We start from the raw sequence: 57,671 nt of genomic DNA, 5'->3' as shown, positions 1-57,671 counted from the left end.
ATCGCAGAAAAAGGAACCTACCAAGATTGCACAGCTTGGTAGGTTCCTTTTTCGTTAATCGTGTTGGCGTGAGTCGTGGTGCCAGAGCAGAAGCGTGGCCAGGTATCCAGCTTGGGATGGCAAGTCCTTGAGTTCATTCTCGGAGACACCCAAGTTATTCAAGGCCCGCCGCACGACTAGGTCTGTATCAAGGAATATCTCGGGAGCTCTTAGTCCTCGTAACGCCATGTAGTCTCTGGTCCACGGACCTACTCCTCGCAATGCGAGTAGCTGCGTGAGGAACTGCTCGTGGTCATGGATGAGGTGCTGGCCAAAGTCTTGATACCAGTGGGCAACCGTATGCAATGTTGTTGCCCGCGCCAAGGGACAACGAATAATGGACTGGATTTGCGCGGGCTCCAGTGAAGCAGTGGCTTGCGCGGTGGGGAATGCGCGTAGTCCCGACTGGTGTAATTCACCTAAATTTTCTACGTATCGTCCCGCAAGAGTTCGTGCGGCGGCTAAAGAAACTTGTTGACCAATGACGGTGGTAGCCAGGGCCTCAAAAATGGTCGGATAGCTAATCAACCTCAGGTGGTCAGATTCTTGTGCCAGGCGCGCAAAGCTGGGCAAGGTCTGCAAGGATGCGTAGGCCGACGAGGTATCTTGCGTGAGTCCGAACCAATGGTCAATTGTTGACCGCAGTTTGGGGAGCAGCTTAGCCGGCGCATCGTGTTGAACTATGACAGCGTCGGGATTTAACGCCACGTGTACTTCTACTAGATGGTCGTCGAATCGCAAGATTCGGTGAACCTGCGCTGCCGCTTCATCTATTTCTTCTTGGCCCGGAAGTGAATGAAGTCTTAGTACCGCCAGGGTATGGGTAACGTCCAGCATTCCTGAAACGGTAAGACGAAGTGTCATGGTTACGCGGTCCAGATGCCTGAACTGTTGCGGCGGTGCGAGCCGATGAGGTGGGTGTCGACCATTCCGATCGCCTCCATGAGAGCGAACATGGTTGTCGGCCCCACAAATTTGAAGCCACGCTTTTTCAGCGATTTAGCCAGCTCTTTGGACTCGGGACTCTGTGTTGGGATCTCATCAAAAGAACGTGGCGCGGGTGTCTGTTCGGGCTTGAAGGACCAGACGAAGTTTGCCAAGCCGCCTTCTTCGCGCATCATCAGCGTTGCCTCAGCATTGGCGATCGTTGCCCGGATTTTGAGTTTGTTGCGGACGATTCCAGCGTTATCCATCAGGCTGTTGAAGTCATTCTCCGTAAACAAAGCGACTTTTTCAGGATCAAAGTTCGCGAAGGCTTCACGGAAAGCTTCACGCTTGGAGAGAATGATGGCCCACGAAAGTCCGGACTGGAAACATTCCAGGCTTAGGCGTTCGAAGACCCCGGCTTCGGTGTCTACGGGCATGCCCCACTCGGAGTCGTAGTAATCACGGAGCATGTCGTTGGACGCTGCCCATTGTGGGCGGGCGAGGCCATCTTCGCCGATAACAAGGTCTTCGGTCATGAATCCATCTTCGCATTGCGTGAGGTCAAGAGGATGTACTGAAGAAATGCTTCAGAATTTAGATACTCTTGGGACCTGATGAAGTCTACGCGAGCCGCGCTGAGCGCAGCGGTTTTTCTTCCGCATGTTCAGCGATTTTTGAGCTTGTTACATTTTGCGGTGACCTATCCATGAATCTGATGCAGTCTTTTCTGGGCGCTCCGTCCCGGCTAGCTGCAATGTGGTGCTGGGCAGAATTGAGCAGCGTTGTTTCTTTGAGTAGTGCTGTGAAGCTCTTTGCGGAGGGTTCAGTTTTTGGCTCATAACAAGTATCATCGCTATATGGCGATTATAGAGTCTCAAGGCGATGTATTAGTGAGGCGTGATGAAAAGACGGCAGAAGCTGCCCTCTTCCACGCGCTGGCTGATCCTACGCGTTTGTTGATTCTGGAACACCTTAAAACAGGTGAACACAAGGTCCGAGAATTAACCGATCACCTCGGGCTCGCTCAAAGTACCGTGAGTGCACACCTGGCCTGTCTGCGCGATACGGATCTAGTGAAGGTCAGAAGCCAGGGCAGGGCGAGCATCTACTCATTGGGACAACCCGGCTCTCTGGATCAGCTGCTGCTGATAGCACGCCAACTCATCCCACTGAGGACCCAGCATCATTGGCACGAAGCGCACACCAGCGACGAGACTCAGGGGGAGTAATGGGCCACGATCATTCACACGGTCACTCCCATGACCACTCTGACGCAAATCGAACTCGTCTAGCCTGGGCCTTTGGTATCACTGCGACTATCTTGCTAGCTGAGATCGTCGGCGCCATTGTCACTAGTTCGCTCGCATTGTTGGTTGATGCGGCGCATATGCTCACCGATACATTGGGACTGCTGCTAGCTCTGACCGCTGCGAACCTCATCGCCCGAAAGCCCACCACTAAGCGAACGTGGGGCTTTAGGCGTGCGGAGGTTCTCTCTGCAACGGTGCAGTCGGCATTGCTTTTGGCTGTAGGTATTTACGCTGCCATTGATGCGGTACGCCGACTGTTTACGCCAGAAGAGATTCACCCGACAGGTTTGTTGATCTTTGGTGTGATTGGTTTGCTTGGAAATGTCCTATCCATGTGGATCATCTCCTCCGGCCGCAACAACAACTTGAATATGCGGGCGGCATTCTTAGAAGTGGTCAATGACGCGCTCGGCTCCGTTGCGGTGATCGTCGCAGCGATAGTCATCGCCAGCACTGGATGGATGCAAGCTGACTCGGTTGCCGCGTTGGTTATCAGCGCACTGATTGTTCCTCGGGCGTTGAAGCTCCTGAGCGAAACTACGCATATTCTGCTGGAATCAACCCCGCGCGGACTTGACCTCATTGCAGTGCGAGAGCACTTGGAACGCCAGCCCGGAGTTATTGCCGTCCATGATCTGCATGCAAGTCAGATTGCATCAAATCTGCCGGTGCTCACCGCCCACGTGGTCGTCGAAGAATCTACCTTCTCGACGGGAATGGCCGGAGAGCTACTCAAAGATTTGCAAAAATGCGTAGCGGATCACTTCACCGTCAGCATCGAACATTCGACCTTCCAAATCGAACCTCCAACGCATCAGAGCACCGAGCACCAGCATGGGTGCGAGGATCAAGGGCATTAAAAGCGCGATTCAGAATACTGTGGATTAGTTTTGTCTAGGCTGGATCATACCTGAGTATGACGAGAGTGCTGATCAAGACAATCCTGTTGGTGGATGCCGTTCTGGCTAGGGACTTTATATTCTTTTAGTATGACTTCTGAAACCCTGCCAAAAATTGATTATGCGGTCGCCACACGTGGTCTGACAAAGACCTACGGACATGACTCCACCCGAGTTGAGGCGCTTCGCAGCGTCGATGTCGCTTTTGCGCGGTCCAAATTCACTGCCATCATGGGCCCTTCCGGTTCAGGCAAGTCCACCTTGATGCACTGCCTAGCAGGTCTGGACTCAGCAGACGGTGGAGAAATTATCATCGGCGGCAAGAACCTGCTGTCGCTGAACGATGATCAGCTGACCGAGATGCGTCGTGAACAAATTGGATTCGTCTTCCAGTCCTTTAACCTCGTCCCAACAATCAACGCACAAGAGAACATCTTGCTTCCGTTGTCTTTGGCCGGAAAGAAGCACGACGAGGCATGGTTTGATACGGTCATCAAAGCTTTGGGCCTGCGCGATCGCCTAAACCACAAGCCGCACGAGCTTTCCGGCGGTCAGCAGCAACGTGTTGCCGTGGCTCGCGCATTGCTTACCCGCCCGGAGGTTGTCTTTGGTGACGAACCCACCGGCAACTTGGACTCTCGCACCGGTGCAGAAGTCTTGTCGCTGATGCGCTCTTCGACTCGAGAGATGGGTCAGACCATCATCATGGTGACCCACGATCCAGTGGCTGCGTCCTATGCCGACACCGTGCTGCTCATGAAGGACGGCAGCATCGTGGGAACCATCGAGGAGCCAACCGTGGCTACCGTGTCCGAGGCACTTGCCTCATTGGCGGAGTAAATAATGCTGCATGTAGCACTTTCTAATATCAAGACCTACGCCCGGCGCTATATTGCCGTCGTGCTGGCAGTGGCCATTGGTACTGCTTTCCTTGCAGCAACCCTGGCTGTAAATTCATCAACCCAGGCGACCTTGAAAAACTCCTTGGGGGAGTCGTACAAAAATGCCGACTTGGTGGCCTACTCAGATCCGAACCTTGACCCCGAAACAACCGAACAAACCAGCTTCACCCTCAAAGAAACCGACGATATCCGGAAGCTCTCCGGAGTCACTGAAGCCTACGGTCTGGGCTATGCCTACGGTCAAATGCACACCTCGGACAACGGCTACAACGTCCAGGTTCAGCCGGTAGATCCAAAACAGGGTCTAGGCGGAATGGAACTTGTTGAAGGTCGTGCGCCGTTATCCAACAACGAGATGATCATCGATCAATCCCACGCCGAAGACATGGGTATCTCCGTAGGTGACGTTGTTGCGTTAGACGATGAACAAGGCAAAGCCCAAAACATAAAAATTGTTGGTCTTCAGCGTTCCTCAACCAACCCACAGACCTCGGCCTATGCCTTGGCTGGCATGAGCGAAAAAGCCTGGAGCAATTTCGCGGGAGAGCAGGCAAATTTCAATGACATCGTCATCAAGGGCGATGGTGCGCTGAACGCAGTCACCCAAGAGGTCCAGGATTACTTCGCGGATAAGAAGATGAAAGACATCGCGGTCGTCACCGCGGATCAAAAGGTCATTGACGACGTTGCGCAGATGACCGGTGGTACCGATCAGCTAACCGTCGTCCTGCTCATCTTCGCTTTGATTGCATTGGTCGTCACCGGCTTAGTCGTGGTCAATACCTTCTCCGTAGTCATCGCCCAGCGCACCCGTGAACTGGCACTGCTACGAATTCTCGGTGCCAAGCGCAAACAAATCCGAAGCTCGGTGCTACTTGAAGCGTTGGTCATCGGTGTCGTCGCTTCCGTCATTGGTGTTTTGCTTGCGGTCGCCTTGCTTGCCGGCTTGATCGCACTGCTTCATGCGCTGGTACCAAGCATGTCCTACGCTGCGATGGCAGTGACTCCGGTGGGACTGATTGTGCCTATCATCGTGGGTATTCTCATGACAGTGATCGCAGCCAGCCTGCCTGCGCGACGAGCCATGAAGTTGGCCCCGCTCGCAGCCCTTCGTCCATTTGATTCGGCAAGCGTCAAGAATCGTGCAGGAATCGTGCGAATTATCTTTGGTGCCATTCTTGCCGCGCTCGGCGTCGCCCTACTGATCTTTGGTGCGGTCAAGGGAGACTTGATTGTTGCCTTCCTTGGCGGGCTACTTTCATTCCCCGGAATTCTGATGCTCGCTTCGCTATTTGTTCCAAGTAGCGTTGCCGGGATTGGTAAGGCGTTTGCGGGCAAGTCGACTTCACGTCGTCTGGCAGCCCTAAACGCGGTACGTAATCCAGGTCGAACCACTGCCACCGCAACCGCACTGCTCATTGGTGTGACGCTGGTGTCCATGATCATGGTTGGTGGACAGACGGCCAAAGCTAGCCTGAACAACTCAGTTGCGGCCGAGTACCCAATGGACATGGCTGTTTCGTTCTTCGACGGCACCGCTGATGAAGCTAAGGCCAAGGAACTGGCTGAAAAGATCAATGACGTCGACGGGGTCAGCGCAACAACCACCTTCGCCAGCACCACCGCTGAACTGGACGCAGACACTGGCGCGGACATGGGGTTGGACGGACCGGTGCAGCTTCAATTGCTCTCGGTGAATCCAGAAGAATTCTCCAAAACAGTCCTAGACCAGCAGATTGTTCCAAAACCAGGAGAGATAGTGCTCACCGGCTGGGACTTCGGGAAGCCAACCATCAAGATTGGCGACAAGACCCTCAAGGTCAGGGAAACTAGCGCTTTGCTTTCGGGTAGCCCCATCGCGGAAGAGACCTTGAAGACTTTAGGCCTCAAGAACGCGCAGACTTACCCGGGAATTATCGTCAAGGTGGATGAGGACGTCGCTGGTTCAAAGATCAATGAACTGGTCACCGAGATTTCAGACATCACCGGAGTAGATTCTTCGATGATTGACGGCGGCGTCGTCATGAAATCGATGTTCTCGCAGATCATTGACGTGCTGTTGACGATTGTGTCGGCACTCTTGGCGGTAGCAGTATTGATTGCACTGATCGGTGTAGCTAATACGCTCAGCCTTTCGGTCCTTGAACGTACCCGCGAGAACTCGTTGCTTCGTGCCTTGGGGCTAAAGAAGAAGCAGCTACAAAGCATGCTGGCTACAGAGGCCGTGCTCATCGGTGGTGTTGCCGCATTGCTCGGCATGATCCTAGGTGTCGCCTACGGTTTGTTGGGCGCACAGTCGGCGCTGTCCGAAATGGGCAAGATGACCTACTCCATCCCTTGGCTGCAGCTCATTGCGGTCCTCGCGATCAGCATCATCGCTGCGTTACTAGCATCGATCATGCCTGGCCGACGGGCAGCGAAGTTGTCGCCGGTTGAAGGCCTGGCCACCGAGTAACAACAGAGCAATAAAGTGCGGGACCAACAGCAGTTCACAAGAGCTGGCGTTGGTCCCGTTTCCTCGTTATGGCATCGGAACAGATAGAAATAGAGTGTTTCCCATGAACATAGAACTCACTCGGTTCAGGGTCCTACCGGGAAAATCCGCAGCTGTTGATGAATGGATGGACCTTCTAAACGATAATTTGCCCGCTGTGCTCAAGACTTTGGACGACGAAAAGATGTACGTCGAAACCATTTTTAGCGAGACCTTGGACGGCATCGATTATCTGTACTGGTACAGCATTCAAGGCGAAGGTGGAACAGAGGTTCAGGACTCAAATCATGAGATCGACAAAGCGCATTTGAAGTTCTGGAAAGAATGCATCGACCCAGATTTTCCACCGCAGGATCTTCAAACCCGGGTGAGCATGATTCCAGATCGGATACGTTCGAGCATGAAGTGAAAACTTCTAGCTGAATGTTGAATGGCCGGTTCCATATTTGGAACAGGCCATTCAAGTCTCTAGCAAAAGCTAGTTACGCAGAGTGATCGTCGTGGCCATTGCTGGGGAACGACCAGTAGTCACGAAGCCCGAGATATTAGATCCTGGGTGCTTGATGATGTCGGTAATGGAACCCAAATGCCGACTCAAATCGATCTTGTCCTCAGGGGCAGCAAGTACCAAATGGAAGCCGAACTCTTGAAGAGCACGTATGCCTGCAGCGGCATATTCGGAGTTGGCCTGAATAAAGGCCTCATCGATCATGACCGTGCCGTAGGATGTGAATCCTGCCGACGCAAAGCCGAGCTGGTAAGCCAGTGCGGCACCCATGATGAAGGAAGTAAAGCGCTGACCTTCACCACCAGAAAGAGTTCCCGGCTCCAAACCAGTTTCAATTTCACCATTGGACTTGTGCTCGTTGCAGCTAATCATGACATGCTGACGGACATCAAGAACCGTTGAACGCCAAGCATTCATCGCCGGGTCGCTCAACGCGGAAACCAACGCTTCCAATGCTTGGTAAGAGGTAGCCAAAGACGATTCATCCTTAGTTGTGTAGGCCTCCTGCAACGCATCCTTCAACTCTTTACGGAAGTTTCCGGCCTCCACCGGAACGGCATTCTCAACTTCCAAACGCAAAATCGATCCATGCTCAAAAGTTACCTCCGCAAGAATCTGATTCAGCGGCTTAATACGCTCAGAGATCATCCGACGTTCTTCATCAAGCAACTGCAAAAGATCACTGAACCGCTCGTATGAACGGTTGGCAAAGTATTCGCGGAACTGAGCCTCATGGTGAGGCAGACCGTCCGCCACAATCTGCTCATGCAACTGTGTGTAGTGTTCGGCGGCCTCGGCCGACGTTCCGTGAGTCTGTGCGTGGGAGGTACCAAATTCACGGGCAAAACGACGGAACGTTTCGCTCAACGCGCTACCAATTTCTTGGCGCTGACTACTCAACGAGTTAACCTGGCTACCCAGCTGGAGCTTGACCTCAGCGAAAGCTTCACTGATCTGTTCGCTCGGTGGGCAGCTACCAGAGATGACCTGTTCTAGAACAGGACCGAGCAACTGGTGCTGACGAAGCGACAGTGGAATCTCTTGCTCCCAGTTTGTCGCTGGTTCCTGCGCGGTAGAAAGCACCTGCTCCGCACGCTGGACCTGCAACTGCAAATCTTGGATGTGTGAACGAACCAAAGCCAGATCACCCACCAGCTTTTCTGCCTCAGCCTTGGCAGTCTCAAGCTGTTGGCGGACCCGAGACGAATCACCAGACAAGGACAGCGCATCGCCTAGCTTTTGCTCACCGCGACGTAATGCTTCAAGTGCAGCAGAAGAATCAAGCTGGCTGAAACTACGTTCATCAGCGATGATCGCCTTGAGCAGCTGCGACTTGGTAACAACTTGATTCTTCGCATAGCTACGCTGATCCGCGGCTGCTTGAGCTTTGACGATTTCCTGTTCTTGACGGGCAGCCTTGGCCTGCAGTTCAGAAATCTTGGACTCGTTGGTGAAGCCCAAAAGGTACTCGGAGGCAGGCAACCCTCGGGTATCACGCTCAAAGGTTCCGGCACCGGTCTTTATGGTTCCTGCCGGCGTGATGGCCTTGGGATGCACATGCATTGCTGCGTCGTTATCAACACAGGCCAAAGGATAGTCAGCGGTGATCTTGGCTTTCAACCAGCTGCCTGCGTCACCTGGAGCGAAGTCCAACTTGGTGACCAGATCTGCAGGTCCAGCCTCAGCAGGCTTAGGCTGTTGCGAAATATCGGTCCAGCGCACACGACCCAGCCCATCAAGCTGGTCGATAGCATGGGTGACCTGCGCAAGTAGTTCACCAGGTACTAAAAGGGTACGGGCCAATGAATGCAAAGCCTTTTCAGCGGCCAGTCGCCAGTTTGCAGAGTCGGCAGAAACATCCATGAGCTCACCGGCGAAAGGCAATTGATCTTCGCGTAGTGAACAGGCTGACGTGATGGCTCGACGGGCGGCAATTGAACGCTCATCGATATTGCTGGCACGACGCTGGTACGAACGAATTTGCTCATCCAGCGACTCGGCCCGCTTACGAAGATTGACCAAGGTAGCCATGGCTTCATATTCGACGGTTTGGGCGTCGTGAGTAATCGAGGTCAACTGCTGAAGCGTGCGAGCAGCGTTGGCGCGTAGCTCATCAAGTCCGGTGGCGGAGAACTCGAAGCTCAGGCCAGCATCCGTTGCCTGCTGCTGCAGAGCCCGGACAATGTTCTCTTTTTCACTCAGTGCTTTGCGAGCCACATCCGCTTCACGCTCAAGTAGCATCAGCGATGCCGAACCGGCCGAATCGTGGGCCGCTTCTAGAGACTGCAATTGATCATCAAGCTGCTCTTTGCGCTGGCGCAGTTCTTGCTCTTTGGCCTGCAACGTGGCCAATTCACTTTGATGAGAGGCCAAATCATTGCGCAGCACCAGCTGACGCACTTGAGATTCAAGAGCCTGCACGTCAGTATCTAGAAGCTGACGAGTCTCGGTGATCTGCTGCGCTAATGAACGGTAGGCCTGATCCTGGGCAGGGACTTCGGCCAGAGCATCACGTTGTGCCCGAGCAGTATCCAACTGACGGTAAATGCCACGCAGGTGGGCGAAGTCCTCCACCGCGGCTGCAGCGGCTTTCAGCGTTGCTGGTTCTTCAAGCACTTCATGGCGGAAGAACTGGTTCACACCTTTGGCTAGTCCCTTACCGTTTTGCAAGGTGCGCAGCAGGGCAAACGCCTTATCGCTTTCCACACCTAGTCGACGGCGTAACCGCTCGATAAACGCCTTATGCGTGTCAAAAGCCTCGGTAGGAGCCAAGGCTTTGGACAGCGAAGAGACCGTGAAACGGCGTGGGCCGTGATTCTCCAGCTCTGCGATATCCACTTTGCCTTCACACAAGAGATAGTGCTTAGAAACCTGGCCTTCCAGACCAGCGTCGGGCAAATCAAAGACGGCGCCGGCGGTGAGCGTATTGCCCATGCCGTCGTCGTAGCTGAGGATGATTGCGCTCCAGGTCGCCCCCGGACGCTGATAAACGGTGCCTTCGCTGGTCTTAAACTGCCGGCCACGCATATAGGAGAACGTGGTGCGACGGTCCTCCCTAGTTGCTGCATCATTGGCTGATTCGTTAAGTCGAGGGGTAGCGAAGAAGACGTGGCCCATGGCGTCAAAAAGGGTCGATTTACCCACACCTGGGTGACCGGTCACCAGTGTGCCGGCGCGGTCCACCAGCAAATCATGAAGTCCGTGGAAGGTACCCCAATTAACAATCTGCACCCGGCTCAGTCGATGCTGGCCTGGATTGATCGCGCCGCCTAACGGAAGAGTCATTGCAATGCTCATCGGTTACTCCTGCACCAACTCGGGGGTCTGTTCAACAAGGTCATCGTTCTCATCAGCCAAAAGGTTAAACGCCGGTTCATTGGCATCGATAGCTGCGATATAACGAGGGATGTCTTGGATATTGTTCAATGGCAGAGCCATCGCCAGCGCAGGGGAGATACGGAATTCGTTCTCCAATTCGGTGCTGGTCAATAGTCGCAAGGACTGCAGACGGGCAATGGCTGCATCACATGATTCAGCAAAACGCTTGTCATCGCGGTCAGTTGACTGACGGTGCTCAGCGAGGATTTCGTGCATCGTGGACCGGGACGCGACTGCGTCGTTTCCACTTCCGGCCTGCTGTTCCAACATCAGTCTCAGACGCAAAGCCAGGAGCGTTTCATCGCGCTTGAGCGGGCGGCGAGGTGCAATTGGAGCGGTGTGCACCTGCTCAATCTGTGCTGGGGCCAGCATGGCGATCTTGCGATCCATGTCCAAAGTCAGTGTCAAGAAAATTTCCGAAAAGTAATCGGTGACTGTTTGCTGCTGATCAAGGAGCAATTGCCAAGCTGCCGCATCAACCGATCCATCAAGGTAAGGACCACGCAGTAGGCGGACCAACAGCTGGCGCAGCGGAAGAGAGAAATTTCCGGTATCACCGTCGAACAGCGGTTCGGCGATCGGTGCGGCGTAGGCATCGTTCGTGGTCATAGCGGCTCCTTCGTGAAGCGTAGGGCAGGCAGGATTGCGGTTCTCATCGAGCCATCAAGTTGTTGGAATTCAATGTTGATCAATTCGCTCTCGTTGAGCGACTCACCATTGGTGCGTCCGATTTCGACCAATGCACGGATGGAATTCAAATGACGGTGTTCATCATCTAGAGTGTCAAAGACGGCATCTAGGCTCACTGCCTTGTCAGTTGATGCTTCCAGCTGGGAAGTAATGGAGGCGCGTAGCAACCCCATATTTGCTTGCGGAGTGCTCGGGTTGCGAACGATATCGGATTCGCTGTACGCAGGTGCTTGAGCCAACGGGGGAGGCGCCACATGCTCGGAAGGGTCATAGATCCCGAGACCAGAAAGTGTCATGAGCTGCGGAGTGTAAAGATCCATAGGCGTCAGCCCACTACGTGGTTTCAGCGCAGTGGACTTGCTGATGGCAAGTTCCGCTTCACGCACTGCTTGACGCAGAAGTTCAGCCTGCTTGTAATCTTCGGACTGCACAAAGGCGTGCAGAGACTCGGAAAGTTTGCCGTAGGAAGTATGAACTTCGGCGGCCTGTCGCCGTAGCTCACGCAACAGATTGGTCAGAATCTGACGTTCTGTGGAATCAAGATCATCGACGAAATCGCGTTCAAGCACTTCGGCAAGAGCAGCGCGGAAACGTTGCTGCGCGTCAGGTGAATTGAGGAATTCGGTGAATCCACTAAAGGTTTCGCCCTCCGCGGTGGAGCGCAACTGTCGGTCGGCTTCAAGTACCTGACCGACGGCCACGCCCTTTGCTGTCGAAGCATCAAGAATGCCCTCACGCAGGGAATGCAACATATCCTGGACACCGTCGCGCATGCGGCGGAAGTCTGCGGGCAAGCTTGAGGCGAGGTCCAAGAGCGAACGTGTTGCCGACAACGCCGTGGTACGCGAAAGAACCGCTGGTTCATCACCGGTGCGCAATTGCTCAATTTGTGCTTGGCGTATCGCTATCTGCGATTCAAGAGCACGAATACGCGCTTCAGGGTCCGGGTCGGTTTCATGGACCAAGGACTCCAGCGAGGACAGCAAGGTGTTCAGCCGCGACGAGTTTAGATGCGAGTCGTCGGTGGAAAAATCTGCCAGGAAACGCAGTGAGCGTAAGGTTTGGGCGCTGGGTTCATAAACGAAGCGTCCGTCAATGAGCGGGCGGGCCAAGATCCCTTGCTTGACCCAGCTTTCAGCAAAATCTTGGGCAGAGTAAGACTGCGGGATCTGCTCGTCACTTTTGCGTGCTTGCTTCAGGAAAGAATCCAGCGAAGCGTGAAAAAGCTCCAGTGCAATACGGGATCGATCTGCGGTGAACTCGGCTCTGATAAACGCAACTGCCCATGGTTGGGCCGTCAAAAGACGATATGCTGCCGAACCTTTGAACTGCTGAGCCTGAAGCCACAAACTATTCGCGCGGTGCGAGGGCTGCATGTACTTCCTTGATCTTTAGGACGCCTAACTAATCAATTCTAAATCATTGGCCTCAACAGAAAATGTGAATCCATCCCACCGAGGCGTCAATTCGTAACAGATTAGGAAGAATCGCCGGTGAAGGGCTGTTGTCGCATACCCAATCTGTGTAGGGTCGCATTAACTAGATGACAACCGGTTTTCTGCAAGTCTTTGAGGCTGAGCGGAGTGCGCGGAGGTGGCGTTCACTGAAGTTCTTGCGAGTAGCAATATCCATCAGCTTGGTCATGGCTCTGGCCGCGTGCAGTGACCAAAGCGACCCACAATCAGCCTCACAAGATGCGGCCGCCAGTGGACAAGTGCAGTCAGAAGATCAACGCGTTAATAGCGTCAAAGCGGAGATCAATAGGCTTGCCGACGGCTACGACTATGACGCGGCGATAAAACTCGCCAAGGATTCTGACAGCGATGAGCTCAAATCAATGGCCCGGGGACTAGAAGAAGAAAAAGCTCAAACCACCGCGTGGGAACATCCGGATCAAATCCCACACCTTTTCTTCCACTCACTAATAGTTGATACCGACCGTGCCTTTGACAAGGAAAGCAGCTCGGCCGGGTACGAAGACTATATGGTGACCCAGAAAGAGTTCGCACAGATCCTCAACGAGGTCTACAAGAATGACTTTGTCCTAGTTAATCCGCAGGACTTCGCGTCGCTTAATGACCAGAAGAAGATGGAATATCGACAGATCATGCTGCCCAAGGGCAAAAAGCCTCTGGTGCTATCGGTCGATGATCTCAGCTACTACGAATACATGGAAGGCGATGGATTCGCCAGCAAGCTCATCATTGATGATCAGGGCAAGGTCCGCAACGAATATGTTGACGCGGCAGGAAAGAAGCACACCGGCGCCTATGACGTCACCACCATGGTTGACGACTTCATTCAAGAACATCCGGATTTCACCTACCGCGGCGCCCGCGGGATCGTGGCAATGACGGGCTACAACGGTGAGTTTGGCTACCGCACCTCTGCAAGCCAATATCCGAAGAACAAGAATCTGGCACAGGACCAGAAAGATGCAACGACCATTGCTATGGCGATGAAAAACACCGGGTGGGTTTTTGCTTCACATTCGTGGGGCCATATCCAGACCGGTTCGGTGAGCATGGGACGCTTGCAGCGCGACACCAAGCTCTGGAAAGAAGAAGTTGAACCAATCGTCGGCCACACAGACCAGTTCATCTACCCCTACGGAGCCGATCTTGCGCACACCAACATCTATTCAGGGGCACGGTACGAGTACCTGAAGGACCAAGGATTTAACTACTTCTACGGTGTAGACGGGACCACTGAATCTTGGATGCAACAAGTCGGGGGATACCAGCGACAGATGCGTATCAACGTTGACGGTCTTCAATTTGCGAAGGAAAAAGCCGGAGACCGGCCGGTGCTCTCCTCCTTCTTTGACGTAGACAAGGTGATCGATCCAGCGAGAAAAGCGCTGGACCGACCAACATCGTCTACAAAGCCATAAAGGCTCCCAACTGCGATAAAGCAGCAGGGGACGAGGGCAGATAATCGGTGAGGCGCTCGCTACGCACGATGACCGCTTTCCACTGGCCTCGCGAAATCGCCACATTGATCCTGTTGCGGTTGAGCAAGAAATCGATGCCACGGGACGCATCATCGGCACTGGAACAAGCCATGGTCATCAAAACCACCGGAGCCTCTTGCCCCTGGAACTTATCCACCGTGCCAACTTTGACTGCTTCGAAGCCCTGGGCTGCTAATTCTTCACGGACTAGATTCACCTGAGCGTTGTATGCAGCAACCACAAGAATGTCGGCGGGTTCCAAAGCGCGAGCAGGCTTACCCGGTCCCGGGGTCCACGACAGCCCAAGATGTTCTCGAACCAATTGGATGACCGCTTCGGCTTCTTGCCCCGAACTGACAGTATTGCCTCGGTGTTCCACCAAACGGGTGCTGACCCCGGCCGGTGTACCGTCCAATACTCGTAGTCCAGCAGCATCAGCGGAGAACAGCTGGTTGTCGTAGCTCAAGGCTGAGACCTTGGCACACAAAGCTGGGTGCATTCGCCACGAGGCGGCAAGGAAATACCCTAGCTCCGTAGGCAACACGGGCGCGCCTGCCGAGAGCCAACCTAATGCTGACTCATCTACCGGCTGCGGATGCGAGCCCTGCGTAACCTGCGGCAGCTGCTGCGGGTCACCGAGCAACAACAAGTTACGGGCAGCCCGGGAAACCGCCAAGGTATTGGCCAGCGAGAACTGTCCGGCCTCATCAATGACCAATAGGTCCAAAGATCCCGCGGGCACCTTGGCACCGGTTAATGTCCAAGCAGTTCCGCCGATTAGCGCACCGTCGGCAGAGCTCAACGCTTCCGCGACAGAATCCTTAGAAGTTCCTGCCCAAGGTACCGGGTCCTTGTGTTTGACCTCCTTGGCCACCACCTGCGGATCAACGCCGGCTTCAACAGCCTTACGAAGCACATTTTCTACTACGGCGTGGGACTGAGCGACAACGCCGATTTTCCACCCATCATCGATCAGTTCACGGATCACATGGGAGGCGACGAAAGTTTTGCCGGTTCCTGGAGGACCCTGAACGGCAAGATAAGAATTATCAAGATCTTTGATCGTTTCAACCACAGCCGAGTAAATCTGGGGATGGCCATCCACTAAAACAGGTTGCGCCGGCGCATCCAGAGTCTTTAGCCGCGGTGCAATGCGACGCAAAATATCGATGCCCGGTTGCTCCGGAAGTGTAGGGACGGTGGCCCCGACCTTTTGCGCAATTTCATTCAGCGCATCATCGATGCTCTTGGTCATCAATGGCTTGTCCGGCGTGAGTGCTACCGGGAAAGAACCATAGGGCGCAATCTTTGCCGTGCATTTTTCCGAGACAATAATCCAGCCTTCGCCCACCTGAACCACGGAGGTATTAAAAGCGCCGCCACGCAACGATTCATCAACTTCCATACCTTCAGGAAGCGGAGCTGCAAACATCGCAAAAACCGAGGATCCGGGGGAGAACAACGATCCTTCGGCGAGGGTGCCGGTAAGTTTCGTGATGCGGGTCAGCGTGCGGGCCCGTTCGGTGGCCTTATGCCAGTCCTCAATGACCTGCGCAGAATCAACAGAAAAGACCCCTCGAACATCGCTCCATTCATCAAGTGGCGCGGAGAGCCTATCGAAGTGCTCCCACCAGTACTGCTTTTTCTCCCGGCGGTTGTAACCGGTAGCTGCGGCAACCATGGCAATGGCACGGTCATCTTCACTCAGCGGCTGCCCTTGGGGTAGGGCTGCGAGGTAATCCTGTAGTCGTAGCTCTTCGGCAGTCGGTTCGTAGGCGTTGTCGGATTCATCTGGCAACGGCATCTGCCCAAGTGACTGCGGGTGGTGTTCTTCTAGGGTGAGCAACCAGTCGCGTAGTCGCAACGTTGATAGGCAGTCATACTCGTTGTAATCAGCGATGGAATCCAGCACAGAGTTGGCGGTAGCCGTGTCGTTGGCGGTTCGCGCCTGCATGTACTGCGCGTAAGCGACCACCGAGGCGCCGGCGTCGGTGACATCGCCACCACGAAGATGCGTACCCATATATAAGGGTTCAAGCTTCTTGATGGAGTACGAGCGTGTGGAAACCACCAGCGAGTTGCGCACGGTTTCATAGAGGTCCACGAGCAAGTTTTCGCGCAACCACGTATCAACTTCTTCTTCACCAGCGATGTGCACCTGCGACAGTTTGCGAAGGGCACTCTTTTCGTAGGCCGCATAATGGTAGATCTTCATTTGCGGGAAGCGTTGGCGACGTTCTTGAACGTAGCTGATGAAGTCTAGGAACGCTTGCCGCTCCTCTGCCCGGCTATGCGCCCAAAATGGTCTAAATACCGGTTCGCCACTGTCATGTTCAACAACGCCGAACAGGTATTCCAAGCCCCACGAACCATCGCTGGGTTCCTGATATAGCGGGTCTCCCTCAAAATCAAAGAAGATATCGCCTGGATTAGGCGCCGGCAACTCAGAGATTGTTTGGGTGGACTTAACCCGGAAGCTGACACCCTGCACTTGACCATCAATTCGGCCAAGTCCCAGTTGCATCTGTGCTTGGTCAACGATTCGGGCCAGCGAAGTTCCTGGCTGGGTCTCAACGGCAGCCAATTCTTCGATGGTGAAAATCTTGCGCTGACGAAGCTTTTCGCGTTGCACCATGGACATGCCAGCAACCAACAATACGTCGCGCGTTGCCTGTATCTGCTCAGCGCAGTAGTCGCACCGGCCACAGATACGAATTTCGTCAGAGTTCCAAGACACCGGTTCGGTCGCCAAAAGATGCTCGTTGATCATCGTTAGGAAGCGTGCGCGTTGCGCCCGGAAGACCGGGAGCACTTCATCCACGCGATGCACCGAGTGTGTGCCGTCTCCGAGAACTAGGGTGGTTTTAGTTGATACGGAAATGCCCTCGGCGATCATTTGATCTGCGTAGGAGGCCACCTGTAGCAGTGCGCTAACGCGAGCATGGCGAGCGAGCTTGGTGTCCCATACGGCCCATGAGCCATCGGCTTGGCGGACCAAGAAGTCGGCAAATCCGATGAAGGAACCATCAAAGAAGGTGGCCTGGAAGATGACATCGGCGCCGCTGCGAAGCACCGCCAAGGTTTGTGCATGAGCTTGGCGCAACCCTGCGGGGCTCATCTGCGGACGGTCGTTGAACTGCTTAACGCCGGTGCCTTTAACAGGGTCGTACTCTCCGTAGGTATCGATCAGTTCTGCGAGGACGTTGTGTTCGTGCACGTCTCCAAGAATCGCGGTGCGTTCTAGCATTTCGTCGCGGACTTCTTCCGCGGCTGGCCGGCGGCCGAGCTTAACGTCGAGCTTAAAGAGTGACTGAAAATTGCAGTCAACAGAAACTGCAAGGTCGCTGGCGGAGAAGATGAATTGATCTTCTAAAAAGAACACGGGGCCGGCGCCTTTCGCTGACTGATACCTACCTAGTCAACGTAGCACCGGACCCCGACAGAATCGATGTTCTGTAACGCCGCCTAAGCCGATGATTTCATCAGCCTTGTGAGCCAGATTAGTCCTCGGACTTTTTGGCTCCGCCGATCAGCAACGAGAGCAGCGCAACCCCTGCTGTGACGCTGTTTACTGCTGGCCATGCGCCGATCTTCTTAGCTAGCGGGTGGGATGCACCAAAGCCACCGACGTAGGCACTGATCAATGCCACGGCTTTGGCGGTTCCTGCATCCTTTTTCCAGATCATAAATGAGCCGACGCCAGCAGCGCCGAGTACAACCGCTGCCAGTGGGCGCTTCTTGGTCGCACGACCTGTGGCGTATCCACCAGCTAAACCGGTGATGGCCAGGGCAGTTGAAGCTAAGCGAGACATGAATTTCCTCCAGATATTTTGCACAAGATCTCGCTATGCAGATTATGCCTAACACCTGTGATGTTTCCTAGAACGCGAGCTGTTGCTGGGTCGAAGAGGTCAAGAGCTATGCGGGCTTGTAAGAATGGATGGGATTGTGTGGCAACTGAGGAGATTGAATGAACGTGGACATTGCTGATGCTTGGCATCGTTTGGTGCAGCCAGTAGAAGTTGAGCTAAACCTGTGGCAATGGCTATTGGTCCTCGCACTGGTATTGGTCGCGGTGATTCCTAAACCGGTATGGCGAGTTACCGGTTTGTATTCAACGCTTGTGCACGAACTTGGCCATATTGTCTCCGCGTTATTCACCGGAAGATATGTCACCGGGTTGCGTCTGGGGTGGGACCACTCCGGTGAAGTGGTCAGCCGCGGGCGTGGCAAACTATCGGTGATCATCTCAGGAGTATTTGGATACCCCGCACCACTGTGGGTTTCGGCCATCATGTTCTGGGCAATTTCCAGCGGGTATGCAGGTCGGGGCCTGGGGATTTACGCACTGTTTTTTCTTCTGGCACTTATTTTTGTGCGCAACTGGCCCGCCTTTGTGGTGTGTGCCGTCAGTGCGCTGGTGGCCCTGGGCGTAGTGTTTTTCGCGCCGGCAGAGACCTATATTTATCTGTCGCTTTTGATCGCAGGTTTTTTGCTGATCGCCGGACTGCGCGACTTCGTCAAGCTGCTCTCTGTCCACACCGTTAGGCGCCACGACATTGCGCAGTCCGACGCTTACCTCATTGCTCGGTCAACCCGCACTTTTGCAGGCCTTTGGCTCCTGATCATTATGATCTTAGGGGCCGGCGCCTTGTTGTGGTCTGCGCACAGCCTCTTAACGCTGTTCTAAATCCTTGCGCGCTTGCTTCTGACGCAAGACCTTTGTTGTGCGTGCGCGCGAAGCCACCCAGGCTGCTACCGCAACCGCGCCCATTGGCAACAACTTCGTCTTTCGCTTGGCAGCACGTTGTGGGTCAACCTCCATATCTAGAAGCGGGTCACCGCCGTGCTTGATGCGAATTTCTTGCGCTTGAACGAGATCTTTGTAGTTGGCCAGTTCTTGCTTTGCGACCAGGGCGTCATCGCGTAATGGCAGTAATACTTCCTCGGCCGCAGGCAAACCAGTACGTAGCTGACGCAGGCGCATAAATTCGATGTCCACCAGTGCGCCCAAGAGCAAAGCGATATTGCTGATCCAGCAGGCGAGGACCAAAATGATCACACCACCAATGGCGCCGTAGGTGGCGGAGTAGCTTGCAAACTGCGACAGGTAGATGCCGAAGCCAACAAGTGATAATCCAAGAATGACCAATGCCGTCAAGGTGCCGGCCGAGAACCAACGGAATTTTGGTCGCTTCACGTTGGGTGTGAAGTAATACAGCAAGGCCAACACCAGTAGAACCATCACCAGCATGACCGGTGGTTTGGCGATGTTCAGCATCAGTACAAAGCCGTCGCCTAGGCCAAAGACGTTTCCGATACCTCGTGCGACGCTACCGGAGGTAACAAGCAGCACCAGCGTGACTACTGCGACCAGCATGATCAGTACGGTGATGAGGAACATCTGTGGGCGACGTTTCCACTGTGGGCGTCCTTCTGGGACTCCGTAAAGCCGGTTTAGGCTACGCCCGAAAGCAGTTACGTAGCCTGAGGTACTCCATAGGGCACCGAGAGAACCAGCAAGAATGACCCAAAACGTCCCGCTAGCTTGAGAAGCGAGGCCGTTGAGCAGCTGCTCTGCGGTGTCCAATAGCTGCTGGGAATCACCGCTGGCCTTGTGTCCGTTGGGTGCCAGGCCTTGTTCCAAGATCTCCATGATCCATTTGGTTCCGCTTTCGCTGGCGCCAGCAAGGGAAAGCAAAGAAACCAACGCCAGCAGGCCTGGGAACATCGCCAAGACCATAAAGTACGAAAGGGACGCGGCAACGTCTAGGCCGTCGCTTCGGAAAAATTCGCGCAATGCGCGCGGGAAGCAGGAGAAAGACTCTTTCATGCGCTCTTTGGTGAATTTACCCTGGCTTGGCATTGGGTCCCCTGTCCGACAAACGAATTAGATGCTGTGATGATCTGGTTTCGCACATCACACTACCTAAGTGCTACCCCGGCGACTAGGAGATTTGTTTCCGCGCCGTGTCCTTTTGGCACTCTCCGGGTGTTGCCGGGGGCGTTGTTGGAGCGAATCTGGCTAATCTTGGCACCCGCGACATGCCCTGTGGAAAGCGTGATTCTGGGCTGCAACATTTGGTAGTCCGTGCACGCGAAAGTAGCGACTTCAATCGTGTGGTTTGGTAGCGAAACACCCTCAAAAAGCAAGTGAAATCCATATCACACAAACTTGTTTGAAATCTACTTCGTCTTTGTAACAATCTTGTACGCTCACAAGGACTTTAAGGCTTAAATTTTGGTCAAAATTTATTTTTTGGGGAAGATCGTGACCTGTGATTTCGCGGAATCTGAGCGTTTCCTGAGTTGCGCAGGGGGTGGGGGTCCGGGTTAGGGTCTTTATAACGTTTCGATAACACTCGCTGTGTTATGGGGAAACAGGTACTGCCGGGACTTCCAGATCGCTCACCAGGGCAGTATTTCATACAACGTCGAAATGCGACGCTGAGCGATGCACGAAGATGGTCTTGGAAGACCTGAGCGCGGGAAGAGCACTGGAGAATCATGATCCAGCAGAAGACTAAGAAATTGATCCGTCGCGGTGGAGCCTCGTTGGCAGCTGTCGCAGTAGCCGGTGGCGCTATCGTAGCCACCACCGCACCAGCTAACGCTGCTGGCGCAGGTACCTGGGACAAGCTCGCACAGTGCGAGTCCGGCGGAAACTGGTCCATCAACACCGGCAACGGCTACTACGGAGGACTGCAGTTCACTTTGCAGACCTGGAAGGCATTCGGCGGTTCGGGCATGCCTAACAACGCTTCGAAGGCTGAGCAGATCCGCGTTGCTACCAAGGTACAGGCAGCACAGGGCTGGGGCGCATGGCCAGCATGTACCGCAAAGCTGGGCATCAGCGGTTCGGCACCGAGTGCACCAAGCACCTCGACCGAGACCAAGTCGACCACCTCGACTGAGACCAAGAAGTCGTACGCGGCTCCTAAGAAGTCGACCACCTCGACCGAGACCAAGAAGTCGACCGCGACTCCTAAGAAGACCTACGTAGCTCCTAAGAAGTCGACCGCGACTCCTGAGAAGACCTACGTGGCTCCAAAGGTTGCAGAGACCAAGCAGGCTTCTCCAAGCACCTCGGGCAAGCACGCTGCTCCAGTTGCCAAGGCTCCTACCTTCAACATCGACGTCACCGACTCGGGTAAGAACTACACCGTCAAGTCCGGCGACACCCTGAGCAAGATTGCTAACCAGCTCGGCGTTTCCGACTGGCGCGGTCTGTTCGTTCTGAACGACGATCAGCTCACCGACCCTAACGTAATCGTGGTTGGTCAGACTCTGAACGTTCCAGCGAACTAATTTTTCGCTAGACCACTAGTTAGGCCCACGACGTGTCAATTGACATGTCGTGGGCCTTTCTTGCGTTAACGCTGACGTTAGTTGGTAGGCAACAGTGCGCGGTACTCTGAGCCCATGCCGTTTACAGCAGCAACCGGGGATTGGTCTCTGAAGATTCTGAGCAGTGGTTTTGAACAATCTCAAATGCTCACTGTCTCAGAGCCAGCGCACATCACCGGGCCGCTCTCATGGTGGCACGGCCCGCTAGACGTCGAACGCCTCGCCCTAGGTTCTGTTTCACTGTTTGTTAATGCAATCAATGCCATGGACGCTCAGCTACTAGGTGGCGCCTACGGACGGGCTGAAATTCTGGCGAGCCAAGTTGCTGCGGCTTTTGGTTCTATGGCACACCTACGTATTGCTGGCGAGAAGACTCAGGGATTTGCGCAGCACTCAGGGTTCTATCGATGCGCAGATGGCTGGATTAGAACTCATGCAAATTATCCGCACCATGAACAACGCCTGCTACGAGCAGTAGGGGCAGGGGCAGATACAACGCTTCAAGCGGCGTTGATCCACCACACCGCATTCCAAGCGCAAGAACTCATCGTTGGTTCCGGCGGAGTAGCTGCAAAGGTACAGACTAGAAAGCAATGGCTTGAATCTGTCTCCGGCAAGGCAGCTCAAGAAGGACACTGGGCCCAATTCACCCACCATCAAGGCACGGGGCAACAAAGCTGGACACCGGATCCTCAGGGCAATGGCCCCTTGTCGGGTCTACGCGTACTGGACCTTACTCGCGTAATCGCCGGTCCCACCGCAACTCGCACTCTGGCCGCTTTTGGCGCGCAGGTGCTTCGAATAGACGGCCCATTGCTTCCAGAACTGAGCGCGCAACACATCGATACCGGGTTTGGTAAGCGCAACACCGTACTAGACATATCTTCCTCGGCGGGTAAAGCGCGGATGAATCAGTTGCTTGAGCAGGCAGACGTATTGATTTGCGGATATCGTTCAGGGTCGTTGAGTCGGCTGGGCTTCGGAACTGAAGCTTTGCAACTGAAATACCCCAACCTGATTATCGCTGAATTGAATGCATGGGGTCACGACGGTCCGTGGATGGGCCGTCGCGGGTTCGACAGCATCGTGCAAGCCGCCTGCGGCATTGCTGATATCTATCAGAGTGAAGATGGGAGCCCTGGAGCGTTGCCGGTTCAGGCTTTGGATCACGCCACCGGCTATGGTCTGGCCGCAGCGATGGTCAGCCTGGTTCAGGCCCGGGCTCAAACGCGAAGGGTGGGAAGCGTTCGATTCTCCCTGGCGCGAACCGCAGAAGCGCTCTGTGCCTTCGGCCCGCCGCTTGATTCCGTCCAGGAAGTGGATCCGCCGTTGCTTGGTCGCAGGCCCAGCGCGTATGGAATTCTGGACTACGCGCTGACACCGTTCACAGTAAACAGTGAGCCATTAGACTTCCGGGCTGCTCCGCCGGCCTATGGCCAGGATCAGCCCATTTGGCTCTAGCGGCTTAGGGTTGAGCTGGCGAATTGACCAGCGGTATCTCTGAAAGCTTGCGACAACGTCAAGAATCGGTCCCTGCTGGCAAGGCCAGGCCACTGGGCCGGCAACATGTAAGCGGGGAGCCCTGGATCTAGGTAGGGCAGTTTGCGCCATGCATCCACCATCACTACGTAACCGCGGTAGGCAGTAGCGGGGTCTTGCGCCTTCGGGTCAAGATCAGTAGTGCTGTCCAAGAAGTCTTCATGCAATGAGCCCAGACGCGCTAAATCCCACCATTGCTGCGCTGAATGATGTGCGCTGATGGGGAAGTGGGGCTGGCTGGTAGTAAATAGCGTTGCTTGTTGGCGGGCATCGAGTGCAATGAGCACAGCGGTGACTTCTTCGCGCAAATACTCGGGGAATATCCATAGGCCCGCCGATACAAGACCGCCACCGAGCTGTTGGAAATGCTTGCGAATCTGATGACGCAAAGAACGCATGGTCTCAGGCAGTGAATAGGAGACCAGGCACCATTGATCGGTTTCTGACATTTGACGAGGAGTGAATATCCTCCGAATGCCGCGTTCAAACATTGCCTGGGCTGAGTCCGGGACGCGGAGCATCGAAGCTGCGGAGCTTTCCAGTACCTGCTTATCGATCAGGCGGGAGATGGCTGTCTGAGCCGACGGCGCGGAAATGCCAGCGGCAAGGGCTAGCTCCAGCAGCACATTTCGCGAAACGAGATCTGAGTTCTCTCGGAGGTACAACCCAGTAATGGTGCGAACGATAGATGTTGCGCTGCCGGAGCGAGCCTCGAAGTCATCAAGACTGAATGCTGTCAGTGCCGAGTTAGTTGCCAATTTCTGTACGCACCGCAAACAGTTCAGGGAAGAATGTCAGATCCAACGCGCGCTTGAGGAAATCGACACCAGAGGAACCACCGGTTCCGCGCTTGAAGCCGATGGTTCGTTGAACTACGCGTAGGTGACGGTAGCGCCATGCTTGGAAGTTATCTTCAACGTCTACGAGATCTTCACAAGCCTGGTAGAGGCTCCATGGGGTTTCTTCGGATTCATAGATTAGCTTGAACACCGGGATGAGGGCTTCTTGGTAAGTCCACGGCTTGGTGAAGTCACGCGAAAGAATTTCTTCGGGGATGTTGTAGCCACGGCGAGCCAACGCAGCAAGGAATACGTCGTAGAGTCCTGGCTCTTGGAGCAACGTGGAGAGAAGTTCATGTGCCTTAGGATCTGACTCGTGTACTTTGAGCATGCCTTCATGCTTGTTACCAAGAATGAATTCCACTGCCCGGTATTGGAAGGACTGGAAGCCCGATGAGGAGCCGAGGAATCCGCGGAACTGTGCGTATTCGCGCGGCGTCAATGTGGCAAGTACTGACCACTGTTCAGTCAGGGTTTTTTGGATGTGCTTGACGCGAGCTAGGCACTTCAATGCCTTGCCGATGTCGTCCTGACCTAGCAATCGGCGAGCTTCAACAAGCTCGTGCAGCATGAGCTTAAGCCACAGTTCGCTGGTCTGGTGCTGAATGATGAACAGCATCTCGTCGTGGTGCTCCGGGACGCTCACGGGCTGTTGTGCCGAGAGTACTTGCTCCAAGTTTAGGTAGCTGCCGTAAGACATGGTGTTCTTGAAGTCGGTGCGTACACCTTCTTCAATGTCGCGCTGGTTCTCAGTCTGTGGCTTATCGCTACTCATGCACTCATCTTATCAATATTTTTACGAGCGTCACAAGAATGAAAATGTGCCATTTGTGGGTCATTGAAGATTTTGGAACCGAGGGAATAGCGGGCCGAGGTTTCTTGTTGAAGCATGCATACGCATATAAATTTGAAAGGTAGAACTCATGAGCAAATCAGTTGTAGTGATCAGTGGCGGCCTAGGCTCTCCTTCAAGCTCCTCACTATTAGGACGCCAGATTGGTGACAGCATCGTTGTGAAACTAGCGGCAGCTGGCATCCAAGTAGATCTAAACAATATTGAGTTGCGCGAGCATGCTGGCGACATCACCAACAACATGCTCACCGGCTTCGCAGCACCTCAACTGCAACGCGTCATTGACGCGGTAGTCAACGCCGATGTCCTGGTGGCGGTCACTCCGGTATTTACGGCATCCATTTCGGGACTGTTTAAGTCCTTCCTGGACATTCTTGATCCCAAGGCGCTCAACGGAAAGACCGTAGTGCTTGCGGCCACCGCCGGAACCCAGCGTCATCAGCTGGCCATCGATTACGCAATGCGCCCTATCTTTGCCTACCTGCGAACCAACATCATGCCGACCACAGTCTTCGCCGCTTCTGAAGATTTTGGTGGTCAAGGAATCGCAGGAACGCTGACTGAACGCGCTCGCCGAGTGGCCCAAGAGGTCCTGATATCACTGAGCCTCGCTGATGGTGAGCTCAAGGCAGATCAAGATTTGGGCGATACTAGATCAATCGCACCCTCAGTCAGTGAATTTGCGGACCCCAACGATGATATGACCTCGCTGCCATTTGAAACGCTGCTGGCAAATGTGCGAGCAACTGGCAGATAGCAAAAGACGAAATGTTAGTACGATGTGCCATGCGCCCAGAAGCTCGGTACGATCAAGAAATGTGAGCCACCTCATCGAGGTAGAAATAGGCGGCTCACCTTGATTGGAACTGACGTGAAAGGTGTAGCCGCAGATGCTATCCGAGGAAACAATCACGGCCATCGCCGATGAGCTGGTTCAGGCCGGTCGCACGCGCACGCCTGTAGCCCGTTTAACCGCACGCTACCCGGAGATGACCGTGGAAGATTCGTACCGCGTGCAGAACCTGTGGCGCCAACGCAGCGAAGCCGCCGGTCGGACCTTAGTCGGGCGCAAAATCGGCCTGACTTCACGCGCCATGCAAATGGCCACCGGGATCACCGAGCCAGACTACGGAATCATCTTCGACGACATGGTTCATGATTCCGGCGCAGTCTTCAACTTCTCCGACTTCACCGGTGCCCGCGTTGAAATGGAGCTTGCCTTTAAGCTCAAGAAAGATATCGAAGGTCCACGGGCCAATATCTTCGATGTACTGAACGCCACTGAATACGTCATCCCAGCGCTTGAAATCCTTGACGCCCGCGTAGAGATGGAAGGGCGCACCATCGTCGACACCATCAGCGATAACGCCGCGATGGGTGCGATGGTCATCGGAGGCAACCCGGTCAAGCCAGATGCGATAGATCTGCGCTGGGTTTCGGGCATCCTGTTCAAAAACCAGACCGTGGAAGAGACCGGCGTCGCCGCAGGCGTGCTCAACCACCCAGCTGCTGGCGTGTACTGGCTGGCCAACAAGATTGCTTCCCACGGCGATAAGCTCAAAGCCGGTGAACTAATTCTTGCCGGTTCCTTCACCAGGCCCATGTGGGTCGAGGCGAACGACACCGTATTTGCAGATTATGGACCGCTAGGAACTGTGACATGCCATTTTCAGTAGAACCAGATCCGTCGCTCAAAGATGCGCTTAGGGATGCAGACCATAGCCTGGCCGGCATTTGGGTTTGCTCCGCTTCGCCACTGATTGCCGAAATCTGTGCCGGTGCCGGATTCGACTGGCTCTTCATTGACGGTGAACATTCACCGAATGACCTACAAAGCATTTTGGCTCAGCTCCAAGCGGTACGCAGCTATCCGGTGGTCCCAGTAGTTCGTCCCGCGGTCAATGACCCTGTAGTCATCAAACAATTCTTGGATCTTGGAGTGCAGTCACTGATCATCCCGATGGTCAATGACGCGCAGCAAGCTGCCGCAGCGGTAGCGGCCTGCCAGTATCCGCCCAAGGGTGTACGCGGAGTTGGCTCAGCGCTGGCGCGCTCGGCACGCTGGAACAGGATCCCCGACTACCTGACTCGCGCTGATGACACGATCACGATCATGGTGCAGATCGAAGCCGAACAAGCTGTGGCCAACGTGGAAGAAATTCTGGCGACCGACGGCGTAGACGGCATCTTTATTGGCCCGTCTGACCTGGCCGCATCGATGGGCGTCATCGGGCAGCAGAACCACCCAGAGGTGGTGGATGCAGTGATCAAGTCCATCAACGCAGCCAAAGCGGCCGGCAAATATGCCGGCGTTAATGCCTTTGACCAGAAAACCGCGCGGACCTACATGGAAGCAGGCGCAGACTTTGTCGGTGTTGGCGCTGACGTAGCTTTGCTCGCCCGTGCCACCGAAGCACTGGCGGCAAGTTTCAGCAACGACACAAAAGCAGCGGCACCAAAGAGTTATTAGTAACGCGGTTGTTGGCAAGCGCTCAGGGGCAGGATGCGCGTCGATCTGCGTGAGGCGAGCCTATTGGTGGCAACATTGAGAATGATGAGCCGCGAAAAGAAACCCATGAAGGCAGTGATGTTGCGTCTGCGCAACGGCTGGCCAATGCCCCTTGCGTTGCAGGGCGTTTTTGAGATCCTGCAGTCCGTTGTATTTTGCATAGCCCTGATCATGTTGCCACTGATCGCCGTGTACTTCAGCGGCGGCTTCTTGGAAGACTCCTTTAACGTCATTTTGCAGTTTGCTGGATTCATCTGGCTGATGATCCACGGTGTGCCAATTGAAGTTTTGAACCTAGGCACAGGCGAGGATCCTAGCTCCGTTTCCGGATGGCTGACGCTGATTCCTTTGGGCCTGTCGTTACTTCCCTTTGCCTTCTGCCTGCGCGCAGGTCGACGCATCGCGCGTGCTTCCTACACCGATCAGCTCTGGCAAGGGCTGCTCGGAGCATTTGCCGCTTATGGCGCCATCGGCGCGGTGGTGGGACTGCTCGTTAATAACAGTTACGCGCGGGTGAATCTCTTTGCCGCTATTTTCATCCCGCTGATCATTGCGACCCTGGGGTTGATTATCGGAGCGCGCCGCGAGGCCGGTTCGTGGGCTCGACTATTTGGCGTGGACATTGCCGCCTATATTCAGCGTCTGTCTCCGCACCGCCGCTGGGCTGGTTCCTATGTATGGCATGTTGTTGTGGCCGGGTTCCTTGGCTACGTAGCGGCCGTGGGGATTAGCGGGTTGCTGCTGACTATCAACATGGGTCTGCACTGGACCGAAGTTGCCAACGTGTATCAGGAATTGCGTCCAGGGCCCATCGGCTCGGCAGCTTTGACCTTGGTGCAATTGGCGTTGATTCCTAATGCGTCATTCTGGGTCCTATCGTGGGTCAGCGGTGGCGGATTCACCCTGGGCTCCGGAAGCACATTATCCAGCTTGGAAACCACGGTGGGGCCGCTGCCATCGATCCCTATGCTGGCATCTATCCCATCGGGTGACGCCTCGAACCATTGGCTGTTCATGCTGATTCCGGTTGCTGCAGGTATTCTTGCTGGCTGGTATTTCTTGCGTGGGGGAGAGAACCACTTAGAAGATTGGTTCGCCCGTCGCATCCCGTTCAACATGCTCGCACTGGGCGCTTCCACGGCTTGCTTGTCGGTCTTTACCGGAGTGGTTGCCGGTGTGCTGAGCCTGTTCGGTTCATGGCTGGCATCCGGTTCCTTGGCCATCGGACGCCTGACAGATCTCGGCCCGAATCCGTGGTTGACTGCTGGCGCTTTGGCCTTGCAGATCGGCATCGGTACGGCGATCGGGTATCTCATTGCCCCACTGTTTGAAACCGACCCGGTACTAGAGGGTTAAAGCTAGATACACCAAAGGCTGACGGAAAATTTCCGTCAGCCTTTTGTGTACCCAGATGCAGAACCATCCGCTGTCGCTGTATCAGTAGAAGCGAACAACATCCACATTGCTGAACTGCGCACTACCGCCTGTTGCGTAGAGCGAAAGATCAATACTCTCTGGGGAAGGGAAAATCAGATCCGTGATCGTCACTGACCCACCTTGAGCAAAGATCTCCACCGAGCAATGATCAACAAAGATCGTCAATTCGTAGGATCCGTTCAGCGGAAGAATAGGTGCCTTATCCAGCGAAGCGAAGGACTCGTGGAAATCGCTTTCGCCTGAGTTGCGGCGATCTACAAAGAGCGCAGATTGCTCAACGTTCACACCGATGCGCGTCCCTTCAGCCTGTCCACCGCGAACAACTAAACCGACCTCATTGGCAGTTCCCGGTGTCACCGAGAGCTCAATACGCTGCACCGCACCGCCGGCCTGGTCTAGTACTCGAACCTCGTCATCCAGCTGTACCGAATCGAGGCCGAAGTTTTGAGTTGAGCCCAGTTCGTTTTTCGGATCAAAGGCTGGCTTCTGCACCAAACGCGGTGCACCATCGATGGTTTGTAGTGTTACTTCTCGGGCCAACGACATGGGGCTGCGCCATGGTGAGGTAGGAATCTGATTCGCGTACTCCCAGTTGTTCATCCAAGAGATCATCAGACGACGCCCATCAGGAACGTCCCCGAAGGACACAGCTGCATAGTAGTCGCGGCCCCAGTCCAACCATTGATAGTCGTTCAAACGCTCGTTGTCGGAGCGTCCTTCGGTCACGGTGGACTCGGAGGTGAAGGTTGTGCCATCAAACTGCCCGACAAAGTACTGCCCTGCCGAACCATTGTTGGGGCCGCCAGGGTTCAAGTTAACAACCAGAACCCACTTGGATCCGTTGGCTCCGCCGTCTACCGGTAGTTCAAACAGATCCGGGCATTCCCAGACTCCGCTAGTCGCGTTGGCAGGGCCGAAGGTGCTCAAGTATTGCCAGTCCAAGAGGTTTTCGGACTTATACAGAACTACTTGGTGATCCTGTGCTTCAACGGTGACCATAACCCAGTAGCTGGTCTCCGCTGAGCTGTAGCGGAAGACCTTAGGATCACGGAATTCGGGGGAGTTGCGATCAATCACCGGATTCCCGGAGTGCTTGCTCCAGCTATAACCGCCGTCAAGGCTATAAGCGACGGACTGTGCTTGGATGCCGTGACGAGCGTTGCCTGGCTTGTAAGCGCTGGTGTAAAAAGCGATCAGTGGAGCGCTCTCGGACGTACCAAAACCGCTGGTGTTCTCTTTATCAAAGACAATGCTGCCGGAGAAGATATCTTCATTTTCATCACAGGCGATGGCTACCGGATGGCGTGTCCAGGAGAGCAGATCTGGTGAGGTGGCATGTCCCCAGGACATATTTCCCCAGACGTTTCCGAAAGGGTTGTTCTGGTAGTACAGGTGGTAGAGACCATCGTGGTAAATCAGCCCATTGGGATCATTGACCCAGGTATCTTGCGCTGAGAAGTGTAGCGACGGGCGGTACTTTTCGGCCGTTGAGGCGGTCGAAGCAGTCATGGGAAACAAGCTCAATTCTGTGCTGGTTTGATTAGTTCTAGAGCAAGGGCCGGACGGAAATTTTCAGGTTCCGTCCGGCCCTAGCTTGTGCGTGGTGAATTAGGAGTTGGACTTGTAACGGTCCAGCGCGGTTTGGTAGACCTCTACCATGCGATCAACGCCAACACTCTGAAGCTGTGCGACGTACTCGTCCCACTCGTCTTCGATGCCACCGGTGACAATCCACTTGGCGACCTTCTGCTCAACCAATGAAGCAGCATCGGTTTCAACGGTGCTGATTTCCTGCAGCTCATCGTTGGACAGTGGGACCGCAGGGTAACCCTCGTTGCCAGCGAATGGCTTGTAGAACTCGTTAACAACCTTCTGACGTTCGGCAGCGCGTGGCTCCGGAGCGACAACAGTCTTGAAGTTCTCGGCGGTGTTAGCCTTTGGACCGCTTGGTGCGACCTTCTGGCGGCGTTCGCCTTCGCTTTCGCCTTCCTTGACTGGAATCTGGGTGAGCAGACCAGTCTTTTCATCCTTCTTCAACGTCTCGCCGATTGGTCCCCAGTTAGCCTGAGCGGATTCAACCGGATCGTAAAGGTGGTCGGCCCAACGAATGGTAGCTGCTGGGTACTTGTTGACGTTGGTGATGGCGAAGGCGCCACGGGCGATTTCCTGGTTGTTGGACTGGCTGGCGATACGCTGGCCGTCAACACCTTCCAGAACTGGAACAATTGCGTAGTCCTTGGCACGGTCAGCGCCAACCATTTCTGGGGTCTCCCACCAAACGAACGAGCCGAGGTTTTCCTTGGCAGCCTTACCCTTGGCTAGGTAAGCCTTGTCGTCCTGCGAGAACGACTCTGGGTCGATCAGGCCTTCCTTGTACCAGGTGTGTAGGGTCTGGATGGCCTTCTTATAACCCTCTTGGGTAGGGGTGTAGATGACCTTTCCGTCCTGAACAATGCGGTGATCTGCATTGTCTGGGATGCCGCCGAGGGCAGCAATCAGGTCAACGATATCGGCACACCACGAGCCTGGCATGAAGCTCAGTGGAATGGTCTTGCCGGTGCCCGAAGCATCCTTTTCCTTGAAAGCCTTGAGCGCATCGTGGAATTCATCCACGGTCTTAGGCATTGGGATATCCAGCTTTTTTAGCCATGCGGTGTTGACGATCAGCTGGTTAGGGAACTGAACCAAGCCGAGCTCTTCAATGGAAGGCAGTGAGTAGATGTGACCATCTGAGGAAGTGATCGCGGCCTTGATATCAGGACGCTCGTTGAGCAGCTTGGAAAGATTTGGTGCGTTCTTTTCGACCAGACCTTCAAGCGGGATCAGGGTGCCGCTGGTTGCGTAAGTCGCAATTTCAGAGTCGGTCAGTCCCGAGTTGAAGAATGCATCTGGCAGATCGCCACCAGCAAGAATCAGGTTCTTCTTTTCCTGGAATACGGTCTCTGGAAGGTTTTCCCAGTTGATGTGAACGTTAGTGTCCTTTTCCCAGTTCTTCACCACGGTCATGGTGTTGAAGTCAGGGGCCAGCGCGGTCTTGGAACCGGAGAAGGTCAAGTCCAGCTTCTTATCAACGATCGGCAGGCCGGTGTCGTGGAAGCCGAATTCCGCTGAGGAATCCTCGATTTCAGGTGCATCGGAGCTTCCTGAGCCGCAAGCGGTGAACATCAATGTTCCGGCTAGCGCTGCAGCAAGAGCTGCATGTCGGCGATTAAGTGCCATGGTGGTTCCTATTCGGGGTGGGGTGCAGGACTAAGCAGTGGAACTTAGCCCTGCGATTGAGAGGTGAAGAGTGTGATTACTTAACTGCGCCGATCATCATGCCCTTGGTGAAGTGCTTTTGCATGAACGGCAAGGCGATCATCAGCGGCAGGCTGGAGACGACGATCATCGCGTACTTGGTCAGTTCGGCTATTCGCTGGGCCGCGGCGTAGGAGGCAATATCTCCGCCGGTGGTGCCCGTCGAGGAAACGTCGGATTGGATAAGGATGTTTCGCAGAACTAGCTGGAGGGGATACTTTGAATCGTCGTTGAGGAAGATCAGAGCATCGAAGAACGAGTTCCAGTTGGCCACTACGTGCACCATGATCATCAGCATGATCAGTGGTTTTGATAGTGGAAGAACCATCTGGAAGAAGAAGCGGAAGTCATTGGCCCCATCCATCTGAGCTGCTTCACGCAATTCATTAGGGATGGTGTGTTCAAAGAATGACCGAGCGATGATCAGGTTCCACACACCAACAGCGCCAGGCAAAACTACTGCCCACACGGTGTTGAGCATGCCCAGATCCTTCACGACCAGGTACTTGGTGATCAGACCGCCATCGAAGAACATGGTGATGACAAAGAGCAACATCAAGAACTTACGGCCCGGCATATCCTTGCGAGATAGTGCGTAGGCTCCGCACAAGATGGTGGAAACGCTGATTGCCGTTCCCAGTACCGTGTAGATCACTGTATTGGTCAGGCCTGACCAGATTCGGCCATCGGTAAGGATTCGCTGGTATCCCTCGAAAGTCACTCCAGAGGGGAAGAGCCAAACCTTGCCTTCATACACTGCATTGGGATCACTGATGGATGCGATCACGATGAAGTACAACGGGTAAACGACAGCCAAGATCGACAGGATCAGGATGGTGACCGCTGCGATAGTGAAGGTGCGGTCGGCGTAACGTTCGCGCAGGAGGCGGAACTTTGACTTGCCACCGGACTGACGATTAATCACCTTCTGTCCCTCCCGTCGAGGCGAAACTGGTGTTGCTGGAATTGTTTTTAATGACATCGGGGATCACCACAAGGTTGCTTGGTTTGCCCGGCGAGCCACACGGTTGAAGATCAACAGCAGCACCAGGTTGAGGACGGAGTTGAACAGACCGATAGCAGCCGAGTAGCTGAACTGAGCCTGCTGCAGACCAGCGTGGTAAACGTAGGTCTGGATGATTTCAGAGTTGGCGAGGTTCAGCGGAGTCTGCATCAGCAGTGCCTTTTCGAACCCAACGTTGAGCAAGTTACCGATTGCCAAGATGAACAGCACGGTGACCATTGGCATGATGCCTGGCAAATCGATGTGGCGCATGCGCTGCAGCTTGGATGCACCGTCAACCTTGGCCGCGTCGTGCAAGGCTGGATCGATGCCGGCTAGGGCTGCTAGGTACACAATCATTGAGAAGCCGGCGTTTTGCCAGATGTCAGAAATCAGGTAGACCGGGCGGAACCAGTCGGGGGATCCCATGAAGAAGATCGGTTCACCACCAGCGAGCTGGATGGCGTTATTGACCAAGCCTGAACGTGGAGAGAGCAGTACGAACATCATGCCGACTACCACCACGGTGGAGATGAAGGCAGGGGAGTACAGCACGGTTTGGGTGAACTTTTTGAACTTCTCGCTCTGCAACCCGTTGACGAGCAGCGCCAGGATGATTGGCACCGGGAAGGCAATGAGCAGACCCAGTACTGCGATCCAGATCGTGTTGCCCAGCACCTCTGTGAATTGGTAAGAATTCACAAATCTGATGAAGTGCTTCAGGCCAACCCACTGGCTTCCGGTGAAACCGTCGGTGGGGTTGTAGTTCCTGAATGCGATTTGGACACCGTACATTGGCCAGTACTTGAAGATCACGATGTAGGCCAGGGCAGGTATTAGTAATACGTATAACTGCCAGGCTGCCAAGATCTTTTTCAGCTGAAGCGAAAAGGGAACTTTGCGCTTTTTAGGTGATTTGCTAAATCGCCTGAGAGCAGCTGGTTTTGATTGACTCAAGGCTTCTCCTTGGGGTGTGATACCGACGAGCGTTCAATAAGTGGGCAATCCATGAGCTTTACCTGACCATCAGGTTTAGCTCCTTGGAGGAGGAAATCCACCGATTGTCGGCCCATTGCGGCGAAAGGTAGTTCAAGAGTTGTCAGTCCGGGGCGAAGGAACGGAGCTAGTGTGGACTGATTATCAAAGCCAATGATTGAAACATCATCAGGAATTGATACCCGCAACTCCGCTGCCGCCTGATAAACGCCCCATGCGGTGCGGTCGTTGGCACAGAAGATAGCGGTTGGCGGACGGTTGGAAGAAAGTAGTTCCCTACCGAAGGTGTAGCCATGAGTTTCTCCACCTTCGCCGAAGCGAAGCAGTGAAGGATCAACTTCGACTCCAGCTTCGTTCATGGCCTTTTGATAACCTGCGAAGCGTCCCACCGCTGCCGGTAGTCCACTTTCTAAGGTTTCGATGTTGATCATGCCTATTCGGGTATGGCCAGCGTCAAGTAACCGTCGAGTGGCGGTGTAGCCACCTTGAATTTCGTCTGGAGCGACGCTGGGGAGCTTGCCGTCTTTGTCTTGGGAGTTCAAGACGACCGAAGGGACCCCGGCCAGCGCTTTGGGGACTTCAAGATAACGGTTATACATTGCCGCGTACACGACACCGGCCACCTTGTAGGAGAGCATCGTATCTAGCGAAGCGGCCTCAAGTTTTTTGTCGCCGCCAGTGTTGATGGTTAGCAGCAGGAGCCCTTCTTCCCAGGCTCTTTCCTGCGCACCTTCGATGATTGCACCAGCGAAAGGTGAGGTTGCCACCGAGTCGCCAATGAAGCCGATCATCCCTGAAACACCTTCGCGCAACACCTTGGCGTGCGCGTTGGTGCGGTATCCCAACTGTTCAACTGCATCCCAGACTCGCTGCTGAGTGTCGGCAGAGAAGCGTGATCCAGGAGCGGAATTTAGGACCAGGGAAACGGTGGCTTGGGAGACACTGGCTGCAGCTGCCACATCGTGCATTGTGGGCCCGGAAGCGGGCTTGGCTCTAGCCATCAAAGTGTCTCCCCATTGAGTGATGCGAGTTAGTTATTCGTATAACAGGGAAAAATGTATCACGGGTCACAGGGTTGGTCAATGCAGGTTTCAAATAAATTAACTGCTGCCATAAATTTGCCGCATCGCCTACCGGAGTCCAGACGCCCGCTCTAGCTGGGCTTGGGGTCCAGATCCCACAGATGATGCACAAAATCGTGCCACGCATACTGGTTTAAAGATTCAACAGTGAAGGCCGAACCGTTTGAACGCAAACCCCGTCTGGAATAAGATTCAGCGCCGATGCTTCCCAATTTTTCGGCATAATTTGAAGCCGCGGTCTCAAGCTGCGCCGTGACGTCACCAGCAGTAAGAGCGTTGTAATTACCTTCATTGGCAGCCTGATCCTGATCCCAATTCGGGAAGGTGGGCTCATCTTGCCCAAGCATCAGATCCAGTCGCTGCGTCATGATCACCAACATGTGCGCTACGTGCGTTACATATTCCTGATCACTCCAACGCGCCGGATTTTTCCGCACGCGTGCTGCTGGATTGTGTAGCGCCGTCACATAGCGCTGAACCCCAGAGGGCAATCGCTCGATGACGTCCTTGGGAGTCACCTCGCGGACATCAACCTGGCACTCGGGGCAGACCGAGTCCAAAACGAAGGTCCAATTCTTCTGATCAGGAACAATCTCACTCATGTCGTAATCATCGTTTTTCTTTGCTCTCCACGCCAGTTTGAGACTGGCATAAGCAACAAACCTGAGCGGAATGAAAAACAAGCAAGACCAAACCGTAGAATTGAAGGCATGCGCATTGTGGTTTTGGTTTCAGGAACTGGTTCGAACCTTCAGGCAGTCATAGACGCCGTTCAGGCTGGTGAATTACCCAACGTAGACATCGCCGCGGTCGGCGCCGACAAACACGATACCTACGGTGTGCAGCGTTCGGCTGAAGCCGGAATCGAAACCTTTGTTGTGAACTTCAAGGATTACGAAGATCGCAAAGACTGGAACCATGCGCTGACAGAAAAATGCCTGTCCTACGCACCGGACTACGTTGTGTCCTCTGGATTTATGCGAATCGTCGGCGAAGAATTCATCAACGCTTTTGACGGCACATACATCAATACTCATCCCGCCTTGCTGCCTTCGTTCCCTGGCGCCCATGGTGTGCGTGACGCGCTGGCTTACGGAGTCAAGGTCACCGGCTGCACCGTACATATTGCAGATGCCGGCGTGGACACCGGTCCGATCCTGCGCCAAGAAGCAGTCGCCATCGATGATGCAGACACCGAAGACACGTTGCACGAACGCATCAAAGTTGTTGAACGCCGTCTGCTCATTGCAACCCTCGCAGACCTAGCCAAGAGCAAGTAGCGCACAGCACCACCCAGGCACACCGCGCGGAGCCACCAAGGAAGTAAAATTGGTGGCGAGATGACTGAGCAAACACCTAAAGCCGACGCGGCTTCAACGACGCAACCTTTTACCGACGCGGAGCTGGCAACGGCCCTGAAGGTGCTCTCGGTAGTACATGAACTGGATTCCGACGACGAACGGCACGTCGCTGTACGCCGCGCCACCAGCAACATGTTCAAAGCCGCCAAGCGTTTCAGAAAATCGCAGAAACGAGCAGAAATTAGTGCGGCAGACCGCGCACTGATTGAACGTACCGCAACCGGTTCACCTCAGCGCCTTGACGACGAAACCTTGGGCTTAGACCTGATCGCTTCCACCGACGGTGATACTGCTGGCGAATTCCGCAGGCCACGCGGTTGCTACATCTGCAAGCGCCGCTACACCACCGTTGACGCCTTCCATCACTACCTGTGCCCGGACTGCGCTGCAGCAGGTCGTGAACGCCGTGATGCACGCGCGGACCTGAGCGGAAAGCGCGCACTGCTCACCGGCGGACGAGCAAAAATCGGAATGCATATCGCGTTGCGTCTACTTCGCGACGGCGCCCACACCACCATTACCACACGCTTCCCCAAAGACGCAGCCCGCCGCTTTGCGGCCATCGAAGACAGCAACCAGTGGTTGCACCGGTTGCGCATTGTCGGCATTGACCTGCGCGATCCGGCACAGGTTATCTCTCTAGCTGATCGTGTAGCCGCCGAAGGCCCGCTGGATATCTTGATCAACAACGCGGCCCAAACCGTTCGGCGCACGTCCAACTCATATCAGCACCTGATCGAATCCGAACAGCAACCGCTAGCCACCGAACTACTGGCCAGCCACGGCGGCCCGGAGCTATGGGGCGAAGCGAATCCGCCGGCCGAGCACCCCAAAGCCTTGGCCAGTGCCTTTAGGCTTGAGGATTCTGCGTTGTTGGCCCCGGAACCGCTAGGCAGCTACGACGCACAACGACTTGCAGAGCTGGCAATGAAGGCAGGCTCAGCCTCGCTGGAGCGCATTACCGCAGGCACCGCAATCGACGCCGGGGGACTGGTGCCAGATGTGGTGACAGAAAATTCCTGGACCCAGATTTTGGGCAATGTGGACGCATTGGAAATGCTCGAAGTGCAGCTGTGCAATGTCACCGCACCATTCTTGCTGGCTTCACGGTTACGACCTACCTTGGCTGCCAGTGGGGCACGACGTAAATACATTGTGAATGTCTCAGCCATGGAGGGGCAGTTCTCCCGACGCTACAAGGGTGCCGGTCATCCGCACACCAACATGGCCAAGGCCTCGCTCAATATGCTCACCCGCACCAGTGCCGAAGAAATGCTGAACACCGAGGGCATCTTGATGTCTGCGGTGGACACCGGTTGGATCACCGACGAACGTCCGCATGATTCCAAGGTCCGCATGGTCGCCGAAGGCTGGCACGCACCGTTGGATCTAATCGACGGGGCGGCCCGAGTCTACCAGCCGATCGTGGACGGGGAACGCGGCATTGACCTCTATGGTTGCTTCCTCAAGGACTACGAACCCTCGCCCTGGTAAGCCACGGCGAGGCGTTCGAGCCTGAGATTCTTAATGTTTAGTCGCTGAGTTTGAAGCGCACGGTGCGCACCTCAAAAGCACTCAGTTCCAGCGGAACCGCACCATCAAGAAGATCAATAGCTGCCTGAGCCAACGAATCTTCAAGCAGGGACACGGTAGTTGCCGAGGCGTAAGCGGCATTGATCTTCAGGGCACCACGAGCACGTCGTCCCAACGACTCGTAGACTCGCACCACCAGATCCCCGCTGCGATCAGCGGACAGCTTCACACTGGAAACCACCAGGCCTTCACCGGTTACAGCAACAAGTGGTTCCACGCCTTGTGCACCCACAACAACTCGCTCTGCGCTATTGAGCAGCGCCCCAGCTTCAGTGACTGTGGCGATATCGGCGCCGATCACCAGCCCGTAGCGGTGAGTTTGAATGCCTTGATCTGTTTGCGGATCGGGGAAGCGTGGGGCGCGCAGCAACGACAGACGCATCGTGGTGGTTACGCGCGCTTCTTTGGCTTCGCGCGTGACATCAAAGCCGTAGATGGAATCGTTGATCAGCCCCACACCAAAGCCTGGTTCCTCGGCCAGCACAAAGCGGTGCATGGAGGTTTCAAACTTCGCTGCTTCCCAACTGGTGTTCACATGCGTCACTCGCTTGTGATAGCCAAACTGTGTTTCCGCGATGGTTTGCTCGGCCCGAACATCGAGTGGGAACGCGACCTTGAGGAACTTCTCGGCCTCATGCCAGTCGGTGCTTTGAGCGATATGAACTGTTCGGTCACCCGGGGCCAGGCTCAGCTGCTGAATGACCGTCGACTTCGAGAAGCCACGAGAGATGGTGATGACCTGGCTGCCATCCTCAGTCGAGGACAATTCCATGGAATTGAGTTCACGCAGGTCGGTGACCTGATTGCGGTAGTACTTATCTACGTCCCAGGCGTCCCACATGTTGGGGAAGTCTTGGTGCAGCTGCAAGAGGTTTGCCTCTTGGCCCGAAGCAATAGCCTCGCGGCCAGTGGCCAAATCTACTGCGGAGGTGATCAGTCCTTGATCACTGACCTGAATACGGACAATGCCGTTGTCCAAGACGTATCCACCATGAGCTGCCGTGGCCTGAACAGAATCCGCACAGCTAGCAGTGAGTGCTTTTGCCTGACCGAAGGACAGTGAATTACGCGTGAACGCGGCCCCGTTAAAAGCGATGGGCGTTGAGCCGTCCCCAGCAAGCTGCTGCTGTGCTGTGAGGATCAGTGCTTCGGCCTGTTCGATGACTTGTGCGTAGCGGCCTACAACTTCACGGTGTACCCAGGCGATGGAGGTGCCAGGCAAAATATCGTGGAACTGGTGCAGCAACACCGTTTCCCACAGCTCGTCTAGCTGTACGTAGGGGTAGTCGCTTCCCGTGTATAACGTGGCGGTGGCTGCCCAAAGCTCCGCTTCCACCAGAAGTTGCTCAGTGCGTCGGTTGCCTTGTTTAGTCTGGTGCTGGCTGGTTAGCGTCGCGCGGTGCAATTCCAGGTACAGTTCGCCAACCCAGACCGGTGGGTTGGGAAGTTCGCGCTTAGCGCGGTCGAAGAACTTGTTGGGATGTTCCCAACGCACCTGCGCACTACCTTCAAGATTGGATAAGCGCTTAGCCTTGCCAGTCATCTCGCGAGTGGTACCGCCACCACCGTCACCCCAGCCCACGGGAGCAATGGAGTTATTGGTAACGCGCGCTTCGCGGAACTGGCGTGAAGCCTTAGCAACTTCCTCACCGGAAAGCTGAGAGTTGTAGGTGTCCATGGAAGGGAAATGGCTGAAGATGCGAGAACCATCAATGCCTTCCCAATCAAAGCTATGGTGTGGGAATTTGTTTTGCTGATTCCATGAGATCTTCTGGGTGAAGAACCATTCAAAACCTGCACGTCGCATCAGCTGCGGCAAGGCCGGGGAGTAGCCGAAGGAATCTGGTAGCCACACACCTTTGGAACTCACACCAAATTCGTCGTGGAAGAATTTCTGGCCGTAAAGGAATTGACGCACCAAAGATTCGCCGGAAGGCATCACAGTATCGGATTCAACCCACATGCCACCTAAGGGGAGGAAACGTTCGTCGGCCACCGCCTGCTTGACGCGCTCCCACACCTCGGGGCGGTGGCTCTTAAGCCATTTGTATTGTTGGGCACTGGACATTCCGTAAAGGAAATCCGGTTCATCGCCAAGTAACTCAACCATCGAGGAAGCAGTGCGTGAGACCTTGCGGATGGTTTCGCGCAGTGGCCACAACCAAGCCGAGTCGATGTGGGAGTGTCCGATAGCGGAAATCTGGTGAGCACTGTGTTCTGCCGGGGCGGCGAGAACGTCGGCTAGTTCATCGCGAGCGGCCTGAGCCGTTGAGGTAATGTCCTGAAGATCAAGAACATCCAAGGCGTTATCCAAGGCCTGAAGAATCTGCATCTTGCGCGGGCCTTGGGGCAGTTGTTCCTGCAGATCTAGGAGCACTTCAAGGTCAAGAGCTAATTCATGAACTACTGGTTCAAATACAGCCAGATCCATACGTCGGATGGTGTAGAGCTTGCGCGTGGAAGAAGTGAGAATGTCTCCCTCTTCGGTCGGCAAAAACGGGTGATGATCCAGCAATACTGGGTTGGACGCAGCCTCAAGATAGAGATCCACTAGCTCGTTGCCTTCTGCAGACTCCGTAACTGGCACCCACTGGTTGCGTGGGTTTAGCGCTTTGACGGTGTTGCCGTCAGGTCGGTAGATGAGCCCTTCGCACTGGAACCCCGTCATATTTACGTCGAAGCCCAAATCGATAATTGCTTCGACTCGGCGTGACGCCCAACTAGCGGGAACCTGGCCTTGAAGGTGGAACCATGTGGTGCCCCAAGCAGCTCCCCAAGAGGTCCCAACCTGAGCTGGAACGTAATCCAATGCCAAGCCCTTTGTGGGTGTTACTGGTTCACCTGGAAGTTCATGCCAAGACACCTCAAGCGGGATTGAGTCCGAGTAGATGGCAGGCAGTACTCGTTCCTGCAGTACTCGTTTGACTCGACCAGTGGTCAAGGAAGTATCGTCGTGCATGGCGGCCTTTCGAAGGTCAGATCCCCAAAAACTCACGGGGTAGTTCACTGCCAGACTACCGAAAAATCACTAATGAAAGGCTATTTAGTTGAAGTGTGGGGATAGATTTCTGGCAAAAGTCTTAACGCCGTGGCAACGCTTAGCAATTTCTGGAAAGATCACTGAGTTTTGGATCCGACCAAATAGGACATCTATCTAAGACTCTCTGAGCGGCAGATGGGTAAACCCCACCGCCGCCAACACCGTGGAAGGCATAACCGGTTGATGCGCACAGATGCTTTGCAACGACGTGAAACTATTCTCCGTACGGCCCGAGAGCTCTTTGCCCAGTACGGCGCCAACGTTGCCATGGACACCATTGCAGAACGAAGCAACGTGGGAATCGGTACCTTGTACCGCAACTTCGCGGCCCGCCCCGAGCTAGTTGAGGAAGTTACCGTGACAACCCTGCAAGAAATATTGGATGCGGCTCACCTCGCAAGGGAAAACTTGGCCCAAGAGCCACGAGCGTGGAGTAAATTCTTGGAGCAGCTGGTGCGCCTAGATCTTGGTGCGCTCAGCGAAGCGTTTGGGGGAGCCCTGCCTGCGACTCTGAATGAACGAGTGCTGACCGTGCAACGTGAATGCGCTCAGGCAGTAAATCGTGTTCTTGAACAGGCCAAAGACCAACAATTGGTGCGCAGAGATTTGAACGGCGTAGAACTGGTCACCGCCATTGGAGCAGCCACTCGACCGTTGCCACGAGCCTTCAAAAATCAGACACCACAGCTTCAGGAGCGTTTGGTGCAGATAATGCTTGACGGGTTCAAGGCGTAACTCTGGACGGAGTAGGCGAAGGTGCTGAAGTTGAGCAGTGAATTTCGCGGCCCTAGCGAGAAGAATTCCAGCAAGCGTGCCACGAGGTCGTCCCAATTTTCGCGTAACCAGCGAAACCGAGGGCGCCTCTTCACACGCTTTCGTTTCACCGCGCGCGGACCAAATTGGCGTAGGGCAACTTGCCGTACTGTGCGTGGAAGCTGTCGTGATACTTAGCCAGTGAAGCATTCAACTCTTCGGAGGGTAATTCTTTCCACGCGATCAAGAGCTTTCCGGCTCCACGCAGCTGCCAGATCAAGCGCCCGTCCCAGTGGCCTGGTGGTTTGCCATTGCCGAAGTCGATGAATTCTTGAATCTGCCGGCGCAGCCCACGATTGCCTTGGCTGCCTGGGCTGGCCTTTCCGATGTATAGGACTTCGGTGTCGTGGACCCATTCGGCTTCTAGCTGCTCGGGTTTAAGCGAGGGGTTTTTCTTCTTGAAGGTTCCGGCCGTACTGCGGTTAAGGTACCGCGGTTCATAGTCCGAGGGCGCCAAGACGACAAAAATCCCTTGACGGTGCGGGATGCGATTGATTTCAAGTGTGGCCACAGAGCGGAAGCCCGTAAATCCATCTTCCTTGAGCTGCTTCTGGTCAAACTGCATCGGTGATTTTCCCGTCGTTGTGCTCCACGATGCCAACCGCCAAGGATATTGCGACGTTGTACCTCTTGAAGAGTGGTGATCTTCTAATTGTACGAGTCGGCTCTTGGCGTCAGGCATCGAGTTCATCAATGGATCAAGGTGCGCTAGCCCAGCTGGCGGCCCATGGTTTCTGGCGCGAACTTTGCCATGAAAATGATGGCCAAGGTGACCAGTACGCTCGCGGCAATGAACAGCGTAGGCAGACCGAGCACTGGCCAGAGCGCGGCGAAAATCAGCGGCCCAAATCCGGCAGCAAAGCGCGACATGGTTGAGGCCCAACCGAATCCACTGGCGCGTAGTTCAGTCGGGTACATCTCAGAAACGTAGGCATACAGTACGGGGATGGCCACCTGAACGATGACACCAAAGACCAACACCCAACCCACTGCGGCAGCTGGAACCTTCAGGTTCAGTGCCACCATGACCAGCACTAGTCCGGAGAGCGGTGCGGAAACGGCAAGCAGCCATTTGCGGCCAACTCGTTCAACAAGGAGCGCGGCAATCACCACTCCGAGTAGACCCATTAGAGCCATGACTGCGGTGGCGAAGAATGAAGCGGACTGCGCCATTCCAGCCTCGGTCAAGATTGATGGAAGCCACGTCAGTGCCAAGTAGTAAACCAGCAGAACAGTGATGAACAGTAGCCAACTGGTCGCAGTAATTTTCCACGAGTAACGCCAGAGAGAAACTACCTGCTCATACCAACGGGCAGGACGCTCAACTGGCACTTGTTCGATGACGTAGTCACGTTTGGTGGCGCCGGTGCGTTCAACTAGGTAGTCAATCACTTCACGAGCTTCTGCCTCGCGACCCTTGGCAGCCAAGTACAACGGTGACTCTGGCACGGAACGACGTACAAAGAACACCACAAATGCCGGAAGGATCATCACAGCAAGAATCAAACGCCAGTTATCGGCTGTGGCCATCACCCAGCCGGAGACGAAGAATGACAGGGCAGCACCCACTGGCCACCAGCCATCCATTGCGGTAAGTACTCGTCCACGCAACTTAGCTGGGGTGAACTCGCCAACGAGCGCGTAATCCACCGGGATGCATCCGCCCAGCCCAAGTCCGGCCAAGAACCGGAAGGCCACAAAGAAGCCGAAGTTTGGTGAGAATGCACCGAGCACGGTGAACACTGCAAACATCAACAACGTCAGGCTGAAGGCTTTTTTGCGTCCAAACCGGTCGGCAATTCCGCCCCACACAAATGCGCCCAGTGCCATACCAACCAAGTTTGACGTGCCCAAAAGTGCTGCGGTGGGCCGGTCTAGTCCCCACTCTTGGGCGACCAATGGAATTAATGCACCGTTGAGCGTGACATCCCAGGCATCAAACATGAATCCGAGGCCACCGATGATAAATATCGAGCCTTGTACCTTCCACTTAAAGGGAAGTTCTTGTACGACGTTGGTGCCCGTAGGCGGAAGAGCAGAAGACACGAAAGGGCGCCTTTCTCAATGCGAGTGAAAGTAGTGTGTATCGCGTCGAAGCATAACCGAAAACTGTGAATTGAGCGTAGCTCTCTACGCTTCTTTGTGTGGCGCGTCAAGGTCTGTCATTCAGCGCCTGATTGGGAGTACTCTCTGGGCATGGGAGTAGATTGGGCCGCTCTCGAAGAGGCGATACGGGTGACCGCCCTTCGGCACGCTGCGGAAGTAATTACTGGACACCCCGACCAAGACTTCTATGCCATTGCCCTTCACGGGGTCAGCACCGAAGAAAGCGAGAGCATCGCTATGCCGTTGCTTGCGCTGAATTCGGTACAGGCTTTAGAACGTGATCGCGTCACGGCATCAAGAGAAGAACTGGTGGAGCGCGGCGAAGATGCTGACGAGCCTGCCGACTATGAAGACCGCGAAGATGCGGAGCCTGGTAGTTCAACCGAATCTGAAGACGTCACAATCGATGACGACTCCATAGTGATTTCTGACGCGGATGAACAGGAAACCGACGAGGAAGACTCGAGCCTTAACGATGATGAGGAAGATCTGGATCAGGTTCTGGCCTCGCTTGAAGAAGGCCTCGATGCAGACGACTCTGAGAGTTTCTATTCTGATAAGTGGGAACCAAGCGATTGGCACTGGTCAGCCATTGATTTATGCGAAGACCCGGCAGCCACCCTCTGGTCCGATGCGATGACCGACCTCGCAGCGCACGAAGGCTGGGAAGTCACCATAAAACGCTACTATCGCACCCTTGTTGCGGTGGCACAGAGCCTGCGAGAAGAACTTCAGCAACGTACCCCTGCAGACTTGGTTTGTTATGTAGCCGATGAAGATCATGCCGAGAAACTTCTGCGTCTTTGCCTGACTGACAAGCAACTGTCCAAGTATTTCCCACAGCTTGCTCAGCTTGTCGAAGGACCATGACACGAACTGAATATTCGGGTCATCCCTTGGTTAGAATGAGGGCGGTGGCCTAGTCGCCACCCGCCCCATTCATTCTCACCGCCGGGAGAAAAATTTCGTGAGTAAGACCGTGCTGGACAAAGTCGCAATCCGTCGCGCACTGATTTCCGTTTACGACAAGACTGGTCTGGAGGAGCTGGCCTCCGGACTACATGCCGCAGGCGTTCAGCTGGTATCCACCGGCTCTACCGCTAAGAAGATCGCTGCCGCCGGAATCCCTGTGACTGAGGTCGAGCAGGTGACCGGTTCGCCGGAAATGCTTGACGGTCGAGTCAAGACCCTGCACCCACGTATCCACGGTGGCATCCTTGCCGACCGTCGCGTTAGCGAGCACATGGATACCCTGTCTTCGATGGACATTGATCAGATCGATCTGGTTGTTGTAAACCTGTACCCATTTGTGCAGACTGTTGCTTCCGGCGCATCCCAGGACGAAGTTGTTGAACAGATCGACATTGGCGGTCCAGCAATGGTCCGTTCGGCTGCCAAGAACCACGCTGCGGTTTCCATCGTGGTAGATCCAAACTTCTACTCGCAGGTCATCACAGCCGCTGCTGAAGGCGGCTTCGATTTGAAGACCCGTCAGCGTCTGGCCGCAAAGGCCTATGCGCACACCGCAGCATATGACACTGCTGTAGCTTCGTGGACCGCAAGCCAGTTCCTCGATGAAGATGGCGATGGCGTCATCGATTGGCCAGCTTATGCAGGCGTTGCCCTGCAGCGTGCTGCTTCACTGCGTTACGGTGAGAACCCACACCAGCAGGCAGCACTGTACGTTGACGAGGCAGCACCGGCCGGTATCGCTCAGGCTGATCAGCTGCATGGCAAGCCAATGAGCTACAACAACTACGTTGATGCTGATGCCGCGCTGCGCGCCGCTTTCGACTTCGAAAAGCCAGCAGTAGCGGTAGTTAAGCACGCCAACCCTTGTGGTGTAGCTGTCGCTTCGGATGACGCAGCGGACCCAATCGCCGATGCTCACCGTAAAGCGCACGCAACCGACCCAGTTTCAGCTTTCGGTGGTGTCATCGCTGCCAACCGCACGGTGACCAAACAAATGGCTGAAACCGTCAAGGGTATCTTCACCGAGGTTGTTATCGCTCCAGACTTCGAACCCGAAGCAGTTGAGATCCTTTCGGCAAAGAAGAACATCCGCCTACTGGCACTGCCAGAGGGCTACGGACGCAACAAGAACGAGTTCCGTCAGGTCTCCGGCGGCATGCTGGTTCAGGCCGGCGACCGGATTGATGCCGAGGGCGATAACCCAGCTAACTGGACTCTGGCCGCCGGCGAGGCCGCTGACGCCGGAACCTTGGCTGATCTAGAGTTCGCATGGAGCGCAGTGCGCGCCGCGAAGTCCAACGCGATCTTGTTGGCCAGCAATGGTGCAGCAGTTGGCATTGGCATGGGCCAGGTCAACCGCATCGATTCCTGCAAGCTTGCGGTAGAACGTGCCAACACCTTGGGAGTAAAGGTCGAGTCCGGTGCAGATGCTGCCGGTGGCGCCGAGAACGCCGTTGGCGAGTCTGAGCAGCGCGCCAAGGGTGCAGTTGCCGCTTCGGATGCGTTCTTCCCATTCGCTGATGGCCTGCAGATTCTGATTGATGCCGGCGTGAAGGCTGTTGTACAGCCAGGCGGTTCGGTACGCGATGAGGAAGTTGTTGCTGCCGCGAACGAAGCTGGCATCACCATGTACTTCACCGGAGCACGTCACTTCTTCCACTAGAAGCACACGGTAGCAAGCCGTAAGAACTCAGGCCATGAACGCTTCGCGCGTTCATAGCCTGAGTTCTTTTATGCACCATGGTTATAGAAAGATGGCTTCGCGCGCCAGGCGAATAGCGCAGGTGGTACCCCTGCCCTGAGCAGGTTCGGATCGCGTGTTGACCCTTCGCCAAACCACTTCAAAGCCGTTGTCGCCCATCTCAATAGGGCAGACGTCTAAGGTCGTGGCCAAAGCGTTGTCGACGTGCGCACCGAGGGATCCTGCGGACTCATATCGAAGGGTCTACTGACAGGTTTCGGTGCCCACTTGCCAGTAGTGGGGTACAGATTGTTCTTGAGTGGGAAAGTAGCAGTAAAAAGTGCGCAGTGAAATCCCGGTCTGGTCCGCGATGCTTTCAACCGTGGTTGCTTCGATGCACTGTTGGGCAAAGAGTTCCGTTGCCGCGCGAGCTACTTCAAGTTCGGTAGCAAAGGTTGTGGACCTGCTGGTCAGCGAAGAAGGTCTCTTCATCACCGGTAGCGAAGTCTGCATCGCCGGCGAAAACCACTTCTAAGGATCCAATTGAGCAGACCCCTGCTCTAAACACTTATGGCCCGAGGTTCAAGACTTCTTGAAGCTCGGGCCATGCGCAATTCATCGGGTGGGTTAGTAGCGATCCGTCTAGGCCAGCGTCCTGTGCCGCAAAACGTGTAGCCTTCCCTTGGTCAGCAACCATGCCATTGCAGAACCTATACAGGGGACAACTAGCAGCATGATCATCAACTGCGTCCACGGAATGACTAGTGCCATGTCCCGGAAGAGCAGCTGCAGTGTTCCTGTAGCAACAATGCCAGCCACAATTCCAAACAGCGTGCCGATTACGGAGGTCAAAAACAGCTGCGCCGCTGACAGCGACTTGCGTAGCCGTGGATCTGCGCCGATGCTGGCCAAGACCGAATGGTCTTCGCGTCCATCGGCCAACGCCAACCCGGCGGTAATACCCGTAGCACTGAATGTGACCAAGGCGGAAACGCCAACCAGCAGCCACAAAGCAGAGGTCACGTTGGAATTCGGTCCGGTTTCCAGTTTTTCTGGTCCGTAGTTTTCTCCTGCTACCTCACTCAGTGCGGTCAGTAGCGTGTCGTTGACTGCATCACTGGGAACTTCGTTCAGAGATAGCAACACCAGTCGCTCATCGTAAGGCATCCCAATTCTTGAAGCAGTCTCCGGCGAAATAACCGCGTAGTAGGGGATGGGTTTGGTCGGTTCTTCAACGGTGGCCAACAACGGGAAACTGTGTTGGGGACTGAACGAGGTCCGTAGTGAAGACATTTGCTCGGCGGTATCTACCGATTCTTGGGGCTCGGCATTAGCGTCGTAGGAAATCAACGTTGTTGTCTCATCCGCGTTCAGATACACCGGATTGCTAACTACCGCCCCGCCCGAGGTCAAAGTTTGCAACGCTTCTGGGCTGGCTTTTCGTCCGAGCAAGGTTTCTAGGGTTTCTTCACCTCCGACAACGATGGTGGGAAGGCTACTGGAACCAGAATCATTGGCCATGGATCCCCGACACCGCCAATCTTGCAGATCAATAGGTTTCCCATCGGTAGCTACGAAACATTGATGGCCAACGGGTTCCTTGAGTGCCCACGTCGAACAATCTGGAGAATGCATGATTCCATCGATTTCAACGGAGTTTGGATCTAGTCCGGCGCATTCGTTCTGGTCGAAAGCACCTTGGATGGTTGCGGCGCTAGTGCCTTCTCCCAAAACCTTGAGCGCAGCACTCGACAATTCCTCGGCATTGATCTTTCTAGTAGCGAGCGCGTCGGAAGATGCCGTTCCCATAGCGCCGATGGAGCTAGGTGAATACTCAAAAACCGTCAGCGGCAACGCCATTTGGTTGAGGTTGTAACTCCACTGGTAATTATCGTTCTCAGTATGCGAAGAACTCGACCAGTAGATCAATATGGCACTAGATAGTGTTGCAGCTGCAAGTACCGCGGCTACGGCGGGGACGGTTCTTCCGGTGTTCCTAGCAGAATCGCGGGTCGCCAAACGTAGTGGAAGCGGAAGCCAAGCCGATTTTGCAGCCACTAGCCTGAGCAACGGGGCTGTCAGCAAGATGAGTGAGCTGATCAATCCGATACTACTCATAATGACCAAGGCCAGGGCAAGGTAGCTGCGTAGTTCAAAATCGTGAATGATCTCAAACAGGGACAGCGAAGCGGATAACGCCAGCAACAAGAGTGATAGAGCCAGCCAGAATATACCCCGCCGCAGACTCTTGCGACTGTGATTGCTGGTTGTTCGGCCCGACTTGAGCGCAACATTCAAAGCTTGGTTTGCCACCATACGGGCGGGACCGTAGGCGGAGAGAACACCGGCGATAAGTGCCAGCAGGACGACTCCAAGCATCAGTGGCCAGGGAATGTGCAGCCAAAGCAGGTTTTCTCCGTTGTGGAGTTTCCAAAGTACCCAGGCAATGCCCACGCCCGTGCCGGCCAGCGCACCAGCGATGCCTCCGATCAGGCCCAGCCATAGGCCACTGGCGCTCACCACGGATTTGAGGGTACCCGCTTCGGCACCTGTTGCCGCAAGCAGGGCAAGATCTTGCTGCTGCTTACGAGTGCCTACCGCGAATGCTGCACCGGCCAGCAGCCCCACTTCCAACATCGCCAGAGAGGCGATCGAAGCGCCCGTCATGATGAGGTCGAGGCCATTGCCGCTCGGCGCATCCGCGAAGTCCTTCGCTGATGCTCCAACTTGTTCGGCAGGTGGGGGATTGCGCAGCAGTTCGGCGGAGGTCAGAATTGCTCCGCGTTGGTTCAGTTCGGTGGCCAGCGCCCAAGTGGCAGGTTTCTGCCCGAGAAGGTAATACTTGGTTTCATTGGGGCCGAGCACAAAGTTCTCTGGTAGGTCGTTCGCCGCGGCAAAGAACGTAGGAAACGAATCGTTGGAATTGCTATCGCGCACCATACCGACCATGGTGAATTCACCGGCATTGGTCGAGAATCGATCGCCTAACTGCAGGTCGAATCGTTGCATGAAGCCGGGGGTTCCGAAAGCTTCCATGTTGCTGGTGGCTTTGCGCCCTTCAAGCAGCTTGTATTTCCCATCGAAAGCGGGATTAAGGACGTCTCCGATGACCGCGCCGAAACTTAATGTAGCGTGCTCGCGTTCGGTCGTCAGGCTGATGCTACTCAGGGGCAGCACGTCGTAGTCAGGTAGTACCAGATCTTTGAAATCATCTAGAGTTCCGTTGCGTTGTCCAGATTCTGCGTCAGCATCGCTGATAACGCTACTCAAATCACCCTTGGGACTCTGGGAGATACCGGCGAGGTCCGAGTATTGGAGGCTGACGCGACCGGCGGTCTGGCCAAATTCGTTGGTTATGGTTTCTTCGGTGCTGGGCATCTTGCTGAATCCGGCGACAAGTGCAGCCGAAATCATCATGATGGGCACAGCGATGAGCGCCGCAATAAGTGTTGAACGGCCACGATGTCTTTTGATATCTCGCCAAGAGATTCGAAGCGCGAGTTTTAGTTGCTGTTTTTTGGCACGATGTTGTGGTTCAAGGTTCAGTGACATGATTAGTTGGCAGGAAGCTCCAGTAGATCTGTAGGATCATAGGATTGTGCTGCCTGGTCTACGATTCTTCCGTCCTTGAGAAAAAGTACCCGGTCAGCCCAACCGGCATGTCGGGCTTCATGGGTCACCAAGACAACCGCGCAACCGGCGTCTGCTCGATGACGCAGTACTTCCATGATTCCGTCGCCGGAGGCCGTATCTAGCGCACCGGTTGGTTCATCGGCCAGAATCAGGCGGCGCTGGCCAACTATGGCACGGGCGATGGCTACCCTTTGACGTTGGCCCCCTGAGATTTGGTCCATGAATCGGTCCGCCAGTTTGTCGATGCCCACGGAACGCAGTGCGTCCATGGCTTGGCGACGGGCTTTGCGGGACGGCACGCCATCTAGCTCTCTGGGCAAAGCGACATTTTCTACCGCCGTCAAAGACGGCACAAGATTGAAATCTTGAAAGACGTAGCCGATAGCTCGGCGACGAAGGCGTGCCAGCTCATTGATGTTCAGCGCACCCAATGGCGTGTTTTCAACGTAGATATCACCGCTGGTGGCTTTCTCTAAACCTCCTGCCAGGGTCAGCAATGATGATTTGCCGGAACCTGAAGGGCCCATCACTGCAACAAACTCGCCAGCAGACACGTCTAAGTTGATATCTCGTAGAGCACCCACGGAGTTCGCTCCGTTGCCGTATGTCATGCAGACTTTGCGTAGCTGTAGGACCTGATCGCTCATCGCGTCGGCTCCTTCGTCGCATTGGTCGGTTCTGCAGCGTGGGAGGCAGGACTCTTTGAGGTGCGGAAGCGATGTTTGCGCAGCCAGCCTTCGCAGTGATCAAGCCAGCGGATTTCGGCCTCTGCGCCAAAGACCAGTGAATCCAGCACGAGAATCCAGGCAACATCTTGCGAGTCATTGGAGTCCGACTTCGCTGCTTCACGGCGCTGCCGGGTATAAGTCTGCAAGTTGCGCATCGAAGCAGTGCGTTGCGCCTGCAAGAGCATTTCTACGTCCACATTGTCTAGGGTCATTGCCAGGGACAACTTGATGGCCAGTTCGTTGCGGGGTGGATTAGTTGCAACAACGGGCGCGGCAAACCACTGGGAAACTTCGGTCTTGCCCGACGCGGTGATTCGGTAGACCACGTGACCTTCTCCGTCATCGCCGTCCTTGACGGCTAAGCCATCGCGCTCCAGCCGGTCAAGGGTCGTGTAGACCTGTCCAATATTCAGTGGCCAGGTGGAACCGGTGCGCTCTTCAAACTCGCTGCGTAGTTGGTATCCATACATCGGCTGGTCGTGTAGTAGGGCAAGAAGAGAATGTCGGATAGACAAGGGACCTCCGAAGAGTGCGAGGGGACATGTAATGTTTACATACTGAGTATACGTTAAACATAGATACTGAGTATGCAAATGAGCAGTACCGCCACTTCGCTCGCTAAAAACTGGAGAAATATTGTTGAACAACATCTTGCCAAGGTTGTTCAATAATCTGTAATGTCTTGTGCGTTACATTGATTCTGTGACAGCTGTCACCACTATCGCATTGGCATGTCACCATGGCACTTCCTGAGTCAAAGACTGAAATGAGCCCCAAAGCTCGGCGCACCGCCCTGCTGGGCGCTATGTTCTTGATGGCCACCAGCGCTATCGGCCCTGGATTCATTACCCAGACCACCGAATTTACGGTGAAAATCGGCGCGGCCTTCGCCTTCGCTATTGTTGTGTCGGTCCTCGTCGGCATCGCGGTACAGGTAAACGTCTGGCGTGTTATTGGCGTCTCGGGCATGCGCGCTCAAGAACTTGGCAATAAGGTTCTGACTGGTGTGGGCTGGTTCTTGGCAGTCCTTGTCTTCATCGGAGGCATGGTCTTCAACTGATTTCCAACCGTGTTCTTTGGCGAGCTGATACGCCGTCGTCAGTGAGGCGCCAATGGCTTGGGCAGCGTCTTTGACGAGTTGAGTTCGGTCGAGGACTTCGTTGAAGCGTTGCTTCTCGTCTTCAGTGAGTCTTGCTCTTCGGGTTCGTGGTGGGGTGGACGGTGTTGGGTTTGGGGTTAAATGAGGCACGGTCGTTGCAACTGCTGATTGTTCAGGGTGTTGCAACGACCGTTAGAGCCCGCCACCTTACTCCTGAGGGAAGGCCAGCAATTTTCTTGATCGTAAAGTGATAGGTCCTCTTTTTGCGGTCACCGAAGTTTACTGAACCGGTGGTCTTCGTGGAAACTGTTTTTGTCGGGAGGAGGGCGCCTCGACAATCCGCCAAGTCTACGGTAACGCTTCCGACGCTTTTCTGCATTCCCCAAGTTTCTGAGGAAGTTTTGAAAGTTGTTTTGGTTGCTACGGAATCAGTATTTCGGTCATTCCAGCTACGAGACGAAAATCCGGTGAGTGCATTGGTGATGGATGGACTTCATGACCCCTCGGCCAATGACGGTGCCGCGGGGATGATAACCAGCCCAGCAATTAGTGCGGTTACTAGTGAGAGTTTTCCTCTAAATTTCATGATATACCCGCATTTTCTTGTTGCAGCCACCACCGCACGTCAAGAAACTCTAAGCGATGTGCAGTAGAAGCTTAAATCAGGGACGTATTAAACAAGTTATCGTAACAATCTGATCTGAGCTGATTTGATTTCATCAAGCAGGTCGTTATTTCTTGTCAAAACGGATGCCGAAGACGCTTTCAATGATGCCCTGGTGGTACCGTCACGGTTTGTTTTGCTTTCAGGACTTGCGCGCGCAAGTGATAACGGTTACAGTCGATTCAACTTGCGCGTGCAAGTTGACGCACACGCCGTAGATAATGTCCTGCAATCCGCACTGTGCTTACGCGGCATCTCTTTGACAATGGAGTCCCTATGACCACGCCCTTCAATCCAGGCTCTCAGTCCGAGGAGCCATCGACTGTGCTCTCCGCGCCCCTTCCTGCGCCGTCCGGCGCGCACCAAGAAGGTACTCGTACGGTCACGGGCCTCATCCGTCCCTCTCAAGCGTCACGTTCCTACATTTGGCTGCTCGTCCTCGCCCAGTTCGGGATTTTCGTAGCGTTCATTACGCCGATCGCCATCTCTCTCGCGGTGCGAGTGAGTGCACTGGCACCCGGTTTCGAAGAGCGGTATCTGGGTTACATCACCGGGGCCGCTTCCATTGTCGTAATGGTCATTACTCCGATCGTCGGAATCCTCAGCGACCGCACGCGCTCGCGCCTAGGTCGTCGACGCCCTTGGATCCTCGGTGGAATGCTGGTTGGGGTGGGGTCACTGTTCGTTATGGGCCTGGCCCCGAACGTACTCCTTCTGGGCGCGGGTTGGATCCTGGCACAGATTGGGTGGGGGCAGGCGTTGGCCATCCTCACCACCTCGATGGCAGACTCCCTTCCTGAGCATCAGCGCGGCAGGGTCGCAGGCCTCGTCGGCTTCGCGACGCAGGTCGCACCCGTCGCCGGTGTGATCATCGCCGGAAGTCTCGTTGCCGATTCGCTCCTGCTGTTCTTGGTCCCCGGCATGGTGGGCGTATTGTTCCTTACGCTCTTCCTGTTCTTCTCCCGCGAGCAGGACAGTCGCCAGATGATCATCTCCGGGGTTCTCACCATCAGAACGACGTTCCGTAAGTACTTGTTCAACCCCGCGAAGTACCCCGACTTTTCACTCGTATGGACAGGTCGATTCTGCTTCTATTTCGGTCTAACCCTGAACACGGCCTTCACCGCCTTCTTCTTCGCAGCCCGCCTGAAGATCAGCGTCGAAGAAATTGCCGGCGTGCTCGCGACTCTGAGCTTGGTTGGCATCGCCGCGACCACGATCGGTGCGATCGGTGGCGGCTTCCTCTCCGATAAACTCCGTCGCCGTCGGCTCTTCGTTCTCGTGGCATCCGTAATCTTCGCCGTGGGAGTCGTGACTGAAGCCGTTGCGACGGACATCACCATGCTCTTCGTCGGATCGCTCATCGCGTCAATAGGCATCGGAGCGTTCTCTGCTGTAGATCAAGCGCTGCTCTTGGATGTCCTTCCTGAGCGTGACACCGATGCTGGCCGATTCATGGGAATCGCCGGATTCGCCACCGCCATCCCCCAGGCGATCGCACCGTTCATCGCTCCGCTCATCCTTGCCATCGGAGCGAGTTCGTCCGGGGGCAAAAACTACACCCTGCTCTACTTCATTGCCGGAGCGATCACCCTGGTCGGCGGAATTATTGTGATGAGGGTTCGGCAGGTTCGCTAATTAGATAACGCAGGCAGGGCCCGCAACGATCGTTAAACTCACCGACTTCGTTGCGGGCCCTGCCAGTTTGTCGTCCTGTCAGCTACTCCTGTGTGGACGGACTCACGGAGGTCGATTCTCGCGAGATCAACGTCACGGCGGAGGTCTGCTCCCAGTCTGGCGTCGGCGTCCCGTCCAGTGCATGAATGGCCAGAGCCGCGAGATAGTGCCCCAGTCCTGTCGAGTCGATCTGCACGCTGGAAATGCGAGGCTCGAACATTAATGCCGTCGGGGTATCGTCGTGGCCGACGACGGAGAGGGACCGGGGTACAGCGATTCCTGCACGTGCGGCGGCACCGATGATTGCCGCCGCGACATCATCATTGAAGGCCACCACGCCCGTGATGCCTGCGTCGACCCATGCCTGGACTGGCGGGTCGAGCTCGGATCCCACGCAGACCGGCTCGAGCGTTCTTGGAGCTTCGAGGCCGAGATTGACGGCCGCTGCTGTGGCCGCCGCTTCTCGCGCGTCCGCAAGTTCAACGAGTCGCGGGTCGCCGGGTCGGGCAAAGCCGAGTCGCCGGTGGCCGAGTTCATGAAGATGTTCCACCTGGAGTCGGGGACCCCCCTCGGAATAGCGGGTATTCGATGCCTCATCTGGGTCCGGGATGATGCGTTCGACGCCAGCTTCACGCATAGAGCGGATCAGGGGGGCCGGGAATCGGAGTAGGCCCATCACGACATCTGGCTGCAGCGTCTCCCATAACGGACGGGAGCGCGCCCCCTCGTGTGGCGTGAAAGTGATCAAAGTGTATCCATGCTCGTCGAGGGCTTGGGTCGCCTCATCGATGTTCTCTCGCAGGCTGTGTTCGATGGGCCAATCCGGAAGAACGAGCAGCACGAGATGGCTCCGTCCGCTAGCCAGCGCTCGCGCAGCGATGTGAGGCCGATACCCCAAGCGCCTCGCCTCTGCGAGCACCCGCGCCGTGGTCGCTGGGGAGATCGTCTGCCCGGGGGTCTCGTTAAGGACGAAGCCCACCGTCGCTCGGGATACCCCGAGAGATCTAGCGATATCCGCCGCGGTAACCCGTCGTCCTGATGACTGCGATGCCACTGTCACTCCTTCGTTTCACGGCGTTTTCCTCCCTAAGTCCATCACACTTCCCTCCTTTTTTGATGGATTGACTTGTGCGCGCTAGCTCACGTGTTATGGTTGAGCGTAACTAGCTCGCGCTAGTTGAAATTTCTGACAACGGAGTCTCGGTAGCCCGACTATCGAAGCTCTCATCTGTAAGGAGCGCCGTTCAGGTGATGACCGAGTCCAGTTCTGCCGTTTTCGTCAGCCCTCCCTTTGCGCAGGGAGCTGTTGGTGAGCCTGCGTCGTATCTTCGGAAGGAGTTCGTCGCGCTGATGGCACCCCGTCGCGCGACGCTCCGCTCGACTGCAGTGGGGCTCATCGAGCCGCACCTCAATGGTGCCGTCGTCGGTGATGAGGTGCTCGCTCCCGGGTGGACCTCCTATCATCACCGGCTCATCGTGAGCACTCACGATGTCACCGACCGGATTGTTGTCGGTGCGAATACTGTCGCGGCTGTGCTGGGTGAAGGATGGGCAGTTGGTCGTCTGGGATGGGAGGGGCGACGCCATCACTATTCCGATCGTCCTGCGGCGTGGTTCGAACTCGAACTCGAATATGACGACGGGAACCGGGAAGTGATCGTCAGTGACACATCGGTCACCGCCTCTCGCGGCGGGCTTGGTGCGAACAGCATCTACGACGGCGAGACCTACGACGCCCGAAGCGAGCCTGCTGGGTGGGACCGCTCAGGCTTCGATGACAGCGATTGGGTGCAGGCTGAAGAATTCGACTGGCCGCTTGAAGCTCTGGCTGACCCTATCGCGCCGCCGATTCGACGCATCGAGGAGCTGTCTCCTGTGGCAGTTCTCCGCACGCCCAGCGGAAAACTCGTCGTCGATTTTGGGCAGAACATCTCGGGCTGGGTCCGGCTAACCGTCGATGGAAATCGCGGAGACACGATCACACTGCGTCACGTCGAGGTAATGGTGGACGGGGAGATCGAGGACGAGACCTTGCGCACGGCCGCCGCGACAGACACCTACATCCTCCATGGTGACGCGCCGGAGACGTGGGAGCCGCGATTCACCTTCCACGGTTTCCGCTATGTCGAAATCGACGGGTGGCCAGGTGAGCTCTCGTCGGACGCGATCCGAGCGGTGGTCATCCACTCCGATATGACTCGCACGGGATGGCTGAAGACCTCCAACCCCCAACTGAACCAGCTGCACTCGAACGCAGTGTGGTCGATGCGCGACAACTTCGTGGGCGTGCCCACCGACTGCCCGCAGCGGGACGAGCGTCTGGGGTGGACAGGGGACATCAACGCGTTCGCTCCGACTGCCGCTTTTCTCTACGACGTACGTGGTGTGCTCGGGTCCTGGCTCAGAGATCTCGGAATCGAGCAGCAGGAGAAAGGATTCGTGCCATGGGTTGTACCTGATGTCCTTTCTACGCCCTCCTCTCCGACAGCCCTGTGGAGCGACGTCGCAGTGAGTCTTCCGTGGGCGCTCTATCGTGAGTACGGCGACCAGCAGATCCTCCAGGACGCGTACGACTCGATGAGCACCTTCATCCGTCAGGTTGCTGGACTTCTCGATGATGAGGGCTTGTGGAGTACCGGATTCCAGTATGGGGATTGGCTTGATCCGGACGCGCCGGACGATAATCCTTCGGGCGGGAAGACTGACCGTCACTTGGTCGCCGCAGCCTATCTGTGCCGTACCACGCGAGAGATGGCAGACACCGCGCGCATCCTCGGGCGCACAGAGGACGCGGCGGAGTTTGAAGCCCTCGCTGATCAGGTCCGTGCGGCGTTCTGCCACGAGTATGTGACTCCCAACGGCCGTCTGGCCTCAGAGACCGCCACAGCGTATGCGTTGGCGATCTCCTTCGGCATCCTCGATGAAGCGCAAAGGGAGCATGCCGGTGACCGGTTGGCGGCGCTTGTCGCACAGGCCGGGTACCGCATCTCCACCGGATTTGCCGGAACTCCGTTGGTGACCGATGCTCTCTCCTCGACCGGGCACCTAGCTGAGGCGTACCTCCTGCTGTTGGAGACGGAGGCACCATCCTTCCTCTACCCGGTGACCATGGGGGCTACGACCATCTGGGAGAGGTGGGACTCGATCCGTCCGGATGGCAGCATCAACCCGTCCGGGATGACGTCGCTGAATCACTACGCACTCGGCGCGGTTGCCGACTGGATGCATCGAACGATCGGCGGTCTCTCGGCGATCGAACCGGGGTATCGGCGGATGCGAATCGCCCCACAACCAGGTGGAAA

44 protein-coding genes and 2 pseudogenes (1 of these 46 running past the window's edge) are annotated in these 57,671 nt (G+C 55.4%); 22 read left to right on the top strand and 24 right to left on the bottom strand.

The genetic code is table 11. From position 1 onward, the window contains the following. Positions 1–54 precede the first annotated feature (54 nt). Both EYR88_RS13650 and EYR88_RS13645 read right to left on the bottom strand, forming a co-directional pair. Positions 55–903 (bottom strand): AlkA N-terminal domain-containing protein, encoded by an 849-nt coding sequence (locus EYR88_RS13650; RefSeq protein ID WP_131090298.1) that lies wholly within the window; start codon positions 901–903, stop codon positions 55–57. 2 nt (positions 904–905) lie between these two features. Beyond that, positions 906–1,502 (bottom strand): DNA-3-methyladenine glycosylase I, encoded by a 597-nt coding sequence (locus tag EYR88_RS13645; RefSeq protein ID WP_131090297.1) that lies wholly within the window; start codon positions 1,500–1,502, stop codon positions 906–908. Between the two features lie 321 nt (positions 1,503–1,823). Here EYR88_RS13645 and EYR88_RS13640 point away from each other — a divergent pair, with 321 nt between their 5' ends. The 5 genes from EYR88_RS13640 to EYR88_RS13620 all read left to right on the top strand — a co-directional run bounded on the left by EYR88_RS13640 (position 1,824) and on the right by EYR88_RS13620 (position 6,980). Continuing rightward, the gene (locus EYR88_RS13640; RefSeq protein ID WP_131090296.1) at positions 1,824–2,195 is read left to right on the top strand and encodes a metalloregulator ArsR/SmtB family transcription factor; all 372 of its coding nucleotides are present in this window, start codon (positions 1,824–1,826) and stop codon (positions 2,193–2,195) included. Then, positions 2,195–3,136: a cation diffusion facilitator family transporter gene (locus tag EYR88_RS13635; protein ID WP_131090295.1), complete on the top strand. Its 942-nt coding sequence runs from the start codon at positions 2,195–2,197 to the stop codon at positions 3,134–3,136. The genes EYR88_RS13640 and EYR88_RS13635 overlap by 1 nt, the downstream gene beginning before the upstream one ends. Positions 3,137–3,265: 129 nt before the next feature. Continuing rightward, positions 3,266–4,015 (top strand): ABC transporter ATP-binding protein, encoded by a 750-nt coding sequence (locus tag EYR88_RS13630; protein ID WP_131090294.1) that lies wholly within the window; start codon positions 3,266–3,268, stop codon positions 4,013–4,015. A gap of 3 nt (positions 4,016–4,018) precedes the next feature. Next, on the top strand, positions 4,019–6,532 hold the full coding sequence (locus EYR88_RS13625; protein WP_131090293.1) for an ABC transporter permease: 2,514 nt from the start codon (positions 4,019–4,021) through the stop codon (positions 6,530–6,532). 103 nt (positions 6,533–6,635) lie between these two features. Further along, complete coding sequence (locus EYR88_RS13620; RefSeq protein WP_131090292.1) at positions 6,636–6,980, top strand: DUF6176 family protein; 345 nt, start codon at positions 6,636–6,638, stop codon at positions 6,978–6,980. A 69-nt stretch (positions 6,981–7,049) separates the two neighbouring features. Here EYR88_RS13620 and EYR88_RS13615 read toward each other — a convergent pair whose 3' ends face one another. Genes EYR88_RS13615 through EYR88_RS13605 form a run of 3 tightly spaced genes read right to left on the bottom strand, consistent with a single transcriptional unit; the run spans position 7,050 to position 12,523 of the window. Further along, positions 7,050–10,376: an ATP-binding protein gene (locus tag EYR88_RS13615; RefSeq protein ID WP_131090291.1), complete on the bottom strand. Its 3,327-nt coding sequence runs from the start codon at positions 10,374–10,376 to the stop codon at positions 7,050–7,052. Positions 10,377–10,379: 3 nt separating this feature from the next. Beyond that, positions 10,380–11,066, bottom strand: coding sequence for a DUF4194 domain-containing protein (locus EYR88_RS13610; protein ID WP_131090290.1), 687 nt, complete (start codon positions 11,064–11,066; stop codon positions 10,380–10,382). Further along, positions 11,063–12,523 (bottom strand): DUF3375 domain-containing protein, encoded by a 1,461-nt coding sequence (locus EYR88_RS13605; RefSeq protein WP_131090289.1) that lies wholly within the window; start codon positions 12,521–12,523, stop codon positions 11,063–11,065. The genes EYR88_RS13610 and EYR88_RS13605 overlap by 4 nt, the downstream gene beginning before the upstream one ends. Before the next feature lie 167 nt (positions 12,524–12,690). Here EYR88_RS13605 and EYR88_RS13600 point away from each other — a divergent pair, with 167 nt between their 5' ends. Next, complete coding sequence (locus EYR88_RS13600; RefSeq protein ID WP_242632586.1) at positions 12,691–14,040, top strand: polysaccharide deacetylase; 1,350 nt, start codon at positions 12,691–12,693, stop codon at positions 14,038–14,040. Here EYR88_RS13600 and EYR88_RS13595 read toward each other — a convergent pair. Both EYR88_RS13595 and EYR88_RS13590 read right to left on the bottom strand, forming a co-directional pair. Continuing rightward, positions 14,027–17,482, bottom strand: a complete 3,456-nt coding sequence (locus EYR88_RS13595) for a bifunctional RecB family nuclease/DEAD/DEAH box helicase (protein ID WP_131090288.1) — start codon at positions 17,480–17,482, stop codon at positions 14,027–14,029. The genes EYR88_RS13600 and EYR88_RS13595 overlap by 14 nt on opposite strands. A 118-nt stretch (positions 17,483–17,600) precedes the next feature. Beyond that, positions 17,601–17,912: a hypothetical protein gene (locus EYR88_RS13590; RefSeq protein ID WP_131090287.1), complete on the bottom strand. Its 312-nt coding sequence runs from the start codon at positions 17,910–17,912 to the stop codon at positions 17,601–17,603. 158 nt (positions 17,913–18,070) lie between these two features. On the opposite strand from EYR88_RS13590, the gene EYR88_RS13585 reads away from it, so the two are divergent. Then, positions 18,071–18,790, top strand: coding sequence for a M50 family metallopeptidase (locus EYR88_RS13585; protein ID WP_131090286.1), 720 nt, complete (start codon positions 18,071–18,073; stop codon positions 18,788–18,790). On the opposite strand, the gene EYR88_RS13580 is transcribed toward EYR88_RS13585, so the two are convergent. Continuing rightward, entirely contained in the window at positions 18,776–19,966 is a 1,191-nt protein-coding gene (locus EYR88_RS13580) for a YihY/virulence factor BrkB family protein (RefSeq protein ID WP_131090285.1), read from the bottom strand. The genes EYR88_RS13585 and EYR88_RS13580 overlap by 15 nt on opposite strands. Before the next feature lie 641 nt (positions 19,967–20,607). On the opposite strand from EYR88_RS13580, the gene EYR88_RS16405 reads away from it, so the two are divergent. Both EYR88_RS16405 and EYR88_RS13570 read left to right on the top strand, forming a co-directional pair. Beyond that, complete coding sequence (locus EYR88_RS16405) at positions 20,608–21,408, top strand: transglycosylase family protein (protein ID WP_131090284.1); 801 nt, start codon at positions 20,608–20,610, stop codon at positions 21,406–21,408. A 114-nt stretch (positions 21,409–21,522) separates the two neighbouring features. Continuing rightward, positions 21,523–22,908, top strand: coding sequence for a CoA transferase (locus EYR88_RS13570; protein WP_131090283.1), 1,386 nt, complete (start codon positions 21,523–21,525; stop codon positions 22,906–22,908). Here the strand turns inward: EYR88_RS13570 and EYR88_RS13565 are convergent. Beyond that, positions 22,905–23,744, bottom strand: a complete 840-nt coding sequence (locus tag EYR88_RS13565; protein ID WP_131090282.1) for a PaaX family transcriptional regulator C-terminal domain-containing protein — start codon at positions 23,742–23,744, stop codon at positions 22,905–22,907. The two genes, EYR88_RS13570 and EYR88_RS13565, sit on opposite strands and share 4 nt — an antisense overlap. Continuing rightward, entirely contained in the window at positions 23,734–24,600 is an 867-nt protein-coding gene (kynA, locus tag EYR88_RS13560; RefSeq protein ID WP_131090281.1) for a tryptophan 2,3-dioxygenase, read from the bottom strand. The genes EYR88_RS13565 and kynA overlap by 11 nt, the downstream gene beginning before the upstream one ends. Positions 24,601–24,748: 148 nt before the next feature. Between kynA and EYR88_RS13555 the strand changes: the two genes are divergently transcribed. The 4 genes from EYR88_RS13555 to EYR88_RS13540 all read left to right on the top strand — a co-directional run bounded on the left by EYR88_RS13555 (position 24,749) and on the right by EYR88_RS13540 (position 28,543). Then, positions 24,749–25,435 (top strand): CE1759 family FMN reductase, encoded by a 687-nt coding sequence (locus tag EYR88_RS13555; protein WP_131090280.1) that lies wholly within the window; start codon positions 24,749–24,751, stop codon positions 25,433–25,435. Between the two features lie 133 nt (positions 25,436–25,568). Beyond that, on the top strand, positions 25,569–26,354 hold the full coding sequence (gene hpaH, locus EYR88_RS13550; RefSeq protein ID WP_131090279.1) for a 2-oxo-hept-4-ene-1,7-dioate hydratase: 786 nt from the start codon (positions 25,569–25,571) through the stop codon (positions 26,352–26,354). Next, positions 26,339–27,148, top strand: a complete 810-nt coding sequence (locus EYR88_RS13545) for an aldolase/citrate lyase family protein (RefSeq protein WP_131090278.1) — start codon at positions 26,339–26,341, stop codon at positions 27,146–27,148. The genes hpaH and EYR88_RS13545 overlap by 16 nt, the downstream gene beginning before the upstream one ends. A 66-nt stretch (positions 27,149–27,214) precedes the next feature. Then, positions 27,215–28,543 carry a DUF6350 family protein gene (locus EYR88_RS13540; protein ID WP_242632585.1) on the top strand — a complete coding sequence of 443 codons (1,329 nt, stop codon included), beginning with the start codon at positions 27,215–27,217 and terminating at the stop codon, positions 28,541–28,543. Positions 28,544–28,624: 81 nt separating this feature from the next. Here the strand turns inward: EYR88_RS13540 and EYR88_RS13535 are convergent, their stop codons facing one another. From EYR88_RS13535 to EYR88_RS13510, 6 genes are all read right to left on the bottom strand, one after another. Continuing rightward, on the bottom strand, positions 28,625–30,133 hold the full coding sequence (locus EYR88_RS13535) for a glycoside hydrolase family 32 protein (RefSeq protein ID WP_131090277.1): 1,509 nt from the start codon (positions 30,131–30,133) through the stop codon (positions 28,625–28,627). A gap of 99 nt (positions 30,134–30,232) precedes the next feature. Further along, positions 30,233–31,843, bottom strand: a complete 1,611-nt coding sequence (locus EYR88_RS13530) for an ABC transporter substrate-binding protein (protein WP_131090276.1) — start codon at positions 31,841–31,843, stop codon at positions 30,233–30,235. Between the two features lie 76 nt (positions 31,844–31,919). Continuing rightward, complete coding sequence (locus EYR88_RS13525) at positions 31,920–32,903, bottom strand: carbohydrate ABC transporter permease (RefSeq protein ID WP_131090275.1); 984 nt, start codon at positions 32,901–32,903, stop codon at positions 31,920–31,922. 6 nt (positions 32,904–32,909) lie between these two features. Next, the gene (locus tag EYR88_RS13520) at positions 32,910–33,881 is read right to left on the bottom strand and encodes an ABC transporter permease subunit (protein WP_165477374.1); all 972 of its coding nucleotides are present in this window, start codon (positions 33,879–33,881) and stop codon (positions 32,910–32,912) included. Next, positions 33,878–34,921: a LacI family DNA-binding transcriptional regulator gene (locus EYR88_RS13515; protein WP_242632584.1), complete on the bottom strand. Its 1,044-nt coding sequence runs from the start codon at positions 34,919–34,921 to the stop codon at positions 33,878–33,880. Before EYR88_RS13515 ends, EYR88_RS13520 begins: the two co-directional genes overlap by 4 nt. A gap of 152 nt (positions 34,922–35,073) precedes the next feature. Further along, positions 35,074–35,685: a DinB family protein gene (locus EYR88_RS13510; protein ID WP_165477373.1), complete on the bottom strand. Its 612-nt coding sequence runs from the start codon at positions 35,683–35,685 to the stop codon at positions 35,074–35,076. 27 nt (positions 35,686–35,712) lie between these two features. Here EYR88_RS13510 and purN point away from each other — a divergent pair, with 27 nt between their 5' ends. Both purN and EYR88_RS13500 read left to right on the top strand, forming a co-directional pair. After that, complete coding sequence (gene purN, locus EYR88_RS13505; RefSeq protein ID WP_131090273.1) at positions 35,713–36,282, top strand: phosphoribosylglycinamide formyltransferase; 570 nt, start codon at positions 35,713–35,715, stop codon at positions 36,280–36,282. A 60-nt stretch (positions 36,283–36,342) separates the two neighbouring features. After that, complete coding sequence (locus EYR88_RS13500) at positions 36,343–37,857, top strand: SDR family NAD(P)-dependent oxidoreductase (RefSeq protein WP_131090272.1); 1,515 nt, start codon at positions 36,343–36,345, stop codon at positions 37,855–37,857. A gap of 37 nt (positions 37,858–37,894) precedes the next feature. On the opposite strand, the gene EYR88_RS13495 is transcribed toward EYR88_RS13500, so the two are convergent. Continuing rightward, the gene (locus EYR88_RS13495; protein ID WP_131090271.1) at positions 37,895–40,915 is read right to left on the bottom strand and encodes a glycoside hydrolase family 38 C-terminal domain-containing protein; all 3,021 of its coding nucleotides are present in this window, start codon (positions 40,913–40,915) and stop codon (positions 37,895–37,897) included. Positions 40,916–41,179: 264 nt separating this feature from the next. On the opposite strand from EYR88_RS13495, the gene EYR88_RS13490 reads away from it, so the two are divergent. Beyond that, entirely contained in the window at positions 41,180–41,731 is a 552-nt protein-coding gene (locus tag EYR88_RS13490; protein ID WP_165477372.1) for a TetR/AcrR family transcriptional regulator, read from the top strand. A 145-nt stretch (positions 41,732–41,876) separates the two neighbouring features. Here EYR88_RS13490 and EYR88_RS13485 read toward each other — a convergent pair whose 3' ends face one another. Both EYR88_RS13485 and EYR88_RS13480 read right to left on the bottom strand, forming a co-directional pair. Further along, entirely contained in the window at positions 41,877–42,374 is a 498-nt protein-coding gene (locus EYR88_RS13485; protein ID WP_131090269.1) for a hypothetical protein, read from the bottom strand. Positions 42,375–42,517: 143 nt separating this feature from the next. Next, complete coding sequence (locus EYR88_RS13480; protein ID WP_131090268.1) at positions 42,518–43,855, bottom strand: MFS transporter; 1,338 nt, start codon at positions 43,853–43,855, stop codon at positions 42,518–42,520. 150 nt (positions 43,856–44,005) lie between these two features. Between EYR88_RS13480 and EYR88_RS13475 the strand changes: the two genes are divergently transcribed. From EYR88_RS13475 to EYR88_RS16280, 3 genes are all read left to right on the top strand, one after another. Next, entirely contained in the window at positions 44,006–44,785 is a 780-nt protein-coding gene (locus EYR88_RS13475; RefSeq protein WP_131090267.1) for a hypothetical protein, read from the top strand. Positions 44,786–44,882: 97 nt separating this feature from the next. Then, on the top strand, positions 44,883–46,550 hold the full coding sequence (gene purH, locus EYR88_RS13470) for a bifunctional phosphoribosylaminoimidazolecarboxamide formyltransferase/IMP cyclohydrolase (protein ID WP_131090266.1): 1,668 nt from the start codon (positions 44,883–44,885) through the stop codon (positions 46,548–46,550). Between the two features lie 358 nt (positions 46,551–46,908). Then, positions 46,909–47,103: a hypothetical protein gene (locus EYR88_RS16280; protein ID WP_235026482.1), complete on the top strand. Its 195-nt coding sequence runs from the start codon at positions 46,909–46,911 to the stop codon at positions 47,101–47,103. Positions 47,104–47,210: 107 nt separating this feature from the next. Here the strand turns inward: EYR88_RS16280 and EYR88_RS13460 are convergent, their stop codons facing one another. Genes EYR88_RS13460 through EYR88_RS13450 form a run of 3 tightly spaced genes read right to left on the bottom strand, consistent with a single transcriptional unit; the run spans position 47,211 to position 51,444 of the window. Further along, a complete protein-coding gene (locus EYR88_RS13460) occupies positions 47,211–50,120 on the bottom strand; it encodes an ABC transporter permease (protein ID WP_131090264.1) in 2,910 nt (969 codons plus the stop codon). Between the two features lie 2 nt (positions 50,121–50,122). Then, the gene (locus EYR88_RS13455) at positions 50,123–50,848 is read right to left on the bottom strand and encodes an ABC transporter ATP-binding protein (protein ID WP_131090263.1); all 726 of its coding nucleotides are present in this window, start codon (positions 50,846–50,848) and stop codon (positions 50,123–50,125) included. Beyond that, a complete protein-coding gene (locus tag EYR88_RS13450) occupies positions 50,845–51,444 on the bottom strand; it encodes a PadR family transcriptional regulator (RefSeq protein WP_131090262.1) in 600 nt (199 codons plus the stop codon). Before EYR88_RS13450 ends, EYR88_RS13455 begins: the two co-directional genes overlap by 4 nt. A gap of 224 nt (positions 51,445–51,668) precedes the next feature. Here EYR88_RS13450 and EYR88_RS13445 point away from each other — a divergent pair. Together EYR88_RS13445 and EYR88_RS13440 are read left to right on the top strand one after the other, a co-directional pair. After that, positions 51,669–51,986, top strand: a pseudogene (locus tag EYR88_RS13445) (hypothetical protein); the annotation flags it as partial. A gap of 982 nt (positions 51,987–52,968) precedes the next feature. Next, entirely contained in the window at positions 52,969–54,330 is a 1,362-nt protein-coding gene (locus EYR88_RS13440; RefSeq protein WP_131090261.1) for an MFS transporter, read from the top strand. 82 nt (positions 54,331–54,412) lie between these two features. Here the strand turns inward: EYR88_RS13440 and EYR88_RS13435 are convergent, their stop codons facing one another. Beyond that, entirely contained in the window at positions 54,413–55,210 is a 798-nt protein-coding gene (locus EYR88_RS13435; protein WP_242632603.1) for a substrate-binding domain-containing protein, read from the bottom strand. A 54-nt stretch (positions 55,211–55,264) separates the two neighbouring features. Beyond that, a pseudogene (locus EYR88_RS16400) lies at positions 55,265–55,423 on the bottom strand (LacI family DNA-binding transcriptional regulator); the annotation flags it as partial. 197 nt (positions 55,424–55,620) lie between these two features. Between EYR88_RS16400 and EYR88_RS13430 the strand changes: the two are divergent. After that, positions 55,621–57,671, top strand: partial view of a glycoside hydrolase family 78 protein gene (locus EYR88_RS13430; RefSeq protein ID WP_131090381.1) — the 5' portion only. It continues 433 nt past the right edge of the window; the window shows 2,051 of its 2,484 coding nt (coding positions 1–2,051); it begins with the start codon at positions 55,621–55,623; its stop codon lies off the right edge, out of view.

This window comes from Arthrobacter sp. S41 (assembly GCF_004320535.1).
Lineage (GTDB): Bacteria > Actinomycetota > Actinomycetes > Actinomycetales > Micrococcaceae > Glutamicibacter.
This window is presented reverse-complemented; position numbering and strand designations above follow the sequence as displayed.

Coding starts and splice junctions, on each gene's coding strand:
- EYR88_RS13650 (WP_131090298.1), bottom strand. CDS start 903: ATGACACTTCGTCTTACCGTTTCAGGAATGCTGGACGTTACCCATACC.
- EYR88_RS13645 (WP_131090297.1), bottom strand. CDS start 1,502: ATGACCGAAGACCTTGTTATCGGCGAAGATGGCCTCGCCCGCCCACAA.
- EYR88_RS13640 (WP_131090296.1), top strand. CDS start 1,824: ATGGCGATTATAGAGTCTCAAGGCGATGTATTAGTGAGGCGTGATGAA.
- EYR88_RS13635 (WP_131090295.1), top strand. CDS start 2,195: ATGGGCCACGATCATTCACACGGTCACTCCCATGACCACTCTGACGCA.
- EYR88_RS13630 (WP_131090294.1), top strand. CDS start 3,266: ATGACTTCTGAAACCCTGCCAAAAATTGATTATGCGGTCGCCACACGT.
- EYR88_RS13625 (WP_131090293.1), top strand. CDS start 4,019: ATGCTGCATGTAGCACTTTCTAATATCAAGACCTACGCCCGGCGCTAT.
- EYR88_RS13620 (WP_131090292.1), top strand. CDS start 6,636: ATGAACATAGAACTCACTCGGTTCAGGGTCCTACCGGGAAAATCCGCA.
- EYR88_RS13615 (WP_131090291.1), bottom strand. CDS start 10,376: ATGAGCATTGCAATGACTCTTCCGTTAGGCGGCGCGATCAATCCAGGC.
- EYR88_RS13610 (WP_131090290.1), bottom strand. CDS start 11,066: ATGACCACGAACGATGCCTACGCCGCACCGATCGCCGAACCGCTGTTC.
- EYR88_RS13605 (WP_131090289.1), bottom strand. CDS start 12,523: ATGCAGCCCTCGCACCGCGCGAATAGTTTGTGGCTTCAGGCTCAGCAG.
- EYR88_RS13600 (WP_242632586.1), top strand. CDS start 12,691: ATGACAACCGGTTTTCTGCAAGTCTTTGAGGCTGAGCGGAGTGCGCGG.
- EYR88_RS13590 (WP_131090287.1), bottom strand. CDS start 17,912: ATGTCTCGCTTAGCTTCAACTGCCCTGGCCATCACCGGTTTAGCTGGT.
- EYR88_RS13585 (WP_131090286.1), top strand. CDS start 18,071: ATGAACGTGGACATTGCTGATGCTTGGCATCGTTTGGTGCAGCCAGTA.
- EYR88_RS13580 (WP_131090285.1), bottom strand. CDS start 19,966: ATGCCAAGCCAGGGTAAATTCACCAAAGAGCGCATGAAAGAGTCTTTC.
- EYR88_RS16405 (WP_131090284.1), top strand. CDS start 20,608: ATGATCCAGCAGAAGACTAAGAAATTGATCCGTCGCGGTGGAGCCTCG.
- EYR88_RS13570 (WP_131090283.1), top strand. CDS start 21,523: ATGCCGTTTACAGCAGCAACCGGGGATTGGTCTCTGAAGATTCTGAGC.
- kynA (WP_131090281.1), bottom strand. CDS start 24,600: ATGAGTAGCGATAAGCCACAGACTGAGAACCAGCGCGACATTGAAGAA.
- EYR88_RS13555 (WP_131090280.1), top strand. CDS start 24,749: ATGAGCAAATCAGTTGTAGTGATCAGTGGCGGCCTAGGCTCTCCTTCA.
- hpaH (WP_131090279.1), top strand. CDS start 25,569: ATGCTATCCGAGGAAACAATCACGGCCATCGCCGATGAGCTGGTTCAG.
- EYR88_RS13545 (WP_131090278.1), top strand. CDS start 26,339: ATGCCATTTTCAGTAGAACCAGATCCGTCGCTCAAAGATGCGCTTAGG.
- EYR88_RS13535 (WP_131090277.1), bottom strand. CDS start 30,133: ATGACTGCTTCGACCGCCTCAACGGCCGAAAAGTACCGCCCGTCGCTA.
- EYR88_RS13530 (WP_131090276.1), bottom strand. CDS start 31,843: ATGGCACTTAATCGCCGACATGCAGCTCTTGCTGCAGCGCTAGCCGGA.
- EYR88_RS13525 (WP_131090275.1), bottom strand. CDS start 32,903: ATGTCATTAAAAACAATTCCAGCAACACCAGTTTCGCCTCGACGGGAG.
- EYR88_RS13515 (WP_242632584.1), bottom strand. CDS start 34,921: ATGGCTAGAGCCAAGCCCGCTTCCGGGCCCACAATGCACGATGTGGCA.
- purN (WP_131090273.1), top strand. CDS start 35,713: ATGCGCATTGTGGTTTTGGTTTCAGGAACTGGTTCGAACCTTCAGGCA.
- EYR88_RS13500 (WP_131090272.1), top strand. CDS start 36,343: ATGACTGAGCAAACACCTAAAGCCGACGCGGCTTCAACGACGCAACCT.
- EYR88_RS13495 (WP_131090271.1), bottom strand. CDS start 40,915: ATGCACGACGATACTTCCTTGACCACTGGTCGAGTCAAACGAGTACTG.
- EYR88_RS13490 (WP_165477372.1), top strand. CDS start 41,180: ATGCGCACAGATGCTTTGCAACGACGTGAAACTATTCTCCGTACGGCC.
- EYR88_RS13485 (WP_131090269.1), bottom strand. CDS start 42,374: ATGCAGTTTGACCAGAAGCAGCTCAAGGAAGATGGATTTACGGGCTTC.
- EYR88_RS13475 (WP_131090267.1), top strand. CDS start 44,006: ATGGGAGTAGATTGGGCCGCTCTCGAAGAGGCGATACGGGTGACCGCC.
- EYR88_RS13460 (WP_131090264.1), bottom strand. CDS start 50,120: ATGTCACTGAACCTTGAACCACAACATCGTGCCAAAAAACAGCAACTA.
- EYR88_RS13455 (WP_131090263.1), bottom strand. CDS start 50,848: ATGAGCGATCAGGTCCTACAGCTACGCAAAGTCTGCATGACATACGGC.
- EYR88_RS13440 (WP_131090261.1), top strand. CDS start 52,969: ATGACCACGCCCTTCAATCCAGGCTCTCAGTCCGAGGAGCCATCGACT.